The organism is Methylobacterium sp. J-077 (genome assembly GCF_022829365.1).
Classification (GTDB): Bacteria; Pseudomonadota; Alphaproteobacteria; order Rhizobiales; family Beijerinckiaceae; genus Methylobacterium.
Genome location: NZ_JAKSYJ010000254.1, coordinates 1 through 54,930, shown reverse-complemented (window position 1 = coordinate 54,930; position 54,930 = coordinate 1). Strand labels below are relative to the sequence as shown.

Here is a 54,930-nt window from a genome sequence, read left to right as displayed (position 1 = left end):
AGGGGTTTCCACGCCCCAGGGCGGCACGTTACAGCCCCGGACAGGCAGGTAGCCCATTCTAGGAAGGAAATCCAGTGGCGATGTCATCGACCGGACGGCGCGGCGGGCATTCGTCCGCGACCGTACGGTTGGCTATTCGGTCGATAAAATGTCGGATTTTGTCTTAAAATCCGTTAACCTTTCCTCGGGCCTCCGTTGAACCACCGTGGCGCCTCCGGCTTCAGCTTTTGTGCATCACAGAGTCTGAGGCGCACTAAAGATGAACACTTACTCCATCTTCCTTCGCGACCGGGCACAGGCGGACGGCGGCCATCCGCTGCTCCTGGCCTACGAGATATCCGATCAGCGTGCGGCGCAGACGCTCGTTTCAGGGATCGCTGCCTCCTACCGGGAGCACGGCTTCAACCCCGCAACCCGGGTGCACTGGTTCCAAGACGGTGACAGCGTCCACGAGATCTATGCGTGGCCGCACCCATGAGGGCTGCGCCGGCTCAGGTGCCGCAGAACGTCCGGTAGCCGACCCCGCCACCCTCGGGCGCCTCGGCGTAGCGGGCCATGGCGGGCTGGTCGTCGTAGGGGCGCGACAGCACAGCCAGGAACTCTTCGAACGGCGCGAAGTCGTCGTGCTCAACCGCTGCCGCGATCATCGCCTCGACGCGATGGTTGCGGGGGATGAAGGCCGGGTTGACCCGGCGCATCGCCGCGTCCGCCGCGGCGGGGGCGCGGGCCTCCCGGGCGAGGCGCTGGCGCCAGTTCGAAGCCCAGCCGTCATAGGCGGTCGGATTGATGAACAGGTCGCGCACGGCGGCGTCGGCCTCCGGGTCGGACGCGGCGGCGCACAGGGCCCGGAAGGTGCGGGTGAAGTCGGCCTGATTCTCGGCCATCCGCTTGAGCAGGTCGCCGGCCAGCGCCGGGTCGCCGTCGCGCAGATCGGTGAGGCCGAGCTTGGCGTTGAGCCCGCCCTGATAGGCGGCCTCGAAGCGCGGCGCGTAGCCGGCGAGCGCCGCCTCGGCTTCGGCGACCGCCTCGGTCTCGTCGGCGGCCAGCAGCGGCAGCAGGGTCTCGGCCAAGCGGGTAAGATTCCAAAGCGCGATGCGCGGCTGCTCGCCGTAGGCATAGCGCCCGTGCTGGTCGATCGAGCTGAACACCGTCCGGGGATCGTAGGCGTCCAGAAAGGCGCAGGGGCCGTAGTCGATCGTCTCCCCGGCCACCGACATGTTGTCGGTGTTCATCACCCCGTGGACGAAGCCGACCAGCAGCCAGCGCGCCACCAGCGCGGCCTGACGGGCGACAATTCCTTCGAGCAGCGCCCGGTACGGCTTCTCCGCGCCGGCCGCCTCGGGATAGTGCCGGGCCAGCACATGATCGGCGAGCGCCCGCAGGCCCTCGACGTCGCCCCGGACGGCGAAGAACTGGAAGGTGCCGACGCGGATATGGCTTGCCGCCACGCGGGTCAGCACCGCTCCGGGCAGAAGGGTCTCGCGCACTACCGGCTCGCCCGTCGCCACGGCGGCGAGCGCGCGGGTGGTCGGGATGCCGAGCGCCGCCATGGCCTCGCTGACCAGGTACTCGCGCAGCACCGGCCCAAGCGCCGCGCGGCCGTCGCCCCTCCGGGAGAACGGCGTCGGGCCGGATCCCTTCAGCTGGATGTCGCGGCGCTGTCCCGCCCGGTCGACCACCTCGCCCAGCAGGATCGCCCGGCCGTCGCCGAGCTGCGGCACGAACTGCCCGAACTGATGCCCGGCATAGGCCGCCGCCAGCGGCGTCGCCCCTTCGGGAATTTGGTTTCCGGCCAGCGCCGCCACCCCCTCGGGGCCGGCGAGCCAGTCCGGATCGAGGCCGAGGTCTTCGGCGAGCGCCCGGTTCAAGCGGATCAGGCGGGGGGCTGCCACGGGCATCGGCGCTCTGGCGGCATAGAAGCGCTCCGGCAGGCGGGCGTAGCTGTTGTCGAACGGGATCGGGCTCATCGGCGCCATCTATGAACGCGTCCGGCGGCCAGCAAGCGCGACCGCCGCCGATGGAAGACGGTTCAGGCCACGCGTCGTTCCACCCGCACAGTCACGCCGCCGAACATCCGGCCGGTTTTGCGACCGAACCGCGGGGAAGCGCGTTCGCTCCAGGCATCGGGATTTCCGCGTCCCGTCCGGCGCCGTCGATCCGCACTGTGGCAGACAGGTCTCAGAATGGTTCCTCTGGACGAAAACATGCGGGCACGGCGGACCGCATGCTTGTAAGACTTGTCATCACGGGCGATGCCGCTGCCATGGCTCTGCGCGGACTCGTATCGATCTTGCCGAGGCCCGCACCGCGGGCGGCGCTGTACGCATGCGAGAGCCGCAACCGGGTGCGCGCGGCCGATCGGAAGCCTCGTCCGACCCCGCAGACGGCCCTCGCGCGACCGCACCGGCTTGGCAAGCCATGAGTGCCAAGGCGGCCATCCTGCCCGGGGGCGGCGAGCTCGGCGCGATCGTCCGGGCCTACGACTGGGCGACCACGCCGCTCGGCCCGATCGAGACCTGGTCCCAGAGCCTGCGTTCCGCGGTCGGCACCGTGCTGCTGTCGCCGGTGCCGATCGTGCTGCTCTGGGGGCCGGACGGCATCATGATCTACAACGATGCCTACTCGGCCTTCGCGGGCGGCCGGCATCCGCAGCTGCTGGGGTCGAAGGTGCGCGAGGGTTGGCCCGAGGTGGCCGACTTCAACGACAACGTCATGCGGGTCGGCCTTGCCGGCGGCACCCTGTCCTACAAGGACCAGGAACTGACCCTGCATCGCTACGGCCGGCCCGAACCGGTCTGGATGAACCTCGATTATTCTCCGGTGCTCGACGAGGCCGGGCAGCCGGCTGGCGTCATCGCCGTCGTGGTCGAGACCACCGAGCGCGTGCTCGCCGAGCAGCGGCTGAAGGCGAGCCAGGCGCTGGCCCAGCTCTATGCTGACCGGATCCAGCTCGCCCTGTCGGCCGGCGCGATCATCGGCACCTGGGTGTGGGATCTGCCCGCCGACGAGTTCACCGTGGACGAGGCCTTCGCCCGCAGCTTCGGCCTGGACCCGGCCCTCGGGCGGGTTGGGCTCAGCCTGGAGCAGGTGATCGGCACGGTCCATCCCGAGGATCGGCAGGGGCTGATCGCGGCGATCGAGGAGGTGATCGCCCGCGGCGGTGCCTACGCGCACCAGTACCGGGTCCGGCGCACCGACGGGAAATATTACTGGATCGAGGCCAACGGCCGGGTCGATCTCGGGCCGGATGGAACGCCCCTGAGCTTCCCGGGCGTGCTGATCGACGTCGAGGACCGCCGGGCGGTCGAGGCCGAGCGCGACCGCGCCATCATGATGCTGCGCACCCTCACCGACACGCTGGAGCAGCGCGTCGCCGAGCGGACCCGCGAACTGATGCGGACCGAGGACGCCCTGCGCCAGTCGCAGAAGATGGAGGCGGTCGGCCAGCTCACCGGCGGCGTGGCGCATGATTTCAACAACCTGCTGACGATCATCCGCTCCTCCGTGGACTTCCTGCGCCGGCCCGACCTGCCGGAGGCGCGCAAGGCCCGCTACCTCGACGCCGTCTCCGACACGGTCGACCGCGCCGCCAAGCTCACCGGCCAGCTCCTCGCCTTCGCGCGCCGGCAGGCGCTGAAGCCCGAGGTGTTCCATGTCGGCCAGAAGGTCCGCGGGATCGCCGACATGCTCGATACGGTGATCGGGGCTCGGGTCCGGGTGATCGCCGAGGTGCCGGACGAGCCCTGCTACATCCGGGCCGATGTCAGCCAGTTCGAGACCGCCCTGGTGAACATGGCGGTCAACGCCCGGGACGCCATGGACGGCGAGGGCACCCTGACCCTGCGGCTGGCGGGCAACCGCACCATGCCGGCGATCCGCGGCCATGCCGGGGCGGACACCGCCTTCGCGGCGGTGTCGCTGACCGATACCGGCGCCGGGATCTCGGAGGCCGATCTCGGCCGCCTGTTCGAGCCGTTCTTCACCACCAAGGAGGTCGGCAAGGGCACCGGGCTCGGCCTGTCCCAGGTGTTCGGCTTCGCCAAGCAATCGGGCGGCAACGTCGACGTCACCAGCGCGCCGGGGCAGGGGGCGACCTTCACCCTGTATCTCCCGCAGGTGGACGTGGATCGCGCGATCGACGCGGCCGAGACCGCCCCGGCGCCGATCCTGCCCCTCGGCGCGGGGCAGCGGGTCCTGGTGGTCGAGGACAATGTCGAGGTCGGCCAGTTCGCCACCCAGATCCTGCAGGATCTCGGCTACGAGACCGTCTGGGCGGCCAATGCCGAGGCAGCGTTGGAACGGCTCGGTCGGGACGGCGGTGGGTTCGAGGTGGTGTTCTCGGACGTGGTCATGCCCGGCATGGGCGGTCTGGCGCTGGCCCAGGAGCTGGCGCGTCGGCTGCCGGACCTGCCGGTGCTGCTGACCTCCGGCTACAGCCATGGCCTGGCTCAGCAGGGCGCCCACGGCTTCGAGCTGCTGCACAAGCCCTATTCCGCCGACCAGCTCGGGCGCGTGCTGAGCCGGGTCGTCGGACGGCCGGCGCCGGCACCCGCCGAGTGAGGGCCTCGCCCTACGCGGCCGGCAGCACCGCGCCCGCGCCCGGGGTGCCGCAGGCGTGGCAGAAGCGCTCGAAGGTGCTCTTGCGCTGGGTGCAGGCCGGGCAATCCTCGAATAGGCCGAGCCCGCAATGGGGGCAGAAATTCGTGTTCGGATCGCCGAGCGCCACCGGCCGCTCGCAGCCCGGGCAGACCTTCTTGGCGAGCCGGGCCAAAGCCTGATCGGTGGCGATCTCGGTGCGACGCTCCTCGCTGGGCCGCGCCTCGACCTGGGCCTGGCGCGCCCGGTAGGCGTGCAAGGCGTTGATCGCCGCCCGCCCGCCCACCAGCGTGACGATCACGCCGACGCCGTACTGCACGTAGCCGCCGTAGCTCGGCATGTACGGGACCAGCTCGACGAAGAACGCGAAGGCGGCGGCGAAGGCGAAGCCCCAGACGAACGGCCAGTTGCGCGTGTGCCGCCGCCTCATCAGCAGCCATCCGGCGAGCGCCAGCAGCGGCAGGGTCAGGGCGAGCCGGTAGCCAAACACCCGGAGTTCCTGCCGCCGCTCGGCCGCGTCGCGTTTTTGCTGAGCCGCCGCGCGCAGGGCATCGTCGACGCGGATCTGGTCCTGCTCCCGCTCGAACAGATCGGCTTGCGTTTGGGCCAGCGCGGCCAGCCGCTCCTCGATCACCCGCTCGGCATCTTTCAGCGCGTCGAGCTGCTGCGTGCGCGCGATCAGGCCGGGATCCTGATCGACCCGCTGGGTCGCGTCCCGGGTCTTCAGCCAGTTGGCGAAGGTCTCGCGGGCGCCCTCGGACGCCGCCTGGGCCGCCTCCAGGGCGAGCTGGTCCCGCCCGGTCCGGCGTCGGGTGTCGTCCATGTCCCGGCGGATCTGCTTCAGAGTCTCGGTCGAGGCCCGGGCCTGGTCGGGCTCGAGGAACTGCTCGAGCGTGTAGCGCTGCTCCACCTGAGGCAGGTCACCGACGACCAGGGAGCCCAGCCCGATCAAAAACCACGCGAACAGCAGCGCGACGAGCCAGAGGGCGAGGTTGAACCAGCGCTCGGACAATCGGGACCCAGCACGCACGTCCTCGCCTCCATAGACCCGCTATCCGCAAGCTCTAGCATAAGCTGGCGGTCAGCGGGCCGGCGCGGCCCCCGGCACGGCCGGCACGGCGCGCGCCCGGCCCGGTACGAGCGACAGCCCAGCCGAGATCAGGGCGAACAGAATCAGCGGCGTCAGGGCCAGGGTAAAGCTGCCGGTGGCGTCCTTGATCGCACCGATCAGGTAGGGGCCGAGGAAGCCGCCGAGATTGCCCACGGCGTTGATCGCCGCGATGCTGGCGGCCGCCGCGGCCGGTGGCAGCTCTTCGGTCGCAAGGGCCCAGAACGGCCCCTTCAGCATGTAGACGCCCACCGCCGCCACGGTCAGCGCGCCGACCAGCGGCAGGATGCCGGACAGGACCGTGCCGCCCGCGAGCCCCACCGCCAGGACTAGGAACGGGATGGCAAGATGCCAGCGCCGCTCGCCGACCTGATCGCTGTGCCGGCCCCACAGGATCATCGCCACGGAGGCGACGCCGTAGGGGATGCTGTTCAAGAGGCCGGTCTCGACATTGGTCAGGCCGTAGCTCTTGACGATCTGCGGCGTCCAGAAGGTCAGGCCGTAGCTGCTGGCGGTGGAGCCGAAATAGATCGCGGCGAATAGGATCAGACGGCGGTCGCGCAGCATCGCCCCCAGCGACGGCGAGCCCGCCCCGCCGGTGCGCGCCGCGTTGCGGGCGGATTCCTCCCGCAGGCGTCCCTCCAGCCAGTCCCGCTCGGCCTCGGGCAGCCATTTTGCATGCCGCGGCCCGTCGGGCAGGAACCACAGTACGGCGCCGGCCATCAGGATTGCGGGCAGGCCCTCCAGGATGAACAGCCATTGCCAGCCGGCGAGCCCCCAGCCGCTGAGGCCGAGCAGCGCGCCGGAGATCGGCGAGCCCAGGAACGACGAGATCGGGATCGAGATCATGAAGATGCCGACGATCCGCGCCCGGTAGGCCGAGGGGAACCAGTAGGTCAGGTACAGGATCACGCCCGGGAAGAAACCGGCCTCGGCCACACCGAGCAGGAAGCGCAGGCCGATGAACGACCACGGACCCTGCACCAGCGCCATGGCCATGGAGATGACGCCCCAGGTCGCCATGATCCGGGCGATCCAGAGCCGCGCCCCGAACCGCTCCAGCATCAGGTTGCTGGGCACCTCCATCAAAAAATAGCCGAGGAAGAAGATCCCGGCGCCCCAGCCGAACACGGTCGCGGTCAGCCCGACATCGTGGTTCATCTGGATGGCCGCGAAGCCGACATTCACCCGATCCAGGAAGGAGACGAAGTAGGCGAGGATCAGGAACGGCACGAGCCGCCACCCGATGCGGCGCATCGCCGACCGTTCGATCTCAGACTCGGCCATGGTGATCCTCCTCGTCGGCGACCGTCTCCGGGCCGTTCACGTGTGCAGGCGCAGGCCCCGGGAACGCCGGTTCGGCGACGAAGATTTCGTGATCGAAGAAGCAGACGGCCGCGCGGATCGCGCCGAACAGCGCCGCACGGTCGCCCGCGCCGGGGTCGGTTCCGGACGGCATCAGAGGGTCGCCGCGGCGCATCGCGTGCGGTTCATCTCGGGTTTCCTCGCGGCCGGCCGGTTCGAACGCCGATCCTGGCTAGCCGATCTACCGTGAGAGCCCGATGATCGGAAGTCGTCACCGCGTGATGACTTCCGATTTGTCGCTCGTTTCTGGGCTGCGTGTAATCCTACCTGGGCTTGCGGGCCCGGGCGGCCTTTGCCGGCGCCTCGACGGTCTCCACAGGCTCGGCGGCCTTCTGAGCCGGCTTCCGGCGCTTGTGGCCCAAACCCGCGGTCCGGGCAAACTCGGCGCGCATGGCCGAGTAATTGGCCGCCGTCGTCGGGTAGTCGCGCGGCAGGCCGAAACGCTCCCGATACGTCTCGATGGTGAGGCCGTGCCCCGTGAGGTGCCGCTTCAGCGTCTTGTACGGCTTGCCGTCGATGAAGCTGATCAGCGCGTCGGGGGTGATCGACTTCCGGACCTGGCCGGGGGTGATCTTCTTCGGCTCCGGCTCGGAAGGCGTGCTCGCTTGACCCAGGCCGGTCAGCGCCTCGTGAACACGCGCCAGCAGGGTCGGCAGTTCGGGCATCGGCACGGAGTTGTTGGACACGTAAGCCGACACGATGTCGGCGGTCAGAGCGATGACATCGACCTCATCGTCTTGCGGAAACGCGGTGTCGTCTTTCATAGGCGGCTCTCACAGCGGGACTATGCGATGAACATCGCTCTGGCTGCCAGTAGTCAAGCGCCAATCTGTGCAAAAACAGGTGATTGCACCCGATATCGACCGATGTATCTGTTGAATACCAGAATAAAGTGATGATCCCCCTGCGGCGGTGGTCGCCCCAGGCGCGACGCGCGTTGGTCCGCGTGCGGCGCGTCGCCGTTCAGGATGTCTTAACCGTCCCGTGGTCTTTCGAGGTGTCGCTGCGGCTTCGAGGGGCACGAAGCCGAACGGCAGGCGGGCCGAGCCCTGTCCTTCAAGCTCGGCCCGCGCCCTTCCGCGCCGTCATTGCTCAGGCGTTGGCGGGGCGCCCGATCGGCGTGGGGATCGCCCCGCGCTTGACCGGCGGCACGGCCGCCCGCCGCGTTGGAGCGGACCCGTATTCCGCCCAGTAGCGGCGCTCCAGGGTCATCAATGCACGCAACGGCGCCTCAGCCAGATCAAGCAATCGGGCATCGCGCCAGCGCGGCTTGGTCAGATGTCCGCGGCTGAACCACCGCGGCTTCTCTGCCTCGACGAGCAGGATCGGATTGCCCGTCCCCGTTCTCCGAAATCAGAACCGCCCGTGAGCCTGCCTGCGTCGAACATGACAGCACCTCGCAGGAGTGTCAGGGACAGGAGCGTTCGGGAAGCTCGACAGATTCAACCTAACCCGCTCGTGTGCGCCTGCGAACGCCGGTCCACCCAGGAGGCTACTGCGAGGCCGATGAGGCAGCCAAAGAGGGCGGCCGCCGCCTTCACGAGAAAATCGTTGAACCGGCCGTGGCGGGTGCCGGTCAGGGTCTGGCCGGCTTCCAGGCCGCCGGCCAGGAGGACGACCCCGAGCAGGATCCAGGGCCAGCGCCGCGGGTAGCCCAGTGTCAGGAGGAGGCCGGCCAGCGCGTAGGCGGCCGCCCGCTCGATGCCCGGGTTGGCCGTCACCACCGGGCGGAGGCCGATCGGCACCAGCGTGACGGCGACGATCGCCGCCACCAGGAGCCAGGCCGCGACCCGCACCAGGCTCAGCATCCGCTTGTCCATCCTGCGCCTCGGGTCCCGTAACACTGCGTCGACACCTCCCGCATATAGAGGCGGTGGGCCGGCGGCTGTTGCAGTTCGGCGGCCAGGACCCAGAAAGCCGATGCGGCGCCGACCGGCTGTCGAGTGGCACGTATGGTATCAAGGACTTAGCGCTGCGCTTGTTCGGACGGGTGCCGGACCCGGTACTGTTGCTCGTTCGTTCTAGGCAGAGCACCGCCGAATCAGGCATACAGGCGGCATGCGCATGCCCGTGCTCAGCCTCTTCGCGATGCTCGTCCTGACCGACGTCGGATCGGCCGCACCGGCGGCTGCGCCGGCCGATCCGCGGGCGCTCGAATTGGCCTGGCACCGCTGCCTGCGGGATTCCTACGCACACCAGCCTCCCGGCCAGAGCCGGGCCGGTGACGAGCGCAACGCCCTCGACGAATGCAAGGTGCAGGAGGACGCTTTCGTGGCGTCACTCATGGCGGCCGGCCCCCCGAATGACGGCCGATCCGGGACGGTCTGGTCCCGGACCTGGGAAGCGTTCGTGCAGCCGCTTACGGCCTGGATCGGCGGCCTCCGGCGCTGAAGACGCCGATCAGGAGATCGACCTTACGCCTCACCGCGTCCGCCGGACGCGGCGTCGCACCGCGCCGGGGTCGCTGAACCGGCGCAAGCGCGGATCGTTGGACTGCCATGAGCGACTCGACATCTGACCCGCTGGACCAAGTTGCCGACGCCCGTCGGCACGAGATTGCGACCGAACATCTGCTGTTCGGCACGATCCGCTTCCTGGCCCAGCGCCACCCGGAGCTGCTGGACGAACTCGACCGCAGCCTGGACCACCTATGGGACCGGGCCGAGGGCGCCGCGCGCGACGACGCCGCCGTGCGCAAGATCGCCAGCCGCATCATCAAGAGCCTGCGGGCAGAGAGCTAGAAGACCTCTGCCCTATTAACGGGCCGCTAATCGTGTGCGCAGCCGATGCAGATGCCGCGGGTGATCGCGTCGTTGCGTTGCTCGACTGGGCTACGCCGCTCGATGCTGCCGGTCTCTTTGGGGCCGAGCGCGCTTGGGTTCGGCACCGTCTGCCCAGTGGCCGCGGTGTGGGGTGCCTTGGCGGCCGTGGCCGGACCGCCGCCGGTTCCAGTCTGGCTTATGGATTGGGCCCAGCTTGGCTGGCTGCCCAAGGCCAGAATGACGAGCGTGGCGATCTTCAAGGGCGCGCGCATGATAACCGCTCGGCGCTTTTCGTCTGCGTGGAGCCGACGCACCTGTCGGTCGAAAGTTCCGTCGCTTGGGAACGGTCGAGCGGCCGGGCTCATCATGGAGGGGGTCCCGAGTTGCCGAGAACCTGGCCCCGCCATCCGGGGTATCGGCTCATCCCTTTTGAGGCTTGCTGGCTAAGCAGTAAGGCCGGTTACTGGCACCGTCATGATCAAGGGGCTCAGCATGAACCCGACCGTCAAGGCTGTGCTGCTGAACGAGCGGGCCAGCGTCCTGTCAGCCATCGCGGCCCGTGAGGGAACCGTCTCCGATCTGCTGGTTCAGTTGAACGGCGTCGAGAACGATATCTGGCGATTGCGTCACCGCCTCATCGATCTGGAGGCCTATCTGGTTGGCCAGCGGGTCGAACTGCCCGAGGATCTGTCGCAGCCGGACGGCGTGATAGCCATATCGAGCGATCCGCCGAGCCTGCCGGTCTGCAAGCCGCTGGACGATTTCGTCCGCCATCGATCCGGAAAGCGGAAACTCCTCGCCGACGCCGCACCTCAGCGCATCGAGGATGCGCGCCGGTCGAGCTGAGGGCGCCGTGAGCACGCGCCGAGCCGTGGGCCTCGATCGGCCGAGGCACAGCCGATACAGGCGACCCGCCGTCAGCAGCGCTTTGCCAGAGGGCCTGACGCGGTTCCTCTCGGACGCAAGGACCGAGATATCCGGCGCCCCGTGCGATCCGCCCCGACCGGTACGGGCCGCAATGCGGAGGCGCGACTTCCTCGCGGTCATAGTCGCCGCCGCGGTCTTTTTCTTGGCTGGCGGCCACAGCCTGCAGGCCTGGTAACCGATCCTGATGCCCGGGACGATGTTCGTCAGTGACTTGAGCCGACCGGGATTGCCCCGCGCACATGTCCTGGGGCCTATCTAGACCCCGCGAGGATCCGAAAGGGGTGAGGCATGGGCAACCGGGATGGCGCCGGCGCGTCGAGCGCACGGATCGCAGAAGTCCAGCGCCTCGCGACCGCCCTGGCTGCCCGGGTGCGATACGCACAGCTGGTCCAGCGGCCGGTCTATGAGGAGCAGATCAACGCCCTGGTCGGGGCGGCGCGGCTCCTGGACGAAGAGAAGGTGCCGTGGCCGCCCATGGTCGAAGAGGTGCTGATGGAGCTGGCCAAGTCGCTCGACGGCTCCGGCGCGACTGAGGATGCCGAGGCTGCTGCTCCCGCCGGGGAGGGGTCTTGAGCGCCGGCAGGCCTTTGCGCGCTCAAGAAAAATCGCCGAGCCAGCGCAGCGAGCGCCGCAGGCGGTCGGTGCCGTCTCGAGCGAACCACAGCCCGTGCGCGAAGATCACAATGGTGGGTTCGCGCGCGACTATATCTGCGGCCGCCCGCGCTGCCTCGCGCTGTTGCAGCTTGATCACGAAGCGCAGATAGGGCGGCGGCTGGCCGTGCGGTGCAGTCATGCCGGCCAGGCGCAGCAGCGGACGCAGGAGCGCCGGCATCTTCGCGGGTTCCAGGTTGACGACGAGATCGGTCAGCACCAGCGTCCGGCTGCGGCCGTGGAAAAACGCGACCTCGCGGAAGCCGAGGCCGCCCGGGACTACGATCTGGCGCAGGTCCGAGGCCCATCCGGGCGCCGCCGTATCTGTGAGCACACGGTCGATCCTCAGGCCGGAGCGGCGCACCGGGCCGCGCTCGCGCAAGTTCGGAGCCGCCCAGGTCAGGGCCTCCGGACAATGGCTCTGCCACGCCTTCACGAACGTCCAATGCGCGATGTTGGGCGCGACGAGGTGGCGGATCGGCCCCAGGGCCGCGATCGCCCGATGCAGGCCCGCCTCGTAGCGCGTCGGCGTGTGGAGCCACAGGGTGCCATCGCCGAGCCGGATCACGGTCATCCGTACGGGAAGCGGCAGGCCCAGGACTCGCAGGGGGCCGCTATCGACGATCCAGACGCCCTCGGCCACGGGCTTGAGCACATCGAGGGGAGGATAGGTCGCCTCGCTCAAGACCGGGCCCTCTCGGCTGCCTCCGGCGTCGAAGCCGGATTGTCAGGCACCCGCCGGACGGCACAGGGTTTCCCGAATGGATCGCCGCAGAGGCGATGTCCGGGCGTCAGGCCCGGAGATAGACGGGCGCGGCGACCGGCCGTTCCGGTCCGGCGCGCCGAGGCAGGTGGCTCAAGGATACGCGACATTCGCAGATCGCACGCTGCCCCAGGTTGCTTCGCTGCGTTCGCGATGATGAGGATGGTCGTTCGCAGCCGCTTACCCGGCCTGGAACGGCTGATGCTTGTCGTCGGCCGTATCATTCGCCGCGCCCTTCGGCACGGCGTCGGCGTCGACTATGGTCCGCTGGTCCCGCTGCGGCTCCGGGAAATCCGTCAGCGCTCGCCAGGGCGTCGCGGGCACGCCCATTCTGAAACCGCCCGACGATCGGAACAGCCAGGCTGCTACGAGCATCCAGGGCACGACGAAGAAGACGAAAGCACTGAGTCCCACGACGATCCTCCCGAGACGGTAAGCCTGCAAGAGAACGCGGGCGGAGCCGGCATCGATCCGGTGTCGGCGGAGTAGCCTGTCACGAAACGCCCGCTGCACCGTCGCGAGCAATGAGAGGACGCCCGTGTTCCGGAGTTTTATGAGGGTCTCTACGAGGGCGTCAGCGGGTTGCAGCCTCTCGCTCCGGCACCGAGCCCATCGATCAGACGGTCATATTCGGCCTCGGCCATGCCGTAGCTGTCGCCCGCAAGGCCGAGCAGCCCCTCGCGGTCGATGATCTCGACGAGGCCGCGGTGCTTGCGGACGAAAGCGTCCTGCTCCAGCCGTCTCAGGGCGGTGGTCACGCCAGCCCGTTCGACGCCCAGCATCAGCGACATGAACTCGTGCGTCACCTTCACGGTGTCACCGTCGCTCCGGTCCTGGTACATCAGCAACCAGCGGGCCAGCCGCATTGAGGTGTTGCCCCGCGCATTGGCGAACGCCGTCTGCGCGGTCTGCGCGAAGTAGGTGTGGATGTAGCGGAGCAGCAGAAGGCGCAAGGCCGGGCGCTCCTCCGCCACCCGGAGCAGCTCGCGCGCATCGATCGACAGCATGTGCCCGGCCGCCTGCACGAAATGCGTGTAGGGGGTGCGGTCGTCACCGAGCAGGATGGGGGCGGATCCGACCAGACCTTCACGGCCAATCAGCCCGATCTCCACCCGGCCGCGCGTGCCGTCGTTCGTCACGGAGACGATGCCGGCCTCGACAAAATGGACGGTCTCGATCTTTGTGTGGGGGGCGATCAAGACCTGCCGGACAGGCATGTCTTCCGGGCGCAACCCAGGCTGCAGTGCTGCGAAATCTTCCGGCGCCAGCGCCCGGAGGAGTTGATTGCGCAGGTCGGCCTGCTGAAGCTGTGCCACGGGTGCTCATGCATATCGGGCGAGGGCACAAGCGGTCCCTCAATCGTCGGCGCCCCTGACGTAGCCAACAACCCGCTCTCGATAAGGTCCGGCTCAAGCTGCGGCAATGTAACATTCTTACCGGAGTATAGAATATTTTGTATTTGTGAAAATGTAAATTTTTTACATTTATCGAACTGACTACTGGGAAGATTTAAATCAAATAGATCTCGAACGACCGCCCGTACTCTCGCGTGCAAGATCCAGCTTGGCAGGTCGAAGGCAGGCCTCGATTGGCGCGGAATGCGGTCGGCCACGCGCCGATCCCCCACCTCTGGAACACCCCGAACCATTCGCAACACCGCAGGTCGGATAGCCTTCGCGATCCGGTCGGTGTGCGACACGACATTACGGGGGGCGATGGGCGCCCGCAGGCTGACGATACCGGCCTGCCAAGTGGACTTGACCCTGCGCGGCATCGTGCTCGGGGCGGTCATCACCGTCGTGTTCACGGCGGCCAACCACTCTATGGGGTTGAAGACCGGGAGGACGTTCTCGTCCTCGATCCGGACCGCGCTGATCTCGATGGGTGCGTTCCGACAGATGGGCGGCGCCAGCATCCTCAAGAACAGCATCGTCCAGACCCAGGCTTCCGCCGGCACCCTGTGCAACGTCGTGCTGGCGCTGTCGGGCCTGATGCTGATCGGGCATTGGCACGGCTTCCCGTTCTGGCAGATCAGTGCGGTCTGCGCGCTGGGCGGGCTACCCGGCCTGACGTTCTCGATCCCCCTGCGCCGCGCCCTCGTCCCGGGCAGCGACCTGCCTTAACCGGCGGGCGTCGCCGCCGTCGGGGTGCTCAAGACCGGCCAAACGGTTCCGGAAGGAAGGGCCTGCGCGACCGGCTGGCGGCGACCGCTGCCGCCGGGACGATCGGGCTCGCCATCACCGGCTTCAATGTGCTGGGCGACGGCCTGAACGGCGCGTTCACTTGCGACGATCTCCTGAGCCTGCACTGCCTGTCCGGCCAGCACTCAGCCCCCGACCTCGCCGAGCAGCGTCTGGACGAAGCGGCGGGTGCGCGGATCGGCGGGCCGGGCGAACAGCTCGACCGGCGGTCCCTGCTCCACCACGGTGCCGCCGTCGAGGAACACCACCGCGTCGGCGACCCGGCGGGCGAGGCGCAGGTCGTGGGTCGCCATCAGCATGGTCATGCCCTCGCGGGCGAGGCCGGCCAGCACGTCCACCACCTCGGCAGCGAGCTCCGGATCGAGCGCCGAGGTCGGCTCGTCGCACAGCAGCAGGCGCGGGGAGGGGGCGAGCGCCCGGGCAATCGCCACGCGCTGCTGCTGGCCGCCGGATAGGCTAGCCGGCCAGGCCTCGGCCTTGTGGGCGAGGCCGACCCGCTCCAGCAGCTCCAGCGCCCGGACCCCGGCCGCCTCCTTGGGCCACTTGCCCACGGTGATCAGCCCCTCGGTGATGTTCTCGATCACCGTGCGGTGGGGAAACAGCTGAAAATTCTGGAACACCATGCCGGTCTGGCGGCGCACCGCGAGCACGTCCCGCCGGGGCGGCGGCGCGCCGGGCCGGAAGTCGAGGCGCTGGTCGCCCAGAACCAGCGTGCCGGCCTGCGGGATCTCCAGCAGGTTCACGCAGCGCAGCAGGGTCGACTTGCCCGAGCCCGACGGGCCGATCAGCGCCGTGACCTGGCCCTCCGGCACCGTCAGGTCGACGCCGCGCAGGATCGGGGTGTCGCCGAAGCGTTTTTCTATAGCCTGGAGGGTGATCATGCCCGGGCCTCCAGGTAGCCGCCGTAGCGTCCGAGGCGCCGCTCCAGCCCGCTCTGAAGCCAGGACAGGCCCGAGCACAGTACCAGGTAGATCAGGGCCGCCTCGACATAGAGGATCAACGGCTCGTAGGTGACCGCGACGATGCGCTGGGCCGCCTGGAACATCTCCGGCACCGTGATGGCGGCGGCGAGCGAGGTATCCTTCACCAGGGCGATGAAGGTGTTGGACAGGGACGGCACCGCCACACGCGCCGCCTGGGGCAGGATCGTGCGGCGCATCGCCTGGGCCGGGGTCATGCCGGTGGCATAGGCGGCCTCCCACTGCCCCTTCGGGATCGACGCGATGGCGGCGCGCACGATCTCGGACGCGTAGGCGCCGATATTCAGCGTGAAGCCGATCACCGCCGCCGGAAACGCGTCGATCAGGATGCCGACGCTCGGCAGGCCGTAGAAGATCACGAACAGCTGCACGAGGAGCGGCGTGCCGCGAAACATCCAGACATAGGTCCAGGCGAGCGCCGCCAGCGGCCGCGGCCCGAACAGCCGCGCGAGCGCGATCACCAATGCCAAGCTCAACCCGAGCACGAAGGCGATCAGCGTCAGCGGCACGGTGAACCGGAAACAGGATTCGAGCAACGGCCCAAGCGACTGGAGCATGAGGTCGAGCCAGTGCGGCACGGGACGGTGTTTCCTGCGGGATCGGGCGAGGGTCTATACGGGTTTGCGGCGCGGATCGCGCGCGGGATTTTTTCGGGTTGGTTTCGGATCGCCCGTGGCGCGACAGGGTGCCCGTGTCCGGTGGCTGCCCTAACCCTGCTACGATCTAACTACCGCGAAACGTCCGCCCCAAAATACGTCTGCGCGATCGCCGCGTAGCTGCCGTCAGCCTTGATCTCCGCGAGCGCGTTGTCGATCGCCGCCTTCAAGTCGGGGTTGTTCTTGCGCAGGAGGATGCCGGAGGCGTCCGCGTCATCCTTCTGGGCGACGATCTTCACGGGGGCGTTCGGCTGCTTCTTGTGAAAGTCGAGGAACGACAGGCTGTCGTTGAGGGTCGCGTCGGCGCGGCCGGTGACGACCAGCTGGATCGACTGGTCGAACCCGTCGGTGCCGACCAGCTCGGCTCCCGCCTCGCTGGCCAGCCGCGCGAAGTTGCTGCTCAGGCTCTGGGCCGACTTCTTACCCTTCAGATCAGCGAAGGATTTGATCGCGGCGTTGTCGGCGCGGGTGATCAGCACGGCCCGGGAGCGGATATACGGCTCAGAGAAGTCGAATTTCGCCTGGCGCTCCCCGGTAATGCCGACTTGATTGATCACCACGTCGTAGCGCTTGGCGTCGAGCCCGGCGATCAACCCGTCCCACTTGCCCTCGATGAATTGCGGGGCGACGCCCAGCTTCTCGGCGACCTTGCGGCCGATCTCCACGTCGAAGCCGACCAGCGCCCCGGAGGCGTCGTGGAAGCTGAATGGCGCGTAGGTCCCCTCGGTGCCGATCCGCAGGGTCTTGGCGGCGCGGATCGCCTCGATGTCGTCGGCCCGTGCCGATCCGCCGAGGAGGAGCGTTGCAGCAGCGAAAACAGCCGCGAAGGAAGCGGAAACAACACGTATCATGATGAACTCCGGATCGATACTATTGAAATTATCGGGAAAAATCCCGACCGCCTTCGGGAAGACTGGGAGGCAGGGCCGGAAGGGAAGAACAGGAAAATCGGGGCCGCCCACCGCCGGGTCATCACCGACAGCACCAAGCCGAGTGTCCTATACCAAGCGCGGCCGTTGGCGCCTACGCCGCGCCGCGGCAGCTCCATCGCCCGAAAGCAAGGTTTTCTAAGAGGCTCCGGATTTTCCGCAGGTTGGTTCTTCCGATCCGTGCGGCGGCCAAGCCTTCGGCATCCGCGGGCGAGCCTGATGTTCCGAGCTGCCGACAGTGCAAAGCCGTGATCAAGAATTGTTTTTTGATCCCGAACTCTGCTCTTTAGCTTCGGGATGGCAGGGTGGATGATCGAGCGTCGATCAGGTCCTCAGGCTGTTGGTAGGGAATAATATTTCTCACGCTCATTCCTGGTTGCGCTGACCGCGTAAGGCTTCCGTCCCGCGCTCCGGCACCGCGCAAACACATCGCGGCTTTTGTCGAACCGGCGCCGGGACGGCCGTTGATCTCGGATGATCCTTCGGCACAGTGCGCGCGTGTTGCCGATCCCGGGGCGGGCCCGTGTCCCCGGGATCGGCCCGGACCGGACTTCCCTGTGAGCCGGGGCGCGCGGCCCGCCTTGGCGGAGGATCGCGCATGCGTTCGACGGCCCAGCCCTACCGGGGCGTCTTCCCCGTCGCCCCCACGGTGTTCGACGCCGCAGGCGCCCTCGATCTCGACGGACAGCGCCGGGCGATCGACTTCATGATCGACGCCGGCAGCCACGGGATCTGCATCCTGGCGAACTTCTCCGAGCAGTTCGTCCTCACCGACGCCGAGCGCGAGACCGTGATGCACGCGGTGCTCGAGCATGTGGCGGGCCGGGTGCCGGTGATCGTGACGACCACGCATTTCGCCACCCAGGTCTGCGCCGAGCGCTCGCGCCGGGCGCAAGACGCCGGGGCGGCCATGGTGATGGTCATGCCGCCCTATCACGGCGCCACGATCCGGGTGCCGGACCTCGGCGTCTACGATTTCTTCCGCGGCGTCTCGGACGCGATCGCGATCCCGATCATGATTCAGGACGCGCCGGTGGCGGGCACGCCGCTCGCGGCTGCGTTCCTGGCCCGCATGGCCCGCGAGATCGAAAACGTCTCTTACTTCAAGATCGAGACCCCGGGGGCGGCGGGCAAGCTGCGCGAACTGATCGCGCAGGGCGGCGACGCGGTGGTCGGCCCCTGGGACGGCGAGGAGGCGATCACTTTGATGGCCGATCTCGATGCCGGCGCCACCGGGGCGATGACCGGCGGCGCCTATCCGGACGGCATCCGCCAGATCACCGACGCCTACGCGGCCGGCCGCCGGAGCGAGGCCCTCGACGCCTACGCGCGCTGGCTGCCGCTGATCAACCACGAGAACCGGCAATGCGGGCTGCTCGCCTGCAAGGCGCTGATGGCCGAGGGCGGCATCATCGCCCACGAGACCGCCCGCCTGCCGCTCCAGCCGCTCCATCCCGACACGCGCGCGGCGCTGATCGAGCTGGCGCAGCGCAACGATGCGCTGGTGCTGCGCTGGGGGCGGTGAGGGTTATTGGCCGAAGGAGGGGGGCGGGTCTGACAGGCGCGCGGCCCGCCCTCGCTGTGAGGCTCACATCGGCGTCCGTGAGGCGCGACGGACTCCCTCGCCCGTGCGGGATAGGGTTGGGGTGAGGGAGGCGACCTCACCGGACAAACCTGTCCCCTCACCCTGTCCCTCTCCGGCACGGGAGAGGGACCTGCGTTTCATCCAGCGATGCGGGATCCCCACTCTTGCCCCGGAGCTGAAACCGTAGGCCCTGCGGATCAGTTCGCCCGCCCGTACGAGCCCCTCCCCAACACCCCCGACAACCGCCGCACCGCCTCCCGCGCCAAGTCCGGGCTGATGGCGAAGCAGATGCGGATCAGGCCTTCGCCCGCGGGGCCGAAGGCGGTGCCCGGGGCGACGCCGACCTTGGCGTCGCGCAGCAGGCGGAACGCTAGGTCGAGGCTCGGCTCGTCACCGGCGATCCGGGGCATGAGGTAGAAGGCGCCGTCCGGCGGCGCCACCGTCACGCCGGCCAGGCGCGCCAGCCCCTCCACCAGGATCGCCCTCGCCTCGGCGCAGCGGTCGACCATGGTGCGGATGAAGCCGTCGCCCTCGTCCAGCGCCGCGACGCAGGCGTGCTGGATGAAGGTCGGGATCGAGGTGGTGCTGTACTGCCCGAGCTTGGCGAAGGTCGGCGCCAGCCCCCGGGGAAAGATCACCCAGCCGGCACGCCAGCCGGTCATCGCCCAGTTCTTCGAGAAGGTATTGGTGACGATCAGGCGGTCGTCCTCCGTGCAGATCTGCAGGAACGACGGTGCGATCTGGTTGCCGTAGGTGAAGTGCGCGTAGACCTCGTCCGACAGGATCCACAGGCCGCGCGCGCGGGCGAGGTCGCGCAGAGCCGTCATCTCGGCGAGCGGCATAGTCCAGCCGGTAGGGTTCGAGGGCGAGTTGACCATGATCACCCGGGTGCGCGGCGTCAGCGCCGCCGCGATGTCGGAGAGCGGCAGCGCGAAGCGCCCGTCCGGTAGGATCCGGTAGGGCACCGTCACCGGCACGCCGCCAGTGATGCGGACCGCCTCGGCGAGGTTCGGCCAGGCCGGGGAGGGGATGATGATCTCGTCGCCCGGCTCCAGCAGCGCCTGCGCCGCCTGCATGATCGCGTTCATGCCGCCGGCCGTGACGGCGAAGCGGTCGGCCGGCACGTCCACGCCCCAGTGCCGGGCGTGGTAGGCGCCGAGCGCCGCCCGCAGGGTCGGCAGGCCGAGGGACGTGGTGTAGCGGGTATGCCCGGCCTGCATCGCCCGGTGCGCCGCCTCGACGATGAAGGGCGGCGTCGGCAGGTCGCCCTCGCCGATCCAGAGCTTGACCACGTCGGGATCGTCCCGGCCGCGATCCGCCACCAGCCCGATCTGGCTCGTGCCGATGCCGCGGATGCGCTCCGAGAGCGCGGCGCCGAGGTCGATGGGCGCGTCGATGGAGACGGCGTCAATGGGTTCGGCCATGGGGCGACGGGTCTCGTGGTGTCCGGTGAGCGGCGCAACGCGCGACGCAGCGGCCCGAGGGCGGGCACCGTGCTTGCAAGCGCCCGATCGTTCGGGGAATCCGCTCGAACCTGCCGTGTCTGGCCGCGCGCGTCCAGGCCCACACGGCCGCCGCTGTCCTTCTGTGGTTATCGACTTTTCAGAAATTTCTGAAATTGTTATAAGCAGAGTTGCATATCCCGAGTCGGGAGACCCATCGTGCTCGACACCCTCAATCCCCTGATCCTCGCCCGCATTCAGTTCGGCTTCACGGTGGCGTTCCACATCGTGTTCCCAGCCTTCTCGATCGGCCTGGCGAGCTTCCTCGCCGTACTGGAGGGCCTGTTTCTCGCCACCGGACGGCAGGTCTTCATGGACCTGTTCAAGTATTGGCTAAAAATCTTCGCCATCGCGTTCGCCATGGGCGTCGTCTCCGGTCTGGTGATGTCCTACCAGTTCGGCACCAACTGGTCGGTTTTCTCCGACAAGACCGGCCCGGTGCTCGGCCCGATGATGGCCTACGAGGTGCTATCGGCCTTCTTCCTGGAGGCCGGCTTCCTCGGGGTGATGCTGTTCGGCATGAGCAAGGTCGGGCCGCGCCTGCACTTCACCGCGACCCTGATGGTGGCGTTCGGGACCTTTTTCTCGGCCTTCTGGATCCTGTCGGTGAATTCCTGGATGCAGACGCCGGCCGGCTACGGCACCAACGCCGAGGGCCAGTTCGTGCCGCTGGACTGGTGGGCGATCGTGTTCAACCCGTCCTTCCCGTTCCGCCTCGTCCACATGGTGCTGGCGGCCTACCTGACGACCGCCCTGGTGGTCGGCGCGGTCGGCGCCTGGCACCTGCTGCACGACCGCACCAACCCAGCCGCCCGGACGATGTTCTCGATGGCGATGTGGATGGCCGCCCTGGTGGCGCCGGTCCAGATCTTCGCCGGCGACGCCCACGGGCTCAACACCCTGGAGCACCAGCCCGCTAAGGTCATGGCCATGGAGGGCCACTACCAGAGCCATCCGGACGGGGCGCCCCTGGTGCTGTTCGGCCTGCCCGATCAAGAGGCCGGCACGATCCGCTACGCCGTGGAGATCCCGAAGCTGTCCTCGCTGGTGCTCAAGCACAGCCTGGACGCGCCACTGGCCGGCCTCGACAGCCTGCCCCGGACGGACTGGCCGCCGGTGCCGATCGTGTTCTGGTCGTTCCGCATCATGGTCGGGCTCGGCCTGCTGATGCTGCTCCTCGGCGCGCTCAGCCTGCTCGCCCGCTGGCGCGGGGCGCTCTACCGGTGGAGCCCGCTGCACCGCTTCGCGGTGGCCATGGGCCCCGCCGGCTTCGTGGCGGTGCTCGCCGGCTGGATCACCACCGAGGTCGGGCGCCAGCCCTACACGGTCTACGGCCTGCTGCGGACCGCGCAATCCGCCTCGCCGCTCCACGCCCCGGCGGTGGCCGCCTCGCTCACCGCCTTCGTGGTGATCTACTTCTCCGTGTTCGCCATGGGGGTGCTCTACATCCTGCGCCTGATGGCCCAGCCGCCGCATGCGGGCGAATCCGGGATCGAGCCCGGCGCGCCGATCCGCACCGCCGGCATCACCCCCGCCCCGTCGGTCGATCCCGACCGCCACCTCCAGCCGGCCGAGTGAGGCAGCCATGGTCTACAGCGTCGATCTCACCGTGATCTGGGCGTTCGTGATCGCCTTCGCGGTCTTCGCCTACATCGTCATGGACGGCTTCGATCTCGGCATCGGCATCCTGTTCCCGGCCCTGCGGCCGGGGCCGGAGCGCGACACCGCCATGAACTCCGTCGCCCCGGTCTGGGACGGCAACGAGACCTGGCTGGTTCTGGGCGGCGGTGGGCTGTTCGCGGCCTTCCCGCTGGCCTACGCGGTGATCCTGCCGGCGCTCTACGTGCCGATCATCGCGATGCTGCTCGGGCTGATTTTTCGCGGCGTCGCCTTCGAGTTCCGCTGGCGCGATCCCGGCCACCGCGCCGCCTGGGATGTGGCCTTCACGGGCGGTTCGATGGTGGCGGCCCTGGCTCAGGGGATCGCGCTGGGCGCCCTGCTCCAGGGCATCGCGGTCGAGGGCCGGGCCTATGCCGGTGGCTGGTGGGACTGGCTGACACCGTTCAGCCTGCTGGTCGGCGTGAGCCTCGTGGTTGCCTACGCGCTGCTCGGGGCGACCTGGCTGGTGATGCGCACGGAGGGGTTGCTCCAGCTTCAGGCCCGCCGGTTCGCCCAGCGCCTGACCATCGCCACGGTGGCGGCGATCGCACTGGTCAGCGCCGCGACGCCGTTCCTGCAGGGGCGCTACTTCGAGCGCTGGCTGGCGATGCCGAACGTCCTAGTTGCTGCGCAGGTGCCGATGCTCGTGGCGCTCGCGGCCTACGCCCTATGGCGGTCCCTGCGGGACGGGGGCGAGCGGGCGCCGTTCTTGATCGCGCTCGGCTTGTTCGCCCTGTCGTTCCTGGGGCTCGGTATCAGCATCTTTCCCGACGTGGTGCCGGGGCGGATTACGATCTGGCAGGCTGCCGCACCCGAGGCGAGCCAGATGTTCATGCTGGTCGGCGCCTCGGTCCTGATCCCGATCATCCTGATCTACACCGCATATTCCTACTGGGTCTTCCGCGGCAAGGTCGACGCGCACGGGTATCACTGATGGCGCCCGCAACCCCGCTCCCGCTCTGGAAGCGCCTCGCCTGGTTCGCGGCCATCTGGGCCGGGAGCATCCTCGGCCTCGGGGTGGTGGCGACGCTCCTCCGGTTCTGGCTCAGGACCTGATAAGCCAGCAACGACCCCGGCCGCCCCGGGGTACCCACCGTCCGACGGATCGCCGCCGTGCACCTGCCTCCCCTGGTCCAGACCTTCGTGCTGCATTTCGGCGAGATGGGCTCGCGCTGGGGCATCAACCGGACGGTGGGGCAGATCTACGCCCTGCTGTTCGTGGCCGAGCGGCCGCTCAACGCCGACGAGATCGTCGAGAGGCTGGGCGTGTCGCGCTCCAACGTCAGCATGGGGCTCAAGGAGCTGCAGGCTTGGAACCTCGTGCGGCTCCAGCACGTGCCCGGCGATCGGCGGGACTATTTCGCCACCCCGGAGGATATCTGGCAGATCGTCCGCACCCTGGTCGAGGAGCGCAAGAAGCGCGAGATCGATCCGACCCTGACCCTGCTGCGCGAGCTGCTGATGCAGGAGGCCGAGTCCGAGGCGGAGCGCCACGCCCAGGCCCGGCTCCGGGAGATGCACGACCTGTTCGAGCTGTTTGCGGGTTGGTACGCCGACGTGCGCCGCCTCGACACCGAGCGCCTGGTCCAGCTCCTCACCCTCGGCGCCAAGGTCCAGAAGGTGCTGGCGATGAAGGACCGCCTGACCGGCCTGCCGGGCCGCCTCGGCGGCCGCACCGACAAGGCGGAGTGAGGGCCCGCCGCCTCATACGCCGAGCGCGCGCCGGTAGATCGCGATCAGGGAATGTGCGGCGTGCTGGATGTGACGGCGCAGGTGGTCGGCCGCCTCGTCGATCTGGCCGGCCGCGCACAGGGCGATGATCGCCCGGTGCTCCCGGTCAGCCCGGGCGACGTCCCCGGAGGTCGAGAGCTGAAGACGGGTTGGGCGGTCGCAATCCTGCAGCAGGCCGGCGACGATGCTCAGCGAGCGCGGGCGCCCGGCATGCCGCAGCAGGTCGAGATGGAAGCGCTGGTTTAGTTCGCCCCAGCGCAGGATTTCCCCGGATTTCAGGGCGGCGCTGTATTCCTCGGTGAGACCGTGCAGGTCTTGGATGTCCTGCGCCGAGAAGCGCTGCGCCGAGAGGGCCAGAAGTTCCGGCTCCAACTGGACGCGGAGAGTAAAGATGTCCTCCACCTCCTCCACCGACAGGCCCGAGACCACGGCGCCGCGATGCGGCATGATCTTGATCAGGCCGGTGGCTTCGAGCTGCAGCAGGGCCTCCCGGATAGGGATCCGGCTGATTCCGAACTCGTCCGCCAGCGCATCCTGGCGCAGCTGGGTGCCTGCGGGGAACTCGCCGGTGAGGATCCGTTGACGCAGGGATTCGGCGACGGCGGCTGCGACGGTCTTGTGGACCAGCCGATCGGGCGCGGATCGAGTGGAAACCGCAGTCAACATCAGGGCCTCGAACGGACGGGTCTAAATGGCTGATGCCGAGCGTGATGCGCGCGGCTTTCGAGCCGGTGCTGCGTTCGGCGGGGCGGGCAAGGCAGGGAGCTAACGGTCCGTCTCATCGGGCGGATCCGGCCGCGCAACCGCGGGCCTGCCCTCGAGACGGTTCCAACGTCGGTCGACACCTCATCCATCCCCATGGAGCGTCCAGGATCAGCCTCACGGACGCCGGGATCGGACGTATAACGACCGAGGCCGGACACCCTCCTTCAAGCAAGGTAGAGTATCCAGGCTTTTCGGACCTGGCCAGATACCGTCGAGTGAGTCAAGAACAATTGTATAATATCATTCAAAAGGTAAAAATCGGACACTCATGATGGGGCCGCCATCTTTGACCACACGCGCCGCGCAAGCATCTCACCTTATTAGACGTCGAGCCCCTGAAAAAATTGTAACGCCTGGTTGTATTCCGATGGCTCCCGGACTCGCCCTATCGCGGCGCCAGCCCAGGGGGCCTGGGCCAGCGTCTGCGCGAGATAACCGATCAGGGCGGTGATCCGGGCCGGCCGTGGGTCGCCGGGGGGCGTCACCAGGTGCAGCGCGATCGGCGGCGGCGACCAGCCGCGCAGGACCCGCTCCAGGCGCCCGGCTTCGAGGTCGTCCCAGATCATGAAATCCGGCTGCAGGGCGAGGCCGAGACCGGCCCGGAGCGCCGGCGCCAGCGCCTCGGCGTTATTCGCCCGCAATTGGCCGCCGGGGACGACCACGGCCTCCACGCCGGATTCGTCGATGAACCGCCAGCGATCGGGGGTTGGCAGGTAGGCGTAGCCCAGGCAGGCGTGGCCGGCGAGGTCATCCGGATGCGTGGGGCGTCCGTGCCGGCCGAGATAGTCCGGCGTCGCCACCAGCGAGCGCCGGATCGCGCAGAGCCGCCGGGCGCGCAAGGAGGAATCCGGCAGGGCCGCGATCCGTAAGCCGATATCGAAGCCGCCGCCGACGAGATCGACCACAGCATCCGAAAGATGCAGGTCCACCGACACCGTCGGGTGCTGCCGGAGGAAATCCGGCAGCAGCGGCGCGATATGCATCACCCCGAAGGTCATCGGCGCGGCCAAGCGGACCAGGCCGCGCGGCTCGGCGGAGCCCGCGATGGCCAGCGCCTCCGCGGCCTCGCCCTCCGCCAGGATCCGCGCGGCGCCGGCTTTGGCGGCGTGCCCGGCCTCCGTCAGTGCCAGCTTGCGCGAGGTTCGGTTGAACAGCCGGGCGCCGATCCGGGCTTCCAGCCGGCCCACGGCCTTCGAGACGGTGCCCTTCGACAGGCCGAGGTCCTCCGCGGCCCGGCCGAAGGAGCCCGCCTCCACCACCTTGGCGAAGACCGCCCAGGCCTCGAAATCGGGAAGCCGCATGAGTCACATTCCGGAAACGATGGGTTTCCAGCGTTTCTATTTCCGCGAGCGATGGCAAGGGCCAGATTGCCGTCATCGCAAACGCCCAGCGGCATCCGCGGCGGCTTCTCGGGAGACAGCGTCATGGTGAAGTCCGGCCTCCACCACGTCACGGCCTTTTCCGGCCCGGCAATGCGCAACCTCGACTTCCACACCCGCGTGCTCGGCCAGCGGCTGGTGAAGAAGACCGTCAACTTCGACGATCCCGGCACCTACCACCTCTACTACGGCGACCCGGCCGGGCAGCCCGGCACGATCCTGACCTTCTTCCCGATCGAACACGCGGCCCCCGGCCGGGTCGGGATCGGCGAGACCCAGGAGACCGCGTTCCGGGTGCCCCGCGCCTCGATCGGCTGGTGGACCCACCGGCTGATCGAGAAGGGCATCGCCCACGAGCCCCTGGTCCAGGTGTTCGGCGCGCCGACCCTGCGGTTCCGCGATCCCGACGGGATGATGCTGGCGCTGGTCGGCGTCGATGGTGCCGAGGCGGAGGCCGGCTGGGCTTCGGCCGAGGTTCCGGCCGAGCACGCGATCCGGGGCCTGCACGGGGTGACGCTTCTTCTGGAGAGGGCCGAGGCCACGGCCGCGATCCTCACGGAGGTGCTCGGCCTGCGCGAGGAGGCCCGCGAGGGCAACCTGGTCCGGTTCGCCGGCAGCGCTGAGCTCGGCAGCTTCGTGACCCTCCGGGCGGTGGGTGGCTTCCTGCGCGGTCGACAGGGGGCGGGCTCGGTCCACCACATCGCGTTCCGGGCGGCGGACGATGCCGCGCAGGCCGCGATGGTCGAAAAACTCGCCGGGCTCGGCCTCCAGGTTACCGAGCAGCGGGACCGCCAATACTTTCGGTCGGTCTACTTCCGCGAGCCCGGCGGCGTGCTGTTCGAGATCGCCACCGACGCCCCCGGCTTCGCCGTGGACGAGCCGGTGGAGTCCCTCGGCACCGCCCTGAAGCTGCCTGCCGGGCTGGAACCGCACCGGGCCCAGATCGAGGCGGTGCTGCCGAAGGTCGCCTGACCCACGCCTCCGCCCCGGATGGACAGGGCGGAGGTGCAAGAACTGCCACAAGCGAGGTCGCCGTGACCCAAGAGATTCTCACCCCAAATTCCCTCGGCCTGATTCATCGGTTCGAGCCCGGCGCCCCCGCCGCGCGGCCGCTGCTGCTCCTGCATGGGACCGGCGGCACCGAGCACGATCTCCTGCCGCTGGGCCGGATCGTGGCCCCGGGCGCCGCCCTGCTGTCGCCCCGCGGGGCGGTGTCGGAGAACGGTATGCCCCGGTTCTTCCGGCGCCTCGCCGAGGGCGTGTTCGACGAAGCTGATCTGCGCCGCCGCACCCAGGATCTCGCAACCTTCGTGGGCGCGGCGCGGGCGCGTTACGGGATCGGGGCGCCGCTGGCGCTCGGCTTCTCGAACGGCGCCAACATCGCCGCCGCGCTGCTGATGCTGCACCCGGAGGTGCTGGCCGGCGCGGTGCTGATCCGCCCGATGGTGCCGCTGGCCGAGCCGCCCGCGGCGGCCCTCGCGGGCAAGCCGGTGCTGATGCTTTCCGGGGCGATGGACCCGATCGTCCCGGCCGAGAACGCCAGCCGCCTGGCCCAGCAGCTCACGACCGTCGGCGCCGCGGTCGAGCACAGGATCCTCCCGGTCGGCCACGGCCTGTCCCAGGCCGATGTCGGCCTCGCGGCGGACTGGGTCCGCAGCCTCGCACACGCGGACGCGGCCTGATCGTCGAATCTCTCCACGCTGAAACGGAGTCTTCCCATGGCATCTCCGATCGCCGCCGCGCTGACGCTGCTGCCGGTCACCGGCCGGGTCCTGATGAGCGCGCTGTTCCTGGTGAGCGGAAGCGGCAAGCTCGCCGCCCCCGAGGCGGCGCTCGCCACCATCCGGGCCGCCGGCCTGCCGCTGCCGGAGGTCTCGTTCGCGGCCGCCGCCCTGGTGGAGGTCGTGGGCGGCCTGCTGCTGATCCTCGGCTACCGGACCCGCCTCGTCGCCCTGGCGCTTGCCGGATTCGCGGTGGCCACCGCGCTCACTTTCCACACCGCCCTGGCCGACCCGAACCAGATGTTCCACTTCCTGAAGAACCTCGCCGTGGCGGGCGGCTTGCTTCAGGTCGCGGCCTTCGGGGCCGGCCCGGTCAGCCTCGACGCCCGGCAGGGCCGGGCCTGACCGGCTTCGCAATCGGCCCCTCACCGCCGCGCCGCCTACGCCGTCGCGGCCCGCACGGACGATGCGATCCGTGCGGGCCTCCTGATGCGGCGCCTCGGCCGAGAACCATCTTATCCCCCCAGAAGCTCGACCAGAAACGGGATCAGCGGCGCGTCGGCCGGGGGCATGGCGAGGTCGCGCAGGGCTTTGGGGCGGACCCATTTCAGCGCCTGGCCCTCCATCGAGCGGGGCGTGCCCGACCAGCGGCGGCAGACGTAGAGCGGCATCAGCAGGTGGAAGTCCGGATAGGCGTGGCTGGCGAAGGTCAGCGGCGCCAGGCACGGCTCCTCGACCCGGATGCCGAGCTCTTCCGACAACTCCCGGATCAGGGTCTCCTCCGGGCGCTCGCCCGCCTCGACCTTGCCGCCCGGAAATTCCCACAGCCCGGCAAGCTGCTTGCCCGCTGGGCGCTCGCTCACCAGGATCCGGCCGTCGACGTCGACCAGCGCCACCGCGACCACCAGCAACAGGCGCAACGGCGCGCTCACGGCGCCACCGCGAAGGTGGCCGAGACCTCGGAGGAGAGCTGGATCGTGCCGGCCTCGATCGGGACGCGCCGGCCCTTGGCGGCCATCGGCGCCGCCAGGGCGCGATTCAGGGGCGGATACGGCGCCCCGGCCCCCGCATTGCCCAGCGTGCAGAGCGGCCCGAGCTTGGCGCCCAAGGCCTCGGCCAGGGCCTCGGCCCGGGTCCGGGCGTCGCGGGCCGCCGCGACCTGGAGGGCCGCCTCGGCCTTGTCGGGATCGCGCAGGCCAAAACTCACCCCGTCGATCCGGTTCGCGCCCGAATCGAGGGCCTGGCGCAGCAGATCGCCGAGGCGGTCCATGTCGGCGAGGCGGACGGTCACCGCGTTGCCGGCCCGGTAGCCGTCGGGCTCCTCGGTAACCACGCCCCCCGGCCGGGTCACACTGCGCGTGCCGGCCTGGAGCGTCACCGCGGCGGTCCCGATATCGGCGGGCGGCACGCCCAGGGCGCGCGCCTGCGCCGAGATTCCGGCCACCGCCTTCGAGGCGGCGTCGAGGGAAGCGGCCGGGGTTGCGCCCCGCGCCTCGATCCCGATGGTGACCTCCGTGAAGTCCGGCGCCCGCGTCTCGGTGGCCCGCCCGACCACGCTGATGCGCCGCTTGCACTCCGCATCGTCGGCCTGCGCCCGGATAGGCACCAGCGCCAGCAGGAGAATCCCGGCGAGGCGCGGCCTCACGAGCGGTAATCCCCGTTGATCTCGATGTAGGCCTTGGTCAGATCGCAGGTCCAGACGCGGGCCTGGCCTGCGCCCAGGCCGAGATCGACCCGGATGCCGATCTCCGGCTCGCGCATCACCGCGCTGGCGGCGTCCTCGCTGTAACCCGGATCGCGGGCGCCATCGACGGCCACGCGCACGTCGCCGAACCAGATCGCCAAGCGGTCCCGGTCGGCTGGCTCACCGGCCTTGCCGACCGCCATCACCACCCGGCCCCAATTGGCGTCCTCGCCGGCCACCGCGGTTTTCACCAGCGGCGAGTTGGCGATCGACATCGCGATCCGGTGGGCGGAGGCGTCGCTCTCGGCGCCGGTGACCCGCACGGTGACGAATTTGCGCGCGCCTTCGCCATCCTTGGCGACGAGCTGAGCCAGTTCGATCAGCAGGCTGTCGAGCGCCGCCTTGAAGCCGGCGAGCCGCGGGTCGGCCGCGTCGCCGATCTCGGCATTGCCGGCCTTGGCCGTGGCGAACAGCAGCAGGGTGTCGGAGGTCGAGGTGTCGCCGTCCACCGTCACGCAGTTGAAGCTGGTCTTGGTGCCGGCGGAGAGCAGGGCCTGGAGCGCAGCCTGGGGCAGGGCGGCGTCGGTGAACACGAAGGCCAGCATCGTCGCCATGTCGGGGGCGATCATGCCGGCACCCTTGGCGATGCCGTTGATGGTCACGGCCACGCCGTCGATCTCGGCTTTGCGGGTCGCGAGCTTAGGGAAGGTGTCGGTGGTCATGATCGCCCGGGCGGCCTCGGCCCAGGCGGCCGGGCCGTCCGTGGCCCGGGCGGCGCACTCGGCCAGAACCCCCTCGAATCGCTCGGCCGGCAGCGGCTCGCCGATCACCCCGGTGGAGGCGACGTAGACCTCCCGGTCGCTGCAGCCGGCCGCCTGCGCGGCGATCTGCACGGTCTTGGCGACGGCCTCCCGGCCGAGCCGGCCCGTGAAGGCGTTGGCGTTGCCCGAATTGACCACAACGGCCCGGGCCACGCCGTGCGCGAGAGCCTCGCGGCACCAATCCACCGGCGCGGACGGGCATTTCGAACGGGTGAACACCCCGGCCGCCCGGGTGCCGGCGGCGAGGTCGACATAGAGCACGTCGGTCCGGCCGCTGTAGCGGATGCCAGCCTGGGCGGTGGCGATTCGCACCCCCGGGAGCGGCGGCAACTCCGGCACCGCGCGCGGCGCCAGCGGGGAAACGGGCGGGGATTTCGCGGACGACATCGGCTGAACGCTCCGGCAGCGCGCGGGGCCTCCCGCGGCGGCCCGGTGTTGCCCGCGCGACCCCGGCGCCGTCAACCGTACGCCTCTGCGTTGCCCAAGTGGGAGGCTGCATGCGCTTTGAGCAAACGCGGCGCGAAATGCGGCGTCTTCGCGGCCCCAGGCTTGCGCGAGCCTTGGTTCCCGGCATAGCATGCTGCATCGCAAAGCCAGAGCGAGGTCGAGTGCGGACTATGCCCACAACCGACGTCGAGACGGCCTCCGGGAGGCTGCCCCAGGGCGTCTGCTACCGGATCCAGGTGCTGGTCGTCGGCCGCCACAAGCGCTGGCGCGACGAGATCTCGGCCGAGATCCGGATGCTGGGTTACCAGGTGACCGCCTGCGACCGGGGCGTCGATGCCATGACGGTGCTGGCCCTCGGGCTGCCCGTGGACGTGATGGTGGTGGATGCTGCGCTGCAGGGCGGCGGCCTGTGCTGCGCACAGCTCGCGGTCGAGGCGCGGGCCCTGCGCCCGGGCCTGCGCATCGTTCTCTCCAGCGATCCGTTCGACCCGCCGGAGCAGGAGGCCTCGGTGCTCGTCCCGGACGCGCTGTTCATCCAGCGCGAGCAGTTCCAGAACGGCATGGTCGCGACCCTGATGCGCGAAGCGCTGACGAACCGCGTCGCCGGATAAGGACGTCGGGGCAGAGCTTCGGTCCGGTGGCCGGATCCGAGAGGATACGCTCAGGCCCGTTTGACCGCGGCTGAAGTCGCGAGTCGGTGGGAGCGGCTGATCCTTCGATCGCCCCGTACATCTCGAAGCAGGAGCTGAACGCGGGCTCCCAGCGGCCGTCGGAGGCCGGCAGAGCGATTAAATCGCGGCGGCGGGATCCGTGTCGTCGCCGTCCGGCTCGCGCCGGCGGCGAGGGCGCCGGTCCAGGAGCGAACGGCCAAGCGCCCGCAACGGCGCGGTGAGCCGCCGGGCATCCTCGGCGCGCTCCATCAGACGCTCGCCGTTGCGGATCTCCTTGTCGAGCTTGGCCATCGTCCTGGCGAGCGCCGGATCGTCGTCGTCGAGCCAGACCTGGGTGACGCGGGCGAAGGCGATCACCACGCCCTGAAGCTTGAGCTGGCCCAGCGGCCCCTCGGTGTCGATCCCGGCCGCCGCCAGCATGTAGCGGTGGGAGTTCAGCATCACACCGTTCAGCGCCACCATCGACAGCGGCTCGCCGCGCAGCGCGTAGGCGATGCGGCGCAGCGCCGGCTTGTAGGGCGTCATCGCGTCGAGCCGGCGCATCAGCACGTCGAACAGGCGCTCGCGGGTCGGCTCTTCTTCGAGGCCGGCGCTGTCGCCCTCCAGGACCTTTCGGTCGATGATCCGGGTGAGGCCGCCGAGCACGGCGCCCTTCGACGGGAACAGGTCGCGCAATTCGGCGAGACTCAGCCCGGCCTCGCGGGCGATGTCACCGATCTCGATATCATTCCAGGGCTGCTCGGCGGCGAGCCGCATCAGCGCCTCGACCGCGGCCTCCCGGGGCGGCAGCTTCGGCGGGCTCCCGGACTGCGCGGGGGATGCCGGGGCCGGGCCGGCCTGGATCGCGTCGTTCGACGCCGCGTTGTCCTGCACGGCACTCGCAGCCTTGCGGGTGCGCTTCGACGGGGCTCTGCTCTCGGTCATGGGTCTGTCGCCCGCTCCTGTCGGTCGTCGACTCTCATGTAGGAAAGCCGGCCGGGAAGGGCAGGCCCGTCGCGCGGCGATGCCGCACGGATGTCAGCCGGCGAGTTCGGCCGCCCGGCGTTTGGCCGCCGCCACGGCTTCGCACATGAGCGGGGCCAGGCCGTCCGGACGCATCAGCACGTCGAGCGCTGCGGCCGTGGTCCCACCCGGAGAAGTGACGTTGCGGCGCAGATCGGCCGCCTCGTCCGGGCTGGCGTCGAGGAGCGCTCCGGCGCCCGCGACCGTGGCCCGCGCCAGCGTTCGCGCCACATCCGGATCGAGCCCGGCAGCGATCCCGGCCTCGGCTAGGGCCTCGACCAGCAGGAAGACATAGGCAGGCCCGGAGCCCGAGACCGCGGTCACGGCGTCGATCTGGGCCTCGTCGGCGAGCCAGGCCACCGTGCCGTTGGCGGAGAATAGGGCGTCGGCCGCATCGCGCTGAGCCGGGATTACCTCCGGGCTCGCGCAGGCGCCGGTGGAGCCCCGCCCGATGCTGGCCGGCAGGTTGGGCATCGCCCGGACCACGGCGCGCGCCCGGAGCAGCCGGGTGCGCAGGTCTGCGACGGTCTTGCCGGCCAGGATCGAGACGAGGAGCGTGTCTGGGCCGAGGAGCCGGTCGAGGCCGGGGGCGGCTGCCTCCAGGCCCTGCGGCTTGATCGCCAGGACCAGCACTGCTGCGGGTTCGGGATTCGTCGGGTTGAGCCGGATGCCGCGCTGGGCGCAGAGATCCACGATCGCGCGGGCCGGCACCGGGTCGATGATCGTGGTGGATTGGGGATCGAGGCCCGCTTCGAGCCAGCCCGCCAGCATCGCGCCGCCCATCTTTCCGGCCCCGGCGAGAACCAGGGAGGCCGGCATCCGCGCCGCGTTCGGGGCCGCCGTCACGCCTCGCCTTCGGTCTCGAACAGCACGGCATCCAGCGCCTCGCGGGCGCTCTTGCCGGCCCAGAGCACGAACTGGAATGCCTGGAAGTAGCGCTCGCAGGCATCCACCGCGGTCTTCATCATGGTGGCGCATTGCGGGTGGGTCGGCACCGCGCCGCCGGTCAGAAGTAGCGCGTGGCGGAACATCACCACGCTGTCGCTCGACCACAGGTCGAAATGGCCGATCCAGAGCTGCTCGTTGATCATGGCGATCAGGCGCAGCACCTCGGTCCGCTGCCGCTCCGGCACCTTGAGATCGAAGGCGCAAGCCACATGCAGAGCCTCGACGTCCTCAATCCAGGTGAAGGCGACATGGTAGTCGGTCCAGCGGCCGGGGCTGGTGATCGACATCTCGTCGGTCTCGGCCCGGTCGAAGATCCAGTCGCGCAAAGACGCCAGACGCTCGACGACGTCGAGCGGATGCTCGTTCCGGTCAGGGTCGTGGAAGTCGACGTGGAGAAGCGGCATGACGATCCAAAAGGACGGCCCGGAATCGACCCGGACCGACGTGACGGGGACGCGAGAAGAGTGCGAGAACACTCCGAGAACTTGATACGACCGGCACGCATAAGCCGGAGGTGACGCGATCGACTGTCAAAGCTCTGCGGACATCGCCCCGCAGCCGCCGAATCACCCTATGCCCGACTATAGACCGGCCGTGACTCGCGACACAAAGTGCAGGTCACGCTCGGTGAACAGGAAACGAAATCATCGGTCGCGCTTCCTGTGCAAAAGCCTGACGCGTTGCCGTGCGGACTCAGATCGCTTCGCTGAGGCCCGCCGCGCCGGCCCCGGCGGTGCCGGATTTCGCCTCGAGGGCGGCCACCCGGGCGGTGAGCGCCTCGTTCTGGGTCCGGAGATTGGTGACCAGATCGCGCAGCACGTCCAGCTCCTCGCGGGAGGCGATGTCGAGATCGCGGACGAGGCGCTCGACCTGCGCCTTGACCACGGTCTCGGCCTCGCGGCGCACGCCCTGGGCGGCCCCAGCCGCATCGGTCATCAGGCGGGCGAGATCGTCGAACAGTCGGTTCGAGGGGGGCATCGTGGTCTCCCGGATCGGCCGGCTGCCGCTTCGGCCGCCTGACTGCGCGATTCAGGGTGACGAGATAGGAATCTGCGGGGTGCGGAGCAACGCCCAAAGCGATCCGCACAAGGAAACGGGGCCCGAAGGCCCCGCATCTTGAACATCACATCCGGTGCATGCCGCGGTGATGCATGCGCCGATGCATCATCCGGCGGTGCATGCGCCGATGCATCATGCGCCGCTCCATCGGGTGCATGCGGACCTGCGTGACGGAGTCGGGTGCAGAGATCCCCGAGGGCAGGCCGGGGGCGGCGCTGGCGGGCTGGACGAGGGCGGCACCGCCGATCGAGGCCAGCACGGCAAAGGCGAAGGTCAGTTTCCTCACGGGGAGACTCCAATTCTCTGGTAGCCGGGCGTGAAGCCCGGTTCATCCTCCCAAACGGGAGGTTCGGAGAGTCGTCTCGTGCCGGTGAAGGCACGGCGGACCCGTGAGGGTCCGCCGCCAACAACTTCTGGATTATAGATTCGTTTCCTCGAACGCCTTCACCCATTCGGCGCAGATGCCGGAGCGGACGATGTCGTCGCGGGTGAACTCGACCACCGGGATCGGCATCATCCGGCTCTTGATCAAGTGCATGACCGTGCGCAGGCCCGAGGTCTCGCGCAGGTCGGTCTGTGAGACGTCGCCGTTGATGATGACCTGGCAATCGTCGCCGATCCGGGTCAGGAACATCTTGATCTCGGCGGTGGTGGTGTTCTGGGCCTCGTCCAGGATCACCAGGCAGTTCTTGAAAGTGCGGCCGCGCATCACCTCGAACGGCACGATCTCGATGTCGCCGGTCTTGAGCGCGATCTCGAAGGCAGCCTGGCCCATCCGCTCCTTCATGGCCTCGGTGAGCGGGGCGACCCAGGGGGCGATCTTCTCCTCGAGGGTGCCGGGGAAGAAGCCCAGCGAGCGGCCCGAGGGCACGTTCGGGCGGGTGATCACGACCTTGGAGATGCGGCGCTGGCGGAGCTGGTCGGCGGCCCGCGTCCCGGCGATGTAGGTCTTGCCGGTGCCGGCGGGCCCGAGGACGATCACCTGGGCGGAGCTGGCCAGGGCGTCGAGATATTCGGCTTGGCGGTCGGTGAGGGGCTGGATGGGGCTGAGGTTGCGCTCTTCGTCGAAGCGGGTGCGGTGAATACGGGGCGTGCGGTCTTCAACCAGTTCAAGTCGTGTGCGGCGTCGCTTCATGGATCAACACTCCAACGGGACTTGCCAACCTGGATCTGTCGATGAACTGCCGTTTACCTAAATGCTCCCGGATTTATTCTATTGCGAAACTAATTCCGGCGCCATGCCGAAGGTTCCGCCCCGCGCTATTCGCCTGTGGAGAGCGTCACGCCGCTTCGCCCGGGGTCGAATACGCAGTGCAAGCGGCGCACCAACGTGATTCGCACCGGACGATTGCTCGGAGGGTGTGACCAGGGGGTGACGGTCGGTACCGCGTTGCGGAAAATGCTGCGATGCTGGCAAGGCTGCATCAGACCGAGAGCCGGGACGAGGGCTGGGGACACGGGATGACGCGGCATCCGGCACGGCCTCAGATCCTCCCCGCCCGCACGGGCGAAGCCGCCCGACCCTGCCGCCCTGAAACGTCCGGGCTTGATCGGCGGGACTAGCTTGATCCAGCCTGGATGAAGCTGTCGAGAACCATCTTCCGGCCGGCTTTATCGAAGTCAACGGTGAGCTTGTTGCCGTCGACGCCGGCGACGGTTCCGGGGCCGAACTTCATGTGGAAGACCCGCTGGCCATCCTGGAACGCGGAGGGCGCGCCGGTCGACTTGGCGATCAGCTCGCCCTCGATCTGGCGCGGGCCGCCGGCCCGGCCGCCGGGGCCGCTGCCGAAGCCGGACCGGTTGCCGGCCCCCGAAGCGGTGTTGGCCTGGGCACGCTGCCAGCCGGGCGTGCCGTAGCTCGACCCGAACGGCGTCGGGTTGCGGTCGAACCGCGAGGCGCCGGCCGAGAAATGCGCGGGCGCCTCGACCACGTCGACGGCGGTCTCCGGCAATTCGTCGATGAACCGCGACGGGATGGTCGAGGACCACAGGCCGTGGATGCGCCGGTTGACCGCGAAGGACAGCTTGGCCCGCTTGCGCGCCCGGGTGAGACCGACATGGGCGAGGCGGCGCTCTTCTTCCAATCCGGCCCGGCCGCTCTCGTCGAGCGCCCGCTGGTTGGGGAACAAGCCGTCCTCCCAGCCGGGCAGGAACACGGTGTCGAATTCCAGGCCCTTGGCGGCGTGGAGCGTCATCAGCGAGACCCGCTCGGCGCCCTCGGCCTCGGAGGCCTCCATCACCAGGGAGACGTGCTCCAGGAAGGCCGCCATGTCGGGGAATTCTTCCATCGAGCGGACGAATTCCTTCAGGTTCTCCAGGCGGCCGGCGGCGTCGGCGGAGCGGTCCTTCTGCCACATCTCGGTGTAGCCGGATTCCTCCAGGATGGTCTGGGCGACCTCGCTGTGCGGCTGCGTCTCGATGAGCCGTGCCCACCGGGAAAAACTCTCGGTGAGCGCCCGCAGGGTCGCGCGGACCCGGGGCTTCAGCTCGTCGGTCTCGCACAGGCGCTGGGCGGCGATCAGCAGCGGCAGGCGGTTGGCGCGGCCGTAGGTGTGGAGCTGCTGCAGGGTGGCGTCGCCCAGCCCGCGCTTGGGCGTGTTGACGATCCGCTCGAAGGCGAGGTCGTCGCTGACGTTCATGGTGACGCGCAAGTAAGCCAGCGCATCGCGGATCTCGGCGCGCTCGTAGAAGCGCGGGCCGCCGATCACCCGATAGGGCAGGCCGAGCTGGACGAAGCGATCCTCGATCTCGCGCATCTGCGCCGAGATCCGCACCAGCACGGCGATCTCCGACAGGGGATGCTGCTTGGATTGCAGGGATTCGATCGCCTCGGCGAGCTGGCGCGCCTCCTCCTCGGAATCCCAGGCGCCGGTCACGGTGACGCGCTCGCCCGGCTCGTCCTCGGTGCGCAGGGTCTTGCCGAGACGGCTCTCGTTCTTGGCGATCAGGCCCGAGGCGGCGGCCAGGATATGGCCGGTGGAGCGGTAGTTGCGCTCCAGGCGCACCACCACGGCGCCCGGAAAATCGTGCTCGAAGCGCAGGATGTTGTCGACCTCGGCCCCGCGCCAGCCGTAGATCGACTGGTCGTCGTCGCCCACACAGGCGATGTTTTTTCGTGATTGCGCGAGCAGCCTGAGCCACAGGTACTGGGCGACGTTCGTATCTTGATACTCGTCCACTAGGATGTAGCGAAAGCGATCCTGATAATTTTCGAGGATATCCTTGTTCTCACGCCAGAGCTTGAGGCACAGGAGCAGAAGATCGCCGAAATCGACGGCGTTGAGCGTCGCGAGCCGGGCCTGGTAGGCGGTGTAGAGCGCGCCGCCCTTGCCGAACGCGAAAGACGAGGCCTCGCCCGGCGGCACCTGCTCGGGCGAGAGGCCGCGGTTCTTCCAGCCGTCGATGGTGTGGGCGAGCGCCCGGGCCGGCCAGCGCTTCTCGTCGATGTTCTGGTCGGCGATCACTTGCTTCATCAGGCGCAGCTGGTCGTCCGTCCCGAGGATCGTGAAGTCCGACTTCAGCCCGACCAGCTCGGCGTGCCGGCGCAGGATCTTGGTGCCGATGGCGTGGAAGGTGCCGAGCCAGGGCATGCCCTCGCCGGCCGGGCCGATCAGCGCGCCGATCCGCAGCTTCATCTCCCGGGCAGCCTTGTTGGTGAAGGTCACCGACAGGATGTCGTAGGGCCGGGCGCGGCCAGTGGCGATCAGGTGGGCGATCCGGGTGGTGAGCACCCGGGTCTTGCCGGTGCCGGCCCCGGCCAGAACCAGCACCGGGCCTTCCGTCGCCTCGACGGCGCGGCGCTGCTCGGGGTTGAGCCCTTCCAGATAGCTGGCGGCGTCCCGCCGGAGGGCGCCCATGGCGCGGGCGGCGATGGAGGTCGGGGCGCCGTCCCCGGCGGGCTGCGCGTGCGGGCCATTCTGCATTCCGCTTCCCTGGACCAAATCGCGAACGGCGTCGAGGGCATTCGATCTCGGGGCCGCCTCTGGAGCGGTCCGGGATTTATCGTGCTATGGCCCATCTCGGCTTGCCCAGGGGGGCACGCGACGGTGGGGCATCACGGTGCCTTGACCGCGCGGGATGGTTCGCGGAACGGGTAGCGTGCGTGATCTTCTGACCGCGCTGGCGGGCGCCGTCATCCTGGTTCTCGTCGCGGCTCTCGCCGTCCCGCCCGTCATCGATTGGCAGGCCCAGCGTGCGCTTGTGGACCGGGGGCTGACCCGGTCCCTGGGCGTGCCGGCCCGGACCGACGGCCGGATCGAGGTGCGGCTCCTGCCCTCGCCGCGGCTGCGCATCGACCGGCTGCATCTCGGGGCCGATCCGACCCGGCCGAGCCTGGACGCCCGCTTCGTCAAGGCCGAGATCGCCCTGGCGCCGCTCCTGAAGGGCGAGTTCCGCTTCACCGAGACCCGGATCGGCCGCGCCGAGATCAGGCTCCCGGTCGCCGGCGGCGATGCCCTGCGGATCCCGCCCGATCTCGGCGAGGCCCTGCGCGCCCGCGATCTCGCCATCGAGGATCTGCACGTCCAGCAATTCCTCGTGACCACACAGGTGCCGGCCACCGGCCGGACCGACCAGCTCTACGTCCAAGACCTGCGCCTCCAAGCCCCCGCCCTGGTCGGCCCCTGGCGGGTGGAGGGTACGAGCGGCGGCGTTCCGTTCCGGGCGGTGAGCGGGACGCCGGGGGCGGATGGCCGGCTCGCGGTGAAGATCGCCGGGGGTGGCGACGTGCATCCGCGCTTCGAGGCGGATGCCCGCCTCGGCCTGGTGCCGAACGAGGCCGACGGGGCGACGCAGATCGAATCCGAGGGCTCGGCCCGCCTCGTGGTCGGCCCGCCGACCCAGGCGGCGGGCCCCTATCTGCCGTTCTCGCTCGGCGGGGCGTTCAAGGCCCGCGGCACGCAGGTGCGGTTCGAGGGCGTCGAGCTCGCGATCGACCCGGGCGGGCGCGCCCTGCGGTTCGCCGGGACCGGCCGGCTCGACCTTCGCCAGTGGCGCGCCGGCCTGAACCTGGACGGCCGCCGCCTCGACCTCGACGCCTTCCTGGCCTCGCCCGAGGGCCAGAACCTGATCGCCCGCGGCGTCCCGGACCTCGGGCACGGCCTGCCCGCGATGCTCGACCTCGACCTCGCGGTTGGCACCCTGGTGCTCGGCGGCGAGGAATGGTCGAACCTCGCGCTGTCCGGCACCGTCGAGCGCGCGGGCGGCCTGCTGCTGCGGCGCCTGTCGGCGGTCGGGCCTGGCGATGCAACCCTGAATGTTAGCGGACAGATCGAGGCGGCACCGTTCCGCCTCACCGGCCCGGTGGCGCTGACCGCCGCCGATTCCGACCCGCTCGGGCGCTACCTGCGCCGGCTCGGCTTGGAAGGTCCCCTGGCCGCGCTCCTCGACGGGCGGCGGGTCGAGGCGGCGGCCGACCTGTCCGCGGCCGCCTCCAGCCTGTCCCTGCGCAACCTGCGCCTCGGCCTGGGGCCGGCGCGCATCACCGGCAATGCCCGCTACACCGCCGCGGAGGCGGGAGCGCGCGGGCGGTTCGACGCCCAGATCCGCGCCAGCGGCATCGACATCGCCGCCCTGCCACCGCTCGGGACGACGCTCGGCAGCCTGCGCGACCACGACCTCGCCCTGACCCTTGAGGCGAAAGACGTGCGCTACGGGCCGGCGGGCTCCGGCAACGGAACGATCGCGGCGCGCATCCAGTCGGACGGGTCGAGCCTCTTGGTCGACAGCCTCGACGTGACGGATCTGGCGGGCGCCAGCGCGAAACTGTCCGGCCGGATCGGCGCGGACGGGACCGGCCGCGTCTCCGGGCGACTGAAGGCCCCGGTGGCGGCGCCGCTGCTCGGCCTGCTCGAACGGGTCTGGGTCGGCGAGCTCCGCCTGCTGCCCGCTTTCCTGCGCGAGGCCCCCCTCGACCTCGCCGTCACCCTCGACCGGGAAGGCGGCTCGGCTGATGCCCTGCGCAGCCAGGCCCGGGGCAATGCCGGCGGCGGCACACTCGACCTGACGCTGGCGAGCCGCGGGACGCGGATCGAGGGCGGGACTGCGACGCTCACCACCCCCCGGGCCGGCGTCTGGTTCGGGCGCACCGACATCGCCGGCCTGCAGCAGCCTGCCGAGCTGCACCTGAGCGCCGAGCGGCCGGATACCGACACCCTCGCGCTGACCGTCAACGGCACCGTCGCCGGCCTGAAGCTCGCCACCGCCCGGCCGATCCTGGTCGGCCCCGACGCCCTACCGCGTGCCGGCGAGATCCGGGCCGACACCGGCGATCTCGCTCCGTTCCTGACCCTGGCCGGGGCCGCCCGCCTCAGCCCCGGCGCCTGGCCAGCCGAGTTCTCTTTCACGCTTGCCAAGGACGGGGGCGACATCGCCGCCGACACCACCGGCAAGATCGCCGGCGCGGCCGTCAGCGGCCGGCTGCTGCGGGCGCCGGGCGGGGCGCTGCGCGGCCGTTTCAGCCTCGACCGTCTGTCGCTGCCGCAATTGGCAGCCGCCCTTGTGCTGCCGCCGGACGCGGCCAAGGGGGATCGCTTCGGACCCCCAACGCAAGCGCTGGCGCCCGTCGCGCTCGATGCCCGGATCGCGAGCCTCGATCTCGGCCACGGGCTTATGGCCACGGAGGCGAACCTCGCGCTCGGTCTTGCCGACGGCGCCCTGACCCTGCGCGACCTCACGGCCAAGCTCGCCGGGGGGCGGATCGCCGGCTCCGCCACGATCACCCGCCGCGGATCCGAGGCGTCCGTCTCCGGGGAGGGCGCCCTCGACGACGCCGCGCTCGCCGCCCTGGCCGGGGGGGGGCCGATCGGTGGGCGCCTGACCGTGTCCCTCCGCTTCACCGCAACGGCCGAGACCGCCCCGGGCCTCGCCGACAACCTCTCCGGCAGCGGCAGCCTCACCCTCAAGGACCTCAGCGTCCCGGAGGTCGACCCGTCGGCCCTCGGCCGTGCGCTCGCAAGGGCGGTGGAGATCGACGATCCCCTGCGGGAGGGGCGGCTGCAGGCCCTGATCGCCGAGGAACTCGCCAAGGGCGGCGCGCAGGCCAAGGCGCCGGCGAGCAGCCCGGCCACCATTGTCGGCGGTGTCCTGCGGGCCGGGCCCCTCGACCTCGATTTCGGGGCCGCCCGCTGGTCCGGCACGATCGGCTACGACCTGCGCAGCCAGCGCCTCGACGCCCGGGGGCTCCTGTCCGGCGGCGCCGTTCCCCGGGGCTGGAGCGCCGGCACCCCGGCCGTCCAGCTCGGATTCACCGGCGCGCTCGGGGCGCCCAAGCGCGTGCTCGACGTCGGCGCCCTGTCGAACGGGCTCGCCGCCTTCGTGCTCCAGCGCGAGCTGGAGACGATCGAGCTGACCGAGGCCGACCAGGTCGAGCGCCAGCGCCGCCGCTCCCGGATCGAGATGGACCGCGCCCGCGCCGCCGCGCTCAAGGCCGCCGCCGACAAGGCCGCGGCGGACGAAGCCGCCCGGCAGGCCCGGGTGCGGAACGAGGGAGCGGCAGGCGAGGGGGCGCCGGTCGAGCCGCCGGTCGAGCCGCCGCGTCCGTAGACGAACCGGCATCCCCCTCGGCGGCGAGCCCCTACACCTTCCCCGCCGCCATCAGCGCGAACGCGTAGATCAGCGCCACCTCCTCCAGCCGGTCGAAGCGGCCGGCGGCGCCGCCGTGGCCGGCCTCCATGTTGATGCGCAGGAGGATCGGGCCGCCGCCGGTCATGGTCGCGCGCAGCCGGGCGACCCATTTCGCCGGCTCCCAGTAGGTCACCCGCGGGTCTGTGAGGCCGCCGAGCGCCAGGATCGCCGGGTAGGCCTTGGCGGCGACGTTGTCGTAGGGCGAATACGACAGGATCGTCTCGAAGGCCGCGACGCTCTCGGCCGGGTTGCCCCATTCGGGCCATTCCGGCGGGGTGAGCGGCAATTCCGCGTCCAGCATGGTGTTGAGCACGTCCACGAACGGCACGTCGGCGACGATCCCGGCGAACAACTCAGGGGCGAGGTTGGCGACCGCGCCCATCAGCATGCCGCCGGCCGAGCCGCCATGGGCGACGATACGCTTTTCCGCTGTGTAGCCGGAAGCGATCAGCGCCCGCCCGCAGGCGATGAAATCCGTGAAGGTATTGGGCTTCTTCTCGCGCTTGCCGTCGAGGTACCAGCGCCAGCCCTTCTCGGTGCCGCCGCGGACATGCGCGATGGCGTAGACGAAGCCGCGATCGACCAGGCTCAGCAGGTTGGTGCGGAAGCCTGCCGGCATCAGCGTCCCGTAGGAGCCGTAGCCGTAGAGCAGGAGCGGCGCCGACCCGTCCAGTGCCAGGTCCCGGCGGTGCAGGAGCGAGATCGGCACCTGCTCGCCGTCCGGGGCGGTGGCGAACAGCCGGCGGGTCACGTAGGCGGCCGGATCGTGCCCGCTCGGGATGGTCTGGCGCTTGCGCAACGTCCGGTTGCGGCTGTCGCAGGCATAGTCCCAGGTCTCGGATGGCGTCGTCATGGACGAGTAGACGAACCGGATCGTCGCCGTGTCGAATTCGTGCCCGCCCCGGAGGCCCAGCGCGTAGGCTTCCTCGGCGAAGGCCACCGTGTGTTCCGCGTCGTCGGCCAAGTCGCGCACGATGATCCGCGGCCGGGCGTTCTCGATCTCGAGGCGGATCAGGTGGCCGGCCAGAAGGTGCAGGTGGCGGATCATCACCCCCGGCCGGTGGGGCACGAGGTCGGTCCAGTTGGCCCGGCCCGGAGCGTCCAGCGGCGCGGTGACGATCTTGAAGTCCTCAGCGCCGTCCGCGTTGGTGCGGATGTAGAGCCGGTCGCCGCGGTGCTCGACGTCGTAGATCAGCAGCGGCTCGCGCTTCTGCACCAGCCGCAGGGCGGCCGACGGCGCGTGCCGGTCGAGGAGCCGGACCTCCGAGGTCTCGTGGTCGCTCGCGGTCACATCCAGGAAGGCGCCGGACTGGGTGCGGCCGATATGGACGAAGTAGCCCGCATCCGGCTCGGTGTAGAGGGTCTCGTCGGCGGATTGCGCGGTGCCGAGGCGGTGGCGCATCACCTTGGCGGGGCGGTGATTGGCGTCGAGGGCCACGTACCAGAAGCTGTGCCCGTCCGCGGCCCAGACCGCCTCGCCGGAGGTCGCCTCGACCCGGTCGTCGCGGTCGAGACCGGTGGCGAGGTCGCGCACCTTGATCGTGTAGAGCTCGGAACCCTTGGTGTCGGCGCTCCAGGCGAGCAGCCCGTGGTCGTCGGAATGGGCCGCGGCGGCGATCTCGAAGAACGGCAGGCCCTCGCCCTCCCGGTCGCCATCGATCAGGATCGTCTCGTCCGGGTCGGGGCCTGACTCCGGCACGTTCGGCGAGGAGGCCGGTCGCCGGCAGACCAGCGGGTGCTGCCCGCCCTCCCGGTGGCGGGTGTAGTAGGCGTAAGGCCCGTCCGGATCGGGCACGCCGCTCTCGTCCTCCTGGATGCGGCCGCGCATTTCGGAGACCAGGGTCTTGCGCAGGTCGGCGCTGCCGGCGAGCGCGGCTTCCGCGTAGGCGTTCTCGGCCTTGAGGTAGGCGGCGATGTCGTCGGGGAGGGCGGCGGGGTCCTTGAGGACCGCCTGCCAGTTCTCCGCCTTCAACCAGGCGTAGTCGTCGACGATCTCCCGGCCGTGGACGCTGAAGCGCCGCGGCCGGATCTCGGCCATTGGCGCCCCGGTCCGGTGAGCATGAAAGCCGCGCCCGATCTCCGTCATCGTATCTCCCGCCGGGTCCTGTGACGCCCGGTCCGGGGATGTGTCGCGTCGGCGGCCGGGACGCAAGCCGCCGCGACTCCGCAACCGGCCGGCGCCATAACTTTAAGTTAGTAAGAAGGAAATCTAGATCTACTTATAGATGGGAAACGTGATCCGGAAGTATCCCGGGACCGATCGATGCGGCGCTTGCCGATAATATCGTTCCAACTTGTAATACAAATTGGCCTGTTGTACCTTGGTACAAGGGATCGATTGGTGCACACCCGGCTCGGGACCGCTTGTTCGCGCCGGGTACCACTCTGTCCCGATGCGGGCGTCGGTCAATGCTTGGAACGATGAGGGCAGGAGCGGGACGCACGCTTCATCTGAAATCGGGGGTCATGTGGTGAGAGAGAACGGGAACGCGATCGATCTTGTGGGTGCTACGGCCGACGTCGTGGCCGCCTATGTCCGCAAGAATGCCATTCCGGTGAGCGAATTGCGGCCGCTGTTCGGCAGCGTCTACGCGGCCCTGAAACGGGTCGTGGAGAGCCAGGCCGGCGCGGCGGCAGAGCCGGCGAAGCCGGCGGTTCCGGTCGAGGGCTCGATGACGGCGGATTACATCGTCTGTCTGGAAGACGGCCGGAAGTTCAAGTCGCTCAAGCGGCATCTCCGGTCGAAATACGAGATGAGTCCCGAGCAATACCGCGCGAAGTGGAAGCTGCCTGCCGATTACCCGATGGTGGCGCCGAACTACGCCAAGACCCGCTCCGAACTCGCCAAGGCGATCGGGCTGGGCCGGCCTGCCGCTTTCCAGGACGCCGCCTGAGCGCGTCCCCGCCGGGGCCGCGATACAACCAAGGGATACCGGCGAGGGATACCGGGACGATGTCGGGCGTTGGGGTGCGATGGCTCGCTTCGTGCGATGCGATCGCAACCCCGTCCGGCGCCGAGGTGCTGTGCATGACCGCAAGTCCCGATCCCCAGGATGGCAATCCCGCGGAGGCTATCGAGCCGATGAACGCGGCTCTCTCCGAATGGGCCGCGCGGTCTGCCGCCGACAGCACCGCGCTGATCGATCGCTTCGAAGAATTGGGCTACGCGGTCCGCGGCAAGTCCGAGGACGAGATCGCGGAGATCCTTCGCCGGCCACCGACCGGGCCGCGCCGGACCTGAATCCCGTATTAGGCAAAAAAGCCTTGACTCCCGACCCGATCCCGCGCTAAGCGAGATGCCGCGAAGCTGCGTCGCCTGATCGGAACAAATCATGAACAAAGGGGCGAGATCCGGTCGGGCCAAGGCCGCAGGACCCGGGGCGGCAGGGAAGACGACAGGGAAGGCGGCAAGGGAGGCAGCAAGGGAGGCAGCAGGGGCGCCCCTGTCACCGGAGGCGGCGCGGCTGCTGGCGCGGCTCGGAGAGGCGGGGGCCTATGCTCGGCCCGATCCGCTCGCCGAGGAGGGCCTGCTGGTCCGGCGGGGCGGCGCGGGAATCTCGGTGGGCAGCGGGCGTTTTCCGCAGGCCGCGGGCCGGCAACTCGTGGCTGCCGATCTCGCGGCCTGGGATCCGGCCGGCACGCGGCTGACGATCGGCCCGGCCGGGCTGGCGCGGCTGCGGCGCGGGCAGGCCCCGGACGGGATGGGGTTCCTCGCCCAGCACCACGACCTCACCGTGGACCAGGACGGCGCCTCGGAGCCCGCCCTGCGGAACGCATCCGAAAACCCCCTGGCCTGGATGGTCCGGCGCCGGGGCGGGGACGGTGCGCCGCTGATCGACCCGGCGGCGTTCGAGGCCGGCGAGCGGTTGCGCCGGGACATGACCACCGCCGCGATGCTGCCCCGGATGGGGATCGAGCTCGGCGCACCCCGGGTCGATGGCGGCGGCGCCCGCGACCCGGCCGCCGCCTCCGATCAGGTGATCGCCGCCCGCCAACGGGTCCGCGGCGCCCTCGACGCGGTGGGCGGCGACCTGTCGGGCCTGCTGATCGACCTGTGCGGCTTCCTCAAGGGCCTGGAGCGGATCGAGGCCGAGCGCCGCTGGCCGGCCCGCTCGGCCAAGGTCGTGGTCCGCATCGCCCTCGGGCGGCTGGCCGAGCATTACGGCCTGGAGCGCGAGGCGACCGGGCCGGACAGCGGGCGGTTACGGTTGTGGCGGGCGTGAGGGGCGGGGCCGAGCGATCGGGAATACCGGGTGCAAAGCCCGCCCGTCGTTCCGTGGTGCCGCGGGCGGGCCCGGTGCGGGGAGGGAGCCAAGGCTGGAAGACCTCCAATCCTTGCCCTCACCCTTCGAGGCGGCTTCGCCGCACCTCAGGATGAGGGTGCGGGTGGGATGATGCCGCCGAGCAGGCCTTCGCAAGGATCGCCCGTCCTCTACCCCTCGGCCCCCAGAAACCGCACCGAATCCCGGTGCACCCGGTCGGCCATGGCGCGCACGCCGTTGGAGCGCTGCGGGGTCAGGTGCTCGCCCAGGCCAAGCTTGGTGTAGAGCGCGAAGGCGTCGGTCTCGGCGGCCTCGCGGAGCGGCTTGCCGTCGAACAGCGCGATCATCAGCGCCACGAGGCCGCGCACGATATGGGCGTCGCTGTCGCCGCGCATGCGCAGGCGCGGCTCGGCATCCGAGCGGTCGACGTCGAGGTCGATCCAGACCTGGCTGGCGCAGCCCTGGACCTTGTTGGCCTCGGCGTGCAGCGCCGGGTCCGCGGGCGGCAGGGCGCGCCCCAGCTCGATCAGATAGCGGTAGCGCTCTTCCCAATCGTCGATGAACGCGAAGTTCTCGACGATGGTGTCGATCGGGGGAACCATGGTGGACCGGATCTCGCGTGGGCCGGGGCTGTTCGCGCATCGTCCTGGGCATCGGAACCAGGACGACGCGCTAGGCCCTTGGTTTTACATCATCTTGTTCCGAAAGCCGGAAACCACCTTTCGGGATGATGCTCTATAAGGCCCCGGCGAAAATCTGGCGACTCGATCGCGAAGCGCCAGGGGGTGCGGCGCCGGCGATCACGGCTCCGGGGCTTGTGTCGGCGGCAGGGTCAGGATCAGGGGCTCGGCGGTGCTGGCATCGCCCGACACCAAAATCTCGGCCTGGGCCGCGTAGGCCGCAATCAGGCGCGGGCCCAACTTCGGGATGTTGGAGCGGCCGGTGGCGGCCATCTCGCTGATGCCGGAGACGATCGAGACGCGCAGCGGATGGCCCTCGGCCGATTCAATCTCGATGGCGATCGAGCAGGCGACGTGCTCGGCGGTGGCGTCCAGGCACTCGGCGACGATCTCGGCGACGATCATGCCCAGCGCGTTGGCGGTGCGCGGCTCGACCAGCCCGGTCCCGGAACCGCCGACCTGCACGCCGATCCGCCCGGCCCGCCGGAGCTGCCCGAGGCCCGAGGCCAGGCGGTGCAGGTAATCGTGCAGGTCGATCGAGGCGATGTGAGGCGCCTCGTGCAGGTGCTGCTGCACCAGCGCGATCGCCCGGACCCGCTGGCCCAGCGCCTCGAAGCTGCCGCGGCACGGGTCCGGGGCGGCCCGCCCGTACAGGCCGATCAGGCTGACCATCACCTGGAGGTTGTTGCGCACCCGGTGATAGACCTCGGCGAGCAGCGCCTCCTTCTCGGCGAGCGCCTGCTCGATATGCTCCTCGGCGTGCTTGCGGTCGGTGATGTCGAAGCAGGAGCCGAGATAGCCCTGGAAGCGGCCGTCCTCGACCAGCGGGCGGGCGGTATCGAGCAGCCAGCGGTAGACGCCGTCGTGCCGCTTCAGCCGGAATTCCACTGTGAACGGCGAGCGCGCCGCGAAGGCCTCCGCGACGATCCGGGCGTGACGCTCGAAATCCTCCGGATGCAGGCCGCTGCGCCAGCCGAGGCGCAATTCCTCCTCGAGCGGCCGGCCGGTGAAATCGAGCCAGCACTCGTTGTGGTGGACGGCACGGCCGGTCTCGTCCGAGCGCCACAGCATCAGCGGCACCACGTCGGCGAAGCGCCGGAAGCTGTCGCTCAGGGCGATGCTGCCCGCGGCCGCCGGCCCGTGCGTCGGATCGCCCGAGGGGTCCGTCGCCTGCGGCGCAGCCGTTCCGGACCCTGGTGGCTGACCGCCCATTCTGTACCCGACCCGCTGTGCCGAACTGCGTGAGACGTTGTGATTGCTTCGTGATGGCGCCGGTCAACGTGCCGATGGGGGTCCCGTTCCGATCCCACGTTGCCGCTGGCGCGCTCATCCACACTGGGATGCGGAATTCGCGACGCGGTCGGATTTTCAGGGCAGTTTTAGGAGCCTGTAGCGCGGGTTGCACCACGCGTTACAGTTCATCTCATCCGTGGGATGGGAAGGGACGGTCGCGCGCACGCACATGCGCCCTCCCTCCCCCGCAAAGGGGCTACCGGATTCCCGCTTCGGGCCTGGTCACACGGGCACAGGATGACGCGCGGGTCCCCTCTCCCGTGCGGGCTGCGATGTTCACGCATCTCCTGCTGCGAGGCGCGATGCGCTCTCTTCCCCTTGCGGGGAGGGGAAAAGCGCCTCCTTTTCAAGCTGTCAGTGTCAGCCTGAGAAGTGTGAATCCGGTAGCCCGCACGGGCGCGGGGGCCCGTCGCATCCTGCACGAGCCGCCATGTGAGCAACGTCGCGCAGAGAGGGGAGGGAGACGCGCCACGATTCGGGAGCGACTGTCGTTCTACCGGGTGCGTCGTCCGAAACCCGACCTGTGCATCCGGTCGCCCGTCGAGGAACAGGCCCGATGGACCAGGCCCGATGCGTCAGGCGCGGATCAGCTTCGCCACCACCGCCAGCAGCTGCTCCGGCTTGAACGGCTTGGTGATCCAGCCGGTGGCGCCGGCCGATTTCGCCTGCTGCTTGATGCTCTCGTCCGATTCCGTGCTCAGGAACAGGATCGGCACCCCCGCGCAGGCCGGCACGGTGCGCAGCTGCTTGATCATCTCGATGCCGTTCATCACCGGCATGTTGAGATCGGTGATCACCAGGTTGATCGCCCCGGCCTTGGCCTTGGCCAAACCCTCGGCGCCGTCCTCGGCCTCGATCACGGTGTGGCCGGCGGGGCCCAGCACGATCTTGATCATCTGGCGGATGCTGGGCGAGTCGTCGACGGCGAGAACGGTGGCCATGATGGGGCGCGGTCCTGGGCTCAGAGGGTGGGGACGGAAGCGGCTTCGAACGGCGGCTGCGGCGCGATGCCGGCGCGCCGGAACGCCGCCGTGACCGCATCGGGCCGGTTGATCAGGTCGAGATTCGTGCCGCGCGAGGCCGCCGACTTGGCGGCCGCGACGACGAGCTGGACGAAGGTCACGTCCACCGTCTCGATCGCCGCGCAATCCAGCGCCAGGCCGGACGCGCCGTCGAGCGCCGCCAGCAGGTCGGCCCGGAGCGCCTGCGCCGTCCGGAGCGTGCAGTCCGGCGGCATCGTGAGGGTGACAGGTTCGGCCATGAGGAATCCGCTGCTGGTGCGCGGCCAGACTGGCTGCAGTCGATCTCTTTGAGAATCGGGCCGTTAAATTTCCCTTGAATGGATCATAACGCCCCCGCGGGTCCGACGATCGACGCGGGGTTTCCTGTTGACAACTGCGCCGTTCCGGACGGGCTGCGAATCTATATTGAGCGAATTGTGCGGCTTGTTATCCGGATTTCGGCCCGGCCAATGCTGGTATTCGACAGTTGTCTAATTTGAATATTTTGGAAGTATTTGTCTTCAAATTGTGACTCCAAATGGCCATCACGGTGCGTTGCCGGTCACACGGAATATGTCGGCCGACACTCATAGAACGATCGGCATAACTGTTCATTCAGATGGTCGGCTTAGAAAACGGCTGCTCGCGGTCGTCAATTCGATCCTGGCCCCGGCGAGAGCTGGACGAGTCCGAGGAATACATATCAATGGTCTTCTGGGGGCGGGCGAATCTGAAGTCGGATCACGAGGATGCGTCGGATGCGCGCGTGGCCCTCGCCCTGGCCGGGGATGCGCCGGCCGCCGGACCGGCCGCGCCGCTGCACCCGTTGGGGGCCGCGGATATCCTCCAGGCGCGGCTCGGCCTGTCGGAGGTTCAGCGCAGGACCCTGGACGCCCTGATCGACGAGCTCGGGATCGTCTCGACGGATGTCGAGACCGACGTGCACGGCCTGTCGGACCGGTTCCAGCGGATCGCCGTAACCACCCGCGGCCAGTCCGAGATCGTGCAGGGGCTGGTGGCGTCGATCCAGTCGGTGCGGATCGATGGGACCGAGCGGCCGCTCGCCGAGGTCGCGGCGGCGTTGGGCGAGATCCTGGCGATGCTCAACGACAGGATCGGGTTCATGTCGTCGCGCGGCGCCACCATGGAGGGCGCTCTGAACGGCGTGCTGGGCGAGTTGTCCTCGGTGGATGGCAGCATCGCCCAGATCGAGACGATCAACCGCCAGACCAACCTGCTGGCGTTGAACGCCAAGATCGAGGCGGCGCGCGCCGGGGAGGCCGGCAAGGCCTTCGCCGTGGTGGCCGACGAGGTGCGCAGCCTCGCCGGCGCGATCAATACGCTCTCGGGGGTGATCAAGCAGCAGATCGGCTCGATCGCCGGCGGCCTGCGCAGCAGCCACGCGCTGCTGCACGACATCGCCACCATCGACATGTCGGAGGAGAGCCGCAACGCCGATGCCCGGGTGCGCCAGGTCATGCAGGCCCTGGTCGAGCAGAGCTCGCGGTTTGCCGGCGTGCTGGGCCAGACCGTGCAGACCACCGAGGCGATCACCCAGGACGTCTCGGGCGCCATCGTGGCCATGCAGTTCCAGGATCTCGCCAAGCAGCGCCTGCAGAACCTGCAGGCGATCCTGCGCGCCCTGCAGGCCGCCCCGGACGGCCATGCCGAGCAGGACTGGGCGGCGGCGATGATCGCGGGCTGCACCCTCGGCGAGGTCCGGGACCGGATGTCTTGCCGCCTGCTGGGCACCACGACGCCGGCTCAGGCGCGCGACGACGATCCGCTGGCGGGCGTCGACCTGTTCTGAGCATGCGACAGATCTCGATGCGGATCGACTGTATCGATCGACGCTACCGCAGGTTAGATCGTCGATCTACCAGGGCACCTGTTATAAAGGTTGCGCACAATTCATATCTGGCGCAATCTGTATTCGTCGAATACTGATTTTTTCAAAGATCGATCGATTTGATCCATTCAAGAAAGAGATTTATTCGGGGAAAAATCTGGCCGAAACGGCTTTTTAACGAGGTCAGGTCTTCTTTTCTTAACGACTTCAAAGTAGCATGAGTCCCGATCGATCGCCTGAGTCTCGGGTCGATCGCGCGATCTAGCCTTCGGCCGGCGTCCGGATCGGACGCGTGATCGCCCGGATACCTCGGAAGACGGCGCAACTGGATCCGCTCGACGATGACTGATCACGATCCACGCGAGGTGTTCCTGGCGGAAGCCAACGAGCTTCTCGACCGGCTGGAGACCACGCTGCTCGACCTCGGCGACCGGCCCGGCGACTCGGCGCTGGTCGACACCGCGTTCCGGGCCCTGCACACGATCAAGGGATCGGGGGCGATGTTCGGCTTCGACCGGGTCGCGGCCTTCACGCACGATTTCGAGACCGCCTTCGACCTGGTCCGGCGCGGCGAGGTCCCGATCAGCGCCGACCTGGTCAACATCTCGCTCTCGGCCAAGGACTACATCCGCACGCTGATCGAGGATCCGGATTCCACCGCCCCGGTGATCGGCGAGGCGATCCTGGCGGAGCTCGAGCGGCTGGTGGGCCGGGCGCAGGCCCAGCCGGCCATGCCGCCGCAGCCCGAGGCGCCGGCCCCGGAGATGCCGGATGCCGGGACCGCCGGGTGGCGGATCGGCATCGCCTTCGCCCCGGAGGTCCTGCGCAACGGCACCAACCCGCTCGCGCTCCTCGACGAGCTGCGCGAGCTGGGTCCCTGCACGGTGGTGCCGCGGCTGGCCGACCTGCCCGACCTCGCCGCCCTGGACCCGGAGCGCCTGGCGCTCGGCTGGGACGTGACTTTGCGCGGGGCCGCGACCCGCGAAGCGATCGAGGACGTTTTCCTGTTCGTGCGGGACGACATGGTCCTGACCCTGGCGCCGCTGGACGACCGCGCCCCGGCCCCCGCGCCGGTCGCGGTCCCTCTCCCCGCCGCGCCGGCGCCGGTGCCGGTCGCCCAGCCGCCTGCCAAGCCCGCCGCCTCCGAGGCCGAGCGCCGGGGACCCGCCCGCGGCTCCGAACCCCGCGGGTCCAGCACCATGCGGGTCGAGGCCGAGCGGCTGGACGAGCTGCTCGACCGGGTCGGCGAGCTGGTGATCGCCCAGGCCCGGCTGAGCCAGCTCGCCGGCCACCATGCCGATGCCGGTCTCCAGACTATCGCGGAGGAGATCGAGCGGCTGTCGGCACAGCTGCGCGACACCACCATGAGCATCCGCATGGTGCCGATCGGCGCCCTGTTCGGCCGGTTCCGGCGCCTGGTCCACGACCTGTCGGGGGATCTCGGCAAGCCCGTGACCTTCGTCACCGACGGCGAGGAGACCGAGCTCGACAAGACCGTGATCGAGCGCCTGGCCGATCCGCTGGTGCACCTGATCCGCAACGCCATCGACCACGGCATCGAGGACCCGGCCCGCCGGGGCGCCTCCGGCAAGGACCCGACCGGGCGCATCACGCTCGGCGCCGAGCATGTCGGCGCCCAGGTCCACGTCACCGTGCGCGACGACGGCGCCGGGCTCGACGTAGCGCGCATCCGCGCCAAGGCCGAGGAGCGCGGGCTCGTCGCCCCCGGCACCCCGCTCACCGACCAGCAGGTCTACCAGTTCCTGTTCGCACCGGGCTTCTCCACCGCGCAGCAGATCTCGGCGCTGTCCGGCCGCGGCGTCGGGATGGATGTCGTCAAGAAGACGATCGAGGCCCTGCGCGGCTCGATCGACATCACCACCGAGCCGGGGGCGGGCATCGCCATCGTGCTGCGCCTGCCGCTGACGCTGGCGATCATCGAGGGCCTGCTGATCCGCGTCGGCGACGGCCGCTACGTGCTGCCGCTGGCGGCCGTGGAGGAATGCGTCGAGCTGCCCGAGGGCGACCGCAGCGAACGCGGCCGGGACTTCCTCAACATCCGCGGCGACCTCGTGCCGTTCCTGCGCCTGCGCAGCCTGTTCGCGGCGACCGGCGAGCCCGACCCGTACCAGAAGGTGATCATCGTCTCGGTGGGCGAGGCCCGGTTCGGGCTCGTGGCCGACCAGATCCTCGGCAACCATCAGACGGTGATCAAGTCGCTGTCGAAGCTGCACGCCGACGTGACGACCTTCTCGGGCGCCACGATCCTGGGCGACGGCACCGCCGCTCTGATCATCGACCCGGCCCAGCTGATGGCCGGTGGACAGATCGGCGCCGCCCCGGACGGGCTGCGCGACTACCGTGAGGTGGCGTGATGACCGATTTCGTGGAGGCCATCGAGCAGGGCCGCGCCCTGCAGGTCGTGATGATGCGCATCGGCGCCGAGACCTTCGCGCTCGGAGCCGGGATGGTGCGCGAGATCATCGACCCGATCCCGACCACCCGGGTCGCGGGCGCCCGGCCCCATCTCGGCCACGTGGTCAACGTGCGCGGCAACGTCGTGCCGCTGGCCGACATCCGCGAGCGCTTCGGCATGCCGATGGCGGCCGCGACGCCGGACACCCGCTTCGTGGTGATCGAGCTCGATCTCGACGGCGATCCGACCCTGGTCGCGCTCGTGGCCGACAAGGTGTTCGAGGTGACCGCGGTCGCCCTGGAGACCCGCCAGCCGGCGCCGAAGATCGGCACGTCGTGGCGGCCCGAATACATCCGCTCCATCGTCAAGTCCGGGGATGACTTCGTCATCATCCCGGACATGCAAGCAATCCTGAACTGACCGGCAGGGGCTGGGGATATGCGTCTTTCGATAAAGGCCAAGCTGGCCGGCGGGTTCGGCACGTTGCTGATCCTCGCGGGCCTGGCCGGCGGGGTCGGCTACCTGGGCTTGATGGAGTCCGACAGGAGCCTGGAGTTTCTGCGCGACCGCGCGGAGATGCAGGCCCAGGTGCTGGAGGCCAAGGCCAACGCCATCCGCAGCACCGCCAACATGCGCACGGCCGTGATCACCGTGAACGACGCGCAGATCGAGGATTCCCTCAAGCGCGCCCTCGATAACCGCAAGCGCGCCCAGGAGGCCGTCGCCAAGGTCAAGGCCGGCGTCTCGACCGAGGAGGGCGGCCGGCTCGCCCAGGACCTCGAGCAGAAATACGAGACGCAAGTCGCCCTGGGCAACAAGATCGTGGACCTAGCCCGGATGAATGCCAATGCCCGGGCCTGGGGCGAGATCATCGGCGTGGGTCGCCCGGCCATGGCCGCGCTGCGGACGGAGCTGGGGGCTCTCACGGCCAAGGCCGATGAGCACGCCATCGACCTGACCAAGGCGGTGCTGGCGTTTCAGATCCCCCTCGAACGGGCCTGGGGCCGGCTGCAGGCCGCCACGGGCGCGGTCAGCGTCGCCGGGCTGGACGAGCACGTGACCGATGCCAAGCGGCTTCGCGAGGAGATCGGGCGCAGCATGGAGAACCTGCTCCGTGTCGGCGCGGCCCTGAAGGTCCCCACCGAAGCGGTCCGGCAGAGCTTCGAGACCTGGTCCGCCTCGTTCCAGAGGGCCCTGGCCACGATCGAGCCCGGCGCACCCATTCACGCGATCGAGCTCGTTTCGGGCGCGTACAGCGCCGCGTCCATCGCCACCAACCAGGCCTTCGATACCCTGTCCGATTACCAGGGCCGCCAGATGGCGGAGGCGGTCGCGCGCTCGAAGGCGGCGTCGCGCGAGAGCCAGACGCTGATGCTCGCCACCTTGGCCGGCGCGCTCCTCCTCGGTCTCGGCATCGCCGGGTGGCTTGCGGTCTCGATCGCGCGGGGGCTGGCCCGGGCCGTCTCGCTGGCCGAGGGCGTCGCGGCCGGGGATCTCGGCACGACGATCGCCGTGACGTCGCAGGACGAGATCGGTGATCTCGTGACCGCCATGAACCGGATGACCGACAATCTCAGGGAGACCGCGTCCCTGGCCAACGCGATCGCGAAGGGCGACCTTACGGTCGAGGCCAATCCCCTCTCCGACAAGGACACGATGGGGCTCGCTTTGCAGACGATGCTGGCACAGCTCCGCGCCGTGGTGGCGGAGGCGAACACGGCGGCCGGCAACGTGTCGGCTGGCTCGCAGGAGCTGTCGTCCTCGGCCGAGCAGCTGTCGCAGGGCTCGACCGAGCAGGCCGCGTCCACGGAGGAGGCCTCGGCCTCGGTCGAGGAGATGGCCGCCAACGTCAAGCAGAACGCCCAGAACGCCAGCCAGACCGAGGCGATCGCGC

Annotated in this window: 55 protein-coding genes and 1 pseudogene; 24 read left to right on the top strand and 32 right to left on the bottom strand. The window is 69.6% G+C overall.

From position 1 onward, the window contains the following. Positions 1–259 precede the first annotated feature (259 nt). Positions 260–478 carry a hypothetical protein gene (locus MKL11_RS32250; protein ID WP_243951326.1) on the top strand — a complete coding sequence of 73 codons (219 nt, stop codon included), beginning with the start codon at positions 260–262 and terminating at the stop codon, positions 476–478. A gap of 13 nt (positions 479–491) precedes the next feature. Here MKL11_RS32250 and MKL11_RS32245 read toward each other — a convergent pair whose 3' ends face one another. Further along, positions 492–1,967, bottom strand: a complete 1,476-nt coding sequence (locus tag MKL11_RS32245; protein WP_243951463.1) for a protein adenylyltransferase SelO — start codon at positions 1,965–1,967, stop codon at positions 492–494. Positions 1,968–2,325: 358 nt separating this feature from the next. Between MKL11_RS32245 and MKL11_RS32240 the strand changes: the two genes are divergently transcribed. Beyond that, positions 2,326–4,560 carry an ATP-binding protein gene (locus MKL11_RS32240; RefSeq protein WP_409565946.1) on the top strand — a complete coding sequence of 745 codons (2,235 nt, stop codon included), beginning with the start codon at positions 2,326–2,328 and terminating at the stop codon, positions 4,558–4,560. A gap of 10 nt (positions 4,561–4,570) precedes the next feature. Here the strand turns inward: MKL11_RS32240 and MKL11_RS32235 are convergent, their stop codons facing one another. The 6 genes from MKL11_RS32235 to MKL11_RS32210 form a co-directional block, all read right to left on the bottom strand. Further along, a complete protein-coding gene (locus MKL11_RS32235; RefSeq protein WP_243951322.1) occupies positions 4,571–5,626 on the bottom strand; it encodes a zinc ribbon domain-containing protein in 1,056 nt (351 codons plus the stop codon). Between the two features lie 51 nt (positions 5,627–5,677). Then, entirely contained in the window at positions 5,678–6,991 is a 1,314-nt protein-coding gene (locus MKL11_RS32230; protein ID WP_243951320.1) for an MFS transporter, read from the bottom strand. Next, positions 6,978–7,184 (bottom strand): hypothetical protein, encoded by a 207-nt coding sequence (locus MKL11_RS32225; protein ID WP_243951318.1) that lies wholly within the window; start codon positions 7,182–7,184, stop codon positions 6,978–6,980. Before MKL11_RS32225 ends, MKL11_RS32230 begins: the two co-directional genes overlap by 14 nt. A gap of 148 nt (positions 7,185–7,332) precedes the next feature. Then, a complete protein-coding gene (locus MKL11_RS32220) occupies positions 7,333–7,833 on the bottom strand; it encodes a MucR family transcriptional regulator (RefSeq protein ID WP_243951316.1) in 501 nt (166 codons plus the stop codon). A 328-nt stretch (positions 7,834–8,161) separates the two neighbouring features. After that, positions 8,162–8,317 carry a hypothetical protein gene (locus tag MKL11_RS32215; RefSeq protein WP_243951314.1) on the bottom strand — a complete coding sequence of 52 codons (156 nt, stop codon included), beginning with the start codon at positions 8,315–8,317 and terminating at the stop codon, positions 8,162–8,164. Between the two features lie 194 nt (positions 8,318–8,511). Then, positions 8,512–8,889 carry a hypothetical protein gene (locus MKL11_RS32210; RefSeq protein ID WP_243951311.1) on the bottom strand — a complete coding sequence of 126 codons (378 nt, stop codon included), beginning with the start codon at positions 8,887–8,889 and terminating at the stop codon, positions 8,512–8,514. A gap of 238 nt (positions 8,890–9,127) precedes the next feature. Here MKL11_RS32210 and MKL11_RS32205 point away from each other — a divergent pair, with 238 nt between their 5' ends. After that, positions 9,128–9,460 (top strand): hypothetical protein, encoded by a 333-nt coding sequence (locus MKL11_RS32205; RefSeq protein ID WP_243951309.1) that lies wholly within the window; start codon positions 9,128–9,130, stop codon positions 9,458–9,460. A gap of 107 nt (positions 9,461–9,567) precedes the next feature. Continuing rightward, the gene (locus tag MKL11_RS32200) at positions 9,568–9,810 is read left to right on the top strand and encodes a hypothetical protein (protein WP_243951307.1); all 243 of its coding nucleotides are present in this window, start codon (positions 9,568–9,570) and stop codon (positions 9,808–9,810) included. A 26-nt stretch (positions 9,811–9,836) separates the two neighbouring features. Here MKL11_RS32200 and MKL11_RS32195 read toward each other — a convergent pair whose 3' ends face one another. Continuing rightward, positions 9,837–10,103: a hypothetical protein gene (locus MKL11_RS32195; RefSeq protein ID WP_243951305.1), complete on the bottom strand. Its 267-nt coding sequence runs from the start codon at positions 10,101–10,103 to the stop codon at positions 9,837–9,839. Between the two features lie 202 nt (positions 10,104–10,305). Here MKL11_RS32195 and MKL11_RS32190 point away from each other — a divergent pair, with 202 nt between their 5' ends. Next, positions 10,306–10,677, top strand: coding sequence for a hypothetical protein (locus MKL11_RS32190; RefSeq protein WP_243951302.1), 372 nt, complete (start codon positions 10,306–10,308; stop codon positions 10,675–10,677). Between the two features lie 369 nt (positions 10,678–11,046). Next, complete coding sequence (locus tag MKL11_RS32185; RefSeq protein ID WP_243951299.1) at positions 11,047–11,331, top strand: hypothetical protein; 285 nt, start codon at positions 11,047–11,049, stop codon at positions 11,329–11,331. A gap of 22 nt (positions 11,332–11,353) precedes the next feature. Here MKL11_RS32185 and MKL11_RS32180 read toward each other — a convergent pair whose 3' ends face one another. From MKL11_RS32180 to MKL11_RS32170, 3 genes are all read right to left on the bottom strand, one after another. Then, positions 11,354–12,094: a DUF4336 domain-containing protein gene (locus MKL11_RS32180; protein WP_243951297.1), complete on the bottom strand. Its 741-nt coding sequence runs from the start codon at positions 12,092–12,094 to the stop codon at positions 11,354–11,356. A gap of 258 nt (positions 12,095–12,352) precedes the next feature. After that, complete coding sequence (locus tag MKL11_RS32175) at positions 12,353–12,586, bottom strand: hypothetical protein (protein ID WP_243951295.1); 234 nt, start codon at positions 12,584–12,586, stop codon at positions 12,353–12,355. 149 nt (positions 12,587–12,735) lie between these two features. After that, positions 12,736–13,488, bottom strand: a complete 753-nt coding sequence (locus MKL11_RS32170; protein ID WP_243951293.1) for a Crp/Fnr family transcriptional regulator — start codon at positions 13,486–13,488, stop codon at positions 12,736–12,738. A 399-nt stretch (positions 13,489–13,887) separates the two neighbouring features. Between MKL11_RS32170 and MKL11_RS32165 the strand changes: the two are divergent. Next, positions 13,888–14,450 (top strand): annotated as a pseudogene (locus MKL11_RS32165) (OPT/YSL family transporter); the annotation flags it as partial. A 48-nt stretch (positions 14,451–14,498) separates the two neighbouring features. Here the strand turns inward: MKL11_RS32165 and MKL11_RS32160 are convergent. From MKL11_RS32160 to MKL11_RS32150, 3 genes are all read right to left on the bottom strand, one after another. Beyond that, on the bottom strand, positions 14,499–15,254 hold the full coding sequence (locus tag MKL11_RS32160; RefSeq protein ID WP_243951291.1) for an amino acid ABC transporter ATP-binding protein: 756 nt from the start codon (positions 15,252–15,254) through the stop codon (positions 14,499–14,501). Next, a complete protein-coding gene (locus tag MKL11_RS32155; protein WP_243951289.1) occupies positions 15,251–15,931 on the bottom strand; it encodes an amino acid ABC transporter permease in 681 nt (226 codons plus the stop codon). Before MKL11_RS32155 ends, MKL11_RS32160 begins: the two co-directional genes overlap by 4 nt. A gap of 149 nt (positions 15,932–16,080) precedes the next feature. Further along, positions 16,081–16,860 (bottom strand): amino acid ABC transporter substrate-binding protein, encoded by a 780-nt coding sequence (locus tag MKL11_RS32150; RefSeq protein ID WP_243951287.1) that lies wholly within the window; start codon positions 16,858–16,860, stop codon positions 16,081–16,083. 676 nt (positions 16,861–17,536) lie between these two features. Here MKL11_RS32150 and MKL11_RS32145 point away from each other — a divergent pair. Further along, positions 17,537–18,463 (top strand): dihydrodipicolinate synthase family protein, encoded by a 927-nt coding sequence (locus MKL11_RS32145; protein ID WP_243951285.1) that lies wholly within the window; start codon positions 17,537–17,539, stop codon positions 18,461–18,463. A 257-nt stretch (positions 18,464–18,720) separates the two neighbouring features. Here the strand turns inward: MKL11_RS32145 and MKL11_RS32140 are convergent, their stop codons facing one another. Next, positions 18,721–19,947, bottom strand: coding sequence for a pyridoxal phosphate-dependent aminotransferase (locus tag MKL11_RS32140; protein WP_243951283.1), 1,227 nt, complete (start codon positions 19,945–19,947; stop codon positions 18,721–18,723). A 237-nt stretch (positions 19,948–20,184) separates the two neighbouring features. Between MKL11_RS32140 and MKL11_RS32135 the strand changes: the two genes are divergently transcribed. The 4 genes from MKL11_RS32135 to MKL11_RS32120 are packed head-to-tail and all read left to right on the top strand — an operon-like array spanning position 20,185 to position 23,376. After that, a complete protein-coding gene (locus tag MKL11_RS32135; protein ID WP_243951281.1) occupies positions 20,185–21,603 on the top strand; it encodes a cytochrome ubiquinol oxidase subunit I in 1,419 nt (472 codons plus the stop codon). A gap of 7 nt (positions 21,604–21,610) precedes the next feature. Beyond that, positions 21,611–22,618, top strand: a complete 1,008-nt coding sequence (gene cydB, locus MKL11_RS32130) for a cytochrome d ubiquinol oxidase subunit II (protein ID WP_243951279.1) — start codon at positions 21,611–21,613, stop codon at positions 22,616–22,618. Continuing rightward, positions 22,618–22,740 carry a DUF2474 family protein gene (locus MKL11_RS32125; RefSeq protein ID WP_243951276.1) on the top strand — a complete coding sequence of 41 codons (123 nt, stop codon included), beginning with the start codon at positions 22,618–22,620 and terminating at the stop codon, positions 22,738–22,740. Before cydB ends, MKL11_RS32125 begins: the two co-directional genes overlap by 1 nt. A 57-nt stretch (positions 22,741–22,797) precedes the next feature. Further along, complete coding sequence (locus MKL11_RS32120) at positions 22,798–23,376, top strand: GbsR/MarR family transcriptional regulator (protein WP_243951274.1); 579 nt, start codon at positions 22,798–22,800, stop codon at positions 23,374–23,376. Between the two features lie 12 nt (positions 23,377–23,388). Here MKL11_RS32120 and MKL11_RS32115 read toward each other — a convergent pair whose 3' ends face one another. Together MKL11_RS32115 and MKL11_RS32110 are read right to left on the bottom strand one after the other, a co-directional pair. Continuing rightward, complete coding sequence (locus MKL11_RS32115; protein ID WP_243951272.1) at positions 23,389–24,081, bottom strand: GntR family transcriptional regulator; 693 nt, start codon at positions 24,079–24,081, stop codon at positions 23,389–23,391. Between the two features lie 419 nt (positions 24,082–24,500). Beyond that, positions 24,501–25,481, bottom strand: coding sequence for a LysR family transcriptional regulator (locus tag MKL11_RS32110; protein ID WP_243951270.1), 981 nt, complete (start codon positions 25,479–25,481; stop codon positions 24,501–24,503). Positions 25,482–25,604: 123 nt separating this feature from the next. Here MKL11_RS32110 and MKL11_RS32105 point away from each other — a divergent pair, with 123 nt between their 5' ends. The 3 genes from MKL11_RS32105 to MKL11_RS32095 all read left to right on the top strand — a co-directional run bounded on the left by MKL11_RS32105 (position 25,605) and on the right by MKL11_RS32095 (position 27,685). Continuing rightward, a complete protein-coding gene (locus tag MKL11_RS32105; protein WP_243951268.1) occupies positions 25,605–26,531 on the top strand; it encodes a ring-cleaving dioxygenase in 927 nt (308 codons plus the stop codon). A 62-nt stretch (positions 26,532–26,593) separates the two neighbouring features. Further along, positions 26,594–27,241: an alpha/beta hydrolase gene (locus tag MKL11_RS32100; RefSeq protein WP_243951266.1), complete on the top strand. Its 648-nt coding sequence runs from the start codon at positions 26,594–26,596 to the stop codon at positions 27,239–27,241. Between the two features lie 36 nt (positions 27,242–27,277). Next, positions 27,278–27,685 carry a DoxX family protein gene (locus MKL11_RS32095; RefSeq protein ID WP_243951264.1) on the top strand — a complete coding sequence of 136 codons (408 nt, stop codon included), beginning with the start codon at positions 27,278–27,280 and terminating at the stop codon, positions 27,683–27,685. A 110-nt stretch (positions 27,686–27,795) separates the two neighbouring features. Here the strand turns inward: MKL11_RS32095 and MKL11_RS32090 are convergent, their stop codons facing one another. Genes MKL11_RS32090 through argJ form a run of 3 tightly spaced genes read right to left on the bottom strand, consistent with a single transcriptional unit; the run spans position 27,796 to position 30,172 of the window. After that, the gene (locus tag MKL11_RS32090) at positions 27,796–28,212 is read right to left on the bottom strand and encodes a (deoxy)nucleoside triphosphate pyrophosphohydrolase (RefSeq protein WP_243951261.1); all 417 of its coding nucleotides are present in this window, start codon (positions 28,210–28,212) and stop codon (positions 27,796–27,798) included. Further along, positions 28,209–28,925, bottom strand: coding sequence for an SIMPL domain-containing protein (locus tag MKL11_RS32085; RefSeq protein WP_243951258.1), 717 nt, complete (start codon positions 28,923–28,925; stop codon positions 28,209–28,211). The genes MKL11_RS32090 and MKL11_RS32085 overlap by 4 nt, the downstream gene beginning before the upstream one ends. Next, positions 28,922–30,172, bottom strand: coding sequence for a bifunctional glutamate N-acetyltransferase/amino-acid acetyltransferase ArgJ (gene argJ / locus MKL11_RS32080; RefSeq protein ID WP_243951256.1), 1,251 nt, complete (start codon positions 30,170–30,172; stop codon positions 28,922–28,924). The genes MKL11_RS32085 and argJ overlap by 4 nt, the downstream gene beginning before the upstream one ends. 230 nt (positions 30,173–30,402) lie before the next feature. Between argJ and MKL11_RS32075 the strand changes: the two genes are divergently transcribed. Beyond that, a complete protein-coding gene (locus MKL11_RS32075) occupies positions 30,403–30,843 on the top strand; it encodes a histidine kinase (protein WP_243951254.1) in 441 nt (146 codons plus the stop codon). Between the two features lie 177 nt (positions 30,844–31,020). Here the strand turns inward: MKL11_RS32075 and MKL11_RS32070 are convergent, their stop codons facing one another. The 7 genes from MKL11_RS32070 to MKL11_RS32040 form a co-directional block, all read right to left on the bottom strand. Beyond that, positions 31,021–31,827 carry a TetR/AcrR family transcriptional regulator gene (locus MKL11_RS32070; protein WP_243951252.1) on the bottom strand — a complete coding sequence of 269 codons (807 nt, stop codon included), beginning with the start codon at positions 31,825–31,827 and terminating at the stop codon, positions 31,021–31,023. A 93-nt stretch (positions 31,828–31,920) separates the two neighbouring features. Next, the gene (gene proC, locus MKL11_RS32065) at positions 31,921–32,751 is read right to left on the bottom strand and encodes a pyrroline-5-carboxylate reductase (RefSeq protein WP_409565945.1); all 831 of its coding nucleotides are present in this window, start codon (positions 32,749–32,751) and stop codon (positions 31,921–31,923) included. Continuing rightward, positions 32,748–33,257: a YbjN domain-containing protein gene (locus MKL11_RS32060; RefSeq protein WP_243951250.1), complete on the bottom strand. Its 510-nt coding sequence runs from the start codon at positions 33,255–33,257 to the stop codon at positions 32,748–32,750. Before MKL11_RS32060 ends, proC begins: the two co-directional genes overlap by 4 nt. Positions 33,258–33,546: 289 nt before the next feature. Continuing rightward, positions 33,547–33,831: an accessory factor UbiK family protein gene (locus tag MKL11_RS32055; RefSeq protein ID WP_243951248.1), complete on the bottom strand. Its 285-nt coding sequence runs from the start codon at positions 33,829–33,831 to the stop codon at positions 33,547–33,549. Positions 33,832–33,976: 145 nt separating this feature from the next. After that, the gene (locus MKL11_RS32050; RefSeq protein ID WP_243951246.1) at positions 33,977–34,198 is read right to left on the bottom strand and encodes a hypothetical protein; all 222 of its coding nucleotides are present in this window, start codon (positions 34,196–34,198) and stop codon (positions 33,977–33,979) included. Positions 34,199–34,330: 132 nt separating this feature from the next. Then, positions 34,331–35,047, bottom strand: a complete 717-nt coding sequence (locus MKL11_RS32045; protein WP_243951244.1) for a PhoH family protein — start codon at positions 35,045–35,047, stop codon at positions 34,331–34,333. A gap of 424 nt (positions 35,048–35,471) precedes the next feature. Next, positions 35,472–37,835: an ATP-dependent helicase gene (locus MKL11_RS32040; RefSeq protein WP_243951242.1), complete on the bottom strand. Its 2,364-nt coding sequence runs from the start codon at positions 37,833–37,835 to the stop codon at positions 35,472–35,474. 175 nt (positions 37,836–38,010) lie between these two features. On the opposite strand from MKL11_RS32040, the gene MKL11_RS33325 reads away from it, so the two are divergent. Next, the gene (locus tag MKL11_RS33325; RefSeq protein ID WP_313900804.1) at positions 38,011–41,454 is read left to right on the top strand and encodes an AsmA-like C-terminal region-containing protein; all 3,444 of its coding nucleotides are present in this window, start codon (positions 38,011–38,013) and stop codon (positions 41,452–41,454) included. Between the two features lie 31 nt (positions 41,455–41,485). On the opposite strand, the gene MKL11_RS32030 is transcribed toward MKL11_RS33325, so the two are convergent. Continuing rightward, positions 41,486–43,621 carry a S9 family peptidase gene (locus MKL11_RS32030; RefSeq protein WP_243951240.1) on the bottom strand — a complete coding sequence of 712 codons (2,136 nt, stop codon included), beginning with the start codon at positions 43,619–43,621 and terminating at the stop codon, positions 41,486–41,488. A gap of 385 nt (positions 43,622–44,006) precedes the next feature. On the opposite strand from MKL11_RS32030, the gene MKL11_RS32025 reads away from it, so the two are divergent. The 3 genes from MKL11_RS32025 to MKL11_RS32015 all read left to right on the top strand — a co-directional run bounded on the left by MKL11_RS32025 (position 44,007) and on the right by MKL11_RS32015 (position 45,758). Next, complete coding sequence (locus tag MKL11_RS32025) at positions 44,007–44,429, top strand: MucR family transcriptional regulator (RefSeq protein ID WP_243951238.1); 423 nt, start codon at positions 44,007–44,009, stop codon at positions 44,427–44,429. 134 nt (positions 44,430–44,563) lie between these two features. Beyond that, the gene (locus MKL11_RS32020; protein ID WP_243951236.1) at positions 44,564–44,776 is read left to right on the top strand and encodes a hypothetical protein; all 213 of its coding nucleotides are present in this window, start codon (positions 44,564–44,566) and stop codon (positions 44,774–44,776) included. Between the two features lie 91 nt (positions 44,777–44,867). After that, positions 44,868–45,758 carry a DUF6456 domain-containing protein gene (locus MKL11_RS32015; RefSeq protein WP_243951233.1) on the top strand — a complete coding sequence of 297 codons (891 nt, stop codon included), beginning with the start codon at positions 44,868–44,870 and terminating at the stop codon, positions 45,756–45,758. Positions 45,759–45,967: 209 nt separating this feature from the next. On the opposite strand, the gene MKL11_RS32010 is transcribed toward MKL11_RS32015, so the two are convergent. From MKL11_RS32010 to MKL11_RS31995, 4 genes are all read right to left on the bottom strand, one after another. Beyond that, the gene (locus MKL11_RS32010; protein ID WP_243951231.1) at positions 45,968–46,399 is read right to left on the bottom strand and encodes a SufE family protein; all 432 of its coding nucleotides are present in this window, start codon (positions 46,397–46,399) and stop codon (positions 45,968–45,970) included. Positions 46,400–46,597: 198 nt separating this feature from the next. Continuing rightward, positions 46,598–47,689: a sensor histidine kinase gene (locus MKL11_RS32005; RefSeq protein ID WP_243951229.1), complete on the bottom strand. Its 1,092-nt coding sequence runs from the start codon at positions 47,687–47,689 to the stop codon at positions 46,598–46,600. A gap of 656 nt (positions 47,690–48,345) precedes the next feature. Beyond that, the gene (locus tag MKL11_RS32000) at positions 48,346–48,711 is read right to left on the bottom strand and encodes a response regulator (RefSeq protein ID WP_243951227.1); all 366 of its coding nucleotides are present in this window, start codon (positions 48,709–48,711) and stop codon (positions 48,346–48,348) included. Between the two features lie 20 nt (positions 48,712–48,731). After that, complete coding sequence (locus MKL11_RS31995) at positions 48,732–49,031, bottom strand: STAS domain-containing protein (RefSeq protein ID WP_243951225.1); 300 nt, start codon at positions 49,029–49,031, stop codon at positions 48,732–48,734. A 506-nt stretch (positions 49,032–49,537) separates the two neighbouring features. Between MKL11_RS31995 and MKL11_RS33320 the strand changes: the two genes are divergently transcribed. From MKL11_RS33320 to MKL11_RS31975, 4 genes are all read left to right on the top strand, one after another. Next, positions 49,538–50,581 carry a methyl-accepting chemotaxis protein gene (locus MKL11_RS33320; protein WP_313900803.1) on the top strand — a complete coding sequence of 348 codons (1,044 nt, stop codon included), beginning with the start codon at positions 49,538–49,540 and terminating at the stop codon, positions 50,579–50,581. Between the two features lie 380 nt (positions 50,582–50,961). After that, positions 50,962–52,995, top strand: a complete 2,034-nt coding sequence (locus MKL11_RS31985; RefSeq protein WP_243951223.1) for a chemotaxis protein CheA — start codon at positions 50,962–50,964, stop codon at positions 52,993–52,995. Beyond that, positions 52,995–53,456 (top strand): chemotaxis protein CheW, encoded by a 462-nt coding sequence (locus MKL11_RS31980; protein ID WP_243951221.1) that lies wholly within the window; start codon positions 52,995–52,997, stop codon positions 53,454–53,456. Before MKL11_RS31985 ends, MKL11_RS31980 begins: the two co-directional genes overlap by 1 nt. 18 nt (positions 53,457–53,474) lie before the next feature. Then, a partial coding sequence (locus MKL11_RS31975; RefSeq protein ID WP_243951219.1) for an MCP four helix bundle domain-containing protein occupies positions 53,475–54,930 on the top strand: 1,456 nt, incomplete at its 3' end.

What these genes read in the sequence shown, in the direction of transcription:
- MKL11_RS32250 (WP_243951326.1), top strand. Translation starts at nt 260, where the DNA reads ATGAACACTTACTCCATCTTCCTTCGCGACCGGGCACAGGCGGACGGC.
- MKL11_RS32245 (WP_243951463.1), bottom strand. Translation starts at nt 1,967, where the DNA reads ATGAGCCCGATCCCGTTCGACAACAGCTACGCCCGCCTGCCGGAGCGC.
- MKL11_RS32240 (WP_409565946.1), top strand. Translation starts at nt 2,326, where the DNA reads ATGCGAGAGCCGCAACCGGGTGCGCGCGGCCGATCGGAAGCCTCGTCC.
- MKL11_RS32230 (WP_243951320.1), bottom strand. Translation starts at nt 6,991, where the DNA reads ATGGCCGAGTCTGAGATCGAACGGTCGGCGATGCGCCGCATCGGGTGG.
- MKL11_RS32225 (WP_243951318.1), bottom strand. Translation starts at nt 7,184, where the DNA reads ATGCGCCGCGGCGACCCTCTGATGCCGTCCGGAACCGACCCCGGCGCG.
- MKL11_RS32220 (WP_243951316.1), bottom strand. Translation starts at nt 7,833, where the DNA reads ATGAAAGACGACACCGCGTTTCCGCAAGACGATGAGGTCGATGTCATC.
- MKL11_RS32210 (WP_243951311.1), bottom strand. Translation starts at nt 8,889, where the DNA reads ATGGACAAGCGGATGCTGAGCCTGGTGCGGGTCGCGGCCTGGCTCCTG.
- MKL11_RS32205 (WP_243951309.1), top strand. Translation starts at nt 9,128, where the DNA reads ATGCGCATGCCCGTGCTCAGCCTCTTCGCGATGCTCGTCCTGACCGAC.
- MKL11_RS32200 (WP_243951307.1), top strand. Translation starts at nt 9,568, where the DNA reads ATGAGCGACTCGACATCTGACCCGCTGGACCAAGTTGCCGACGCCCGT.
- MKL11_RS32195 (WP_243951305.1), bottom strand. Translation starts at nt 10,103, where the DNA reads ATGCGCGCGCCCTTGAAGATCGCCACGCTCGTCATTCTGGCCTTGGGC.
- MKL11_RS32190 (WP_243951302.1), top strand. Translation starts at nt 10,306, where the DNA reads ATGATCAAGGGGCTCAGCATGAACCCGACCGTCAAGGCTGTGCTGCTG.
- MKL11_RS32185 (WP_243951299.1), top strand. Translation starts at nt 11,047, where the DNA reads ATGGGCAACCGGGATGGCGCCGGCGCGTCGAGCGCACGGATCGCAGAA.
- MKL11_RS32160 (WP_243951291.1), bottom strand. Translation starts at nt 15,254, where the DNA reads ATGATCACCCTCCAGGCTATAGAAAAACGCTTCGGCGACACCCCGATC.
- MKL11_RS32150 (WP_243951287.1), bottom strand. Translation starts at nt 16,860, where the DNA reads ATGATACGTGTTGTTTCCGCTTCCTTCGCGGCTGTTTTCGCTGCTGCA.
- MKL11_RS32145 (WP_243951285.1), top strand. Translation starts at nt 17,537, where the DNA reads ATGCGTTCGACGGCCCAGCCCTACCGGGGCGTCTTCCCCGTCGCCCCC.
- MKL11_RS32140 (WP_243951283.1), bottom strand. Translation starts at nt 19,947, where the DNA reads ATGGCCGAACCCATTGACGCCGTCTCCATCGACGCGCCCATCGACCTC.
- cydB (WP_243951279.1), top strand. Translation starts at nt 21,611, where the DNA reads ATGGTCTACAGCGTCGATCTCACCGTGATCTGGGCGTTCGTGATCGCC.
- MKL11_RS32125 (WP_243951276.1), top strand. Translation starts at nt 22,618, where the DNA reads ATGGCGCCCGCAACCCCGCTCCCGCTCTGGAAGCGCCTCGCCTGGTTC.
- MKL11_RS32115 (WP_243951272.1), bottom strand. Translation starts at nt 24,081, where the DNA reads ATGTTGACTGCGGTTTCCACTCGATCCGCGCCCGATCGGCTGGTCCAC.
- MKL11_RS32110 (WP_243951270.1), bottom strand. Translation starts at nt 25,481, where the DNA reads ATGCGGCTTCCCGATTTCGAGGCCTGGGCGGTCTTCGCCAAGGTGGTG.
- MKL11_RS32105 (WP_243951268.1), top strand. Translation starts at nt 25,605, where the DNA reads ATGGTGAAGTCCGGCCTCCACCACGTCACGGCCTTTTCCGGCCCGGCA.
- MKL11_RS32095 (WP_243951264.1), top strand. Translation starts at nt 27,278, where the DNA reads ATGGCATCTCCGATCGCCGCCGCGCTGACGCTGCTGCCGGTCACCGGC.
- argJ (WP_243951256.1), bottom strand. Translation starts at nt 30,172, where the DNA reads ATGTCGTCCGCGAAATCCCCGCCCGTTTCCCCGCTGGCGCCGCGCGCG.
- MKL11_RS32075 (WP_243951254.1), top strand. Translation starts at nt 30,403, where the DNA reads ATGCCCACAACCGACGTCGAGACGGCCTCCGGGAGGCTGCCCCAGGGC.
- MKL11_RS32070 (WP_243951252.1), bottom strand. Translation starts at nt 31,827, where the DNA reads ATGACCGAGAGCAGAGCCCCGTCGAAGCGCACCCGCAAGGCTGCGAGT.
- MKL11_RS32060 (WP_243951250.1), bottom strand. Translation starts at nt 33,257, where the DNA reads ATGCCGCTTCTCCACGTCGACTTCCACGACCCTGACCGGAACGAGCAT.
- MKL11_RS32055 (WP_243951248.1), bottom strand. Translation starts at nt 33,831, where the DNA reads ATGCCCCCCTCGAACCGACTGTTCGACGATCTCGCCCGCCTGATGACC.
- MKL11_RS32045 (WP_243951244.1), bottom strand. Translation starts at nt 35,047, where the DNA reads ATGAAGCGACGCCGCACACGACTTGAACTGGTTGAAGACCGCACGCCC.
- MKL11_RS32040 (WP_243951242.1), bottom strand. Translation starts at nt 37,835, where the DNA reads ATGCAGAATGGCCCGCACGCGCAGCCCGCCGGGGACGGCGCCCCGACC.
- MKL11_RS32030 (WP_243951240.1), bottom strand. Translation starts at nt 43,621, where the DNA reads ATGACGGAGATCGGGCGCGGCTTTCATGCTCACCGGACCGGGGCGCCA.
- MKL11_RS32020 (WP_243951236.1), top strand. Translation starts at nt 44,564, where the DNA reads ATGACCGCAAGTCCCGATCCCCAGGATGGCAATCCCGCGGAGGCTATC.
- MKL11_RS32015 (WP_243951233.1), top strand. Translation starts at nt 44,868, where the DNA reads ATGAACAAAGGGGCGAGATCCGGTCGGGCCAAGGCCGCAGGACCCGGG.
- MKL11_RS32010 (WP_243951231.1), bottom strand. Translation starts at nt 46,399, where the DNA reads ATGGTTCCCCCGATCGACACCATCGTCGAGAACTTCGCGTTCATCGAC.
- MKL11_RS32005 (WP_243951229.1), bottom strand. Translation starts at nt 47,689, where the DNA reads ATGGGCGGTCAGCCACCAGGGTCCGGAACGGCTGCGCCGCAGGCGACG.
- MKL11_RS32000 (WP_243951227.1), bottom strand. Translation starts at nt 48,711, where the DNA reads ATGGCCACCGTTCTCGCCGTCGACGACTCGCCCAGCATCCGCCAGATG.
- MKL11_RS31995 (WP_243951225.1), bottom strand. Translation starts at nt 49,031, where the DNA reads ATGGCCGAACCTGTCACCCTCACGATGCCGCCGGACTGCACGCTCCGG.
- MKL11_RS31985 (WP_243951223.1), top strand. Translation starts at nt 50,962, where the DNA reads ATGACTGATCACGATCCACGCGAGGTGTTCCTGGCGGAAGCCAACGAG.
- MKL11_RS31980 (WP_243951221.1), top strand. Translation starts at nt 52,995, where the DNA reads ATGACCGATTTCGTGGAGGCCATCGAGCAGGGCCGCGCCCTGCAGGTC.